Raw genomic sequence first — 56,976 nt, 5'->3', positions numbered from 1 at the left:
CCTTATTTAGAAAGACGTCCAAATACCAAAGAGTTAGAAGCGGCGATGATCTCCGTTAATGTTGAAAAAGCCGGTGTATCAGCGTTAGTCGCTGGACGTGATGTACGCTACTCAGGATTTAACCGCGTGCTCGATACCAAACGAAATATTGGCTCATTAGTTAAACCTGCAGTGTATTTAAGTGCACTGCAGCTTCCTCATTATAACTTAGCGACGTTACTTGATGACTCGCCTGTTCAAGTCACCAACGAGGAGGGTAACGTATGGCAGCCAGAAAACTTTGATCATCAATACCGTGGTGCCATGCCTCTTTATAAAGCATTTAGCCACAGTATTAATATACCGGCAGTTAACTTAGGGCTTGATGTAGGCGTCGATAAAGTGGCTAACACGCTCAGGGGATTAGGAGCTAAAGGCTATATTAATGAATACCCATCGTTATTATTAGGGGCTATTGAAATGTCGAGCTTTGAAGTGGCACAGCTTTATACTACGATTGCAGCAGACGGTGAATACAGAGAGCTGACGTCTATTTCTGCGTTAACCGACTCTGTTGGTAAAGTACTTTATAAGCACAAAGTAATTAACGAGCAACGTTTTGATAAAGATGCCATGTACATGACCAAATATGCTATGAAGCGAGTAACTAAAGATGGCACCGCTAAGCGCTTAAACTTACATTTTCCGTCAATCCAGTTGGCAGGTAAAACAGGCACCAGTAATGAATTACGCGACAGCTGGTTTGCTGGATTTGATCAAAATACAGTGACGGTTGCATGGATAGGCCGTGACGATAATAAAAGCACCGGCTTAACCGGCAGTGTTGGCGCGCTTGAAACCTATATTCGTTATTTAAAACCGCTAAACCCGCAAGCAATTGCCGATACCCGTCCGCCTTCAATTAGGTGGGCATTTGTAAACGAGCAAACTGGGAAGCAAGCACCACCGGGCTGTGGCAAAGTGATTCAGCTACCGCTTAGAGCCAGTGAGTTTAAACCAAGACCAGAATGTATTCGTTAAATAGTAAAAACAAAAAAAGCCCGAAAGGGCTTTTTTTATGGGTAAGCGTTTTTAAAAACTAAACGTTATAGCTTAGCAAAAGCGCGCTCTGCTGCTTCAATCGTTGCTTGAACTTCTTGCTCTGTGTGCGCAGCACACACAAAACCAGCTTCAAACGCTGAAGGCGCTAAATAAACCCCTTCTTCAAGCATTAAGTGGAAGAACTTTTTAAAGCGCTCTAAATCACATTCAGTGGCTTGTTTGTAAGTAGTTACTTTTTCTGCATCGGTGAAGAAAAAGCCATACATACCGCCAGCGTAGTTAGTCGTTAAGGCAATACCTGCTTTTTTAGCTGCGGCTTCAAAGCCTTCACAAATCGCTTTACTAATGGCTTCTAACTTATCATGCACGCCAGGAGCGCTTAGTAGTTCAAGTGATTTTAAGCCTGCTGCCATCGCAATAGGGTTACCTGAAAGTGTACCCGCTTGATAAACAGGGCCCACAGGGGCTATGTAATCCATGATTTCTGTTTTACCACCAAACGCGCCTACTGGCATGCCACCACCAATTACTTTACCTAAACAGGTTAAGTCTGGTTTGATGTTGTAATACGCTTGAGCGCCACCAAGGGCGACACGAAAACCTGTCATTACTTCATCAAAAATAAGCACGGATTGGTATTGATCACATACTTCACGCAGACCTTCTAAAAAGCCGGGCACTGGTGGAATACAGTTCATGTTACCGGCAACTGGTTCAACAATAATACACGCGATTTCATCGGCGTACTTGGCAAAAATCGCTTTCACTTCTTCAATATTGTTAAACGAAACGGTGAGTGTGTGCTTAGCTAAATCTTCAGGAATACCTGGAGAGTTAGGTACACCCATAGTTAATGCGCCAGAGCCGGCTTTTACTAGTAATGAGTCTGCATGGCCGTGGTAACACCCTTCAAATTTTAAAATTTTGTCACGACCAGTAAAACCACGGGCTAAACGAATTGCACTCATTGTTGCTTCAGTACCAGAGCTCACCATGCGTACTTTTTCGATTGATGGTACTAGCTCTTTTACTTTTTCAGCCATTAAAATTTCAGCTTCAGTAGGCGCTCCGTAGCTTAAACCATTTTCTACCGCGTCATGCACTGCTTGTTTAATTTCAGGGTGATTGTGGCCCATAATCATTGGACCCCAAGAGCCTACATAATCGATGTAACGGTTGCCATCAGCATCAAATGTAAACGCGCCCTGTGCTTTAGTAATAAACAGCGGAGTACCACCTACACCATTAAATGCACGCACTGGCGAATTTACTCCACCAGGAATAGAGTCTTGAGCTCGTTTAAATAAGTCTTGGCTAATTGTCATGAAAAATCCTATTGTTTTATCACTTTAAAATTAAAGCTTAGCTGTCGCGTTTGCGGCTAAACCAAGGAACGCTTACTTCATACTGCTCGACTTTGTTTTCTACGCCGAGGGTTAAAGCAAACAGTGCCATACGAATGAGTACGCCATTTTGTACTTGGCGGAATATCGCTAGATTGTCGTTAGCATTTAAGTCGTTATCAAGTTCGTTTGCCTCTAGGCGACTATCGCGAGGAAGCGGGTGCATTAATACTGAATTAGGTTTGCAATGAGTATTATAAATAGACTGGCTAATTCTAAATCCACCACGATACTTATTAGCTTCTTCTTGTGATGGAAAACGCTCTTCTTGGATTCGTGTTTGATAAACGATATCGGCTGCTAAGTTACCTTCCATTTTATCTACCAGTTCAATTTTATGACCGGCATTTTCAACCGCAGATAAAATTGAGTCAGGCATTTGCAAGCCATTAGGGGCAACCATCGAAAACTTAATGTCTTTGTAATGACACAGTAACTTAGAGAGTGAGTGAACAGTACGGCCATATTTTAAATCGCCGACTAGCGCAATATGCATACCATCGATATTTTGATCGAAGCGGTTAAGTTCACGCTCAATAGTTAATAAATCAAGCAATGCTTGGGTAGGGTGCTCATTGGGTCCGTCACCACCGTTTATTACTGGTACGCTGCAACCTGTTGCAAATTCAGCTACCGAGCCTGAGTCAGGATGGCGCATAGCAACAGCATCAGCATACGCTGAAATAACTCGTGCGGTATCATAAAGTGATTCGCCCTTAGCAAGCGCAGAGCTTTGCATGCCGGTGGTTTCACGAACTAGTCCACCGAGTAAGTTAAACGCAGTGCCAAAACTAACACGAGTACGTGTACTGGGTTCAAAAAACAGATTTGCTAAAATAGCGCCTTCAAGCACGTTGGTCCGCTTTTGTTTTTTAGCGTATGGCTCCATTTTTTTTGCCACAGCAAATATGCGTTCAATACAGTCTCGGTCGAGTTGATTAACAGAGAGTATATTTTCACCTTGGAAACTGAACATGGGGGTTATTCCTAGTTATTCAAAAAGGCGCGATAATCCACAAAGGAGCACGCAATCGCGCGTATTATACAAACTTAGTATGCGACTTGGCAGCGTAATTTATAAGCTTTTGCTAAAAGCTTGGCTTAATAATCGCCAAAGCGACAATAACGAGTAGCGCTAAAACAGGTAGCTCGTTGAAAATGCGATAAAACCGATCGCTTTTAGTATTTCTATCGTGTTTAAAATCAGCTAACAATTTGAAACAGTAGCCATGATAAATATATAAAATAATCACCAGCACGAGTTTGTAATGCAGCCACATGCTGTAACGAAACCATTCTCGGCCGTATTCAACAATAGTCAATACGCCAAATACTGCGGTAAGCACCGCAAAGGGTGTAACAAAATAAAGTAGCCGACGCTCCATTACTTTTAGCATTGAGTTACACGATTTTTCTTCACTCATAGCGTGATAAACAAAAAGTCGAGGTAGGTAAAAAATACCGGCAAACCAAGCAATCATAAAAAATACGTGCAAGGTTTTGTAGATTAATAATGCGCTCATATTGTTCTCATTATTGTTAAAGTAGACTGTTACGTATGGTTAAAATATGGTGGATTTGATCCCACCTTAGTAATCCCATAATTTGTTGATTATCTAATAAGTTATATACATAAAGTGCACCACTGCGTTTATCATTCAAAATTTCAAATGCATCTGCAAGGGTGGCTTGGCTGCTAATACCTTGTAAGCTAATGTATTTTATATTGACCGCCTGATCAGACATTAAACTTAAGTCATATTCAGCTAGGCGATAACCATTTTCTTCATCAAATACAATTAATGGTGTTTGGCTGTCCATGGCATCTAAACTGTTTTTTATTTGCTCTTTATCGTCGGAGTAGAGCAGTTTAAAGTCTTCATCCATATCATCCATTACCCCTACTTTTTGTAGGGCTTCAGTGGCGGGAGATACATGATAGGGAAGCCCTTGAAAGTCTAATTGCTGTAAAAATATAGAGCGGTTACCAAATACCTGCAAAGCTGTAACGTAGGCGGTGGTAATGACGATCATCGCCGGTACAATAATTTCAGGTGACGAGGTCAGCTCCATTACGGTGGTCAGTGCTGCTAAGGGGGAGTGCAACGTTGCCGCCAGTAAGCCAGCCATGCCGAGTACCCCGTAAGTGCCGGCTATATCGGTGCCGGGGCTAATAAATTGAGCAAAAAATGCCATTAAAGTACCGGTTAAAACGCCCAGCCCAATAACCGGACCTATCAACCCACCAGGAATACCTAAGCCAATAGCAAATAAGGTGGCTAATAACTTAGCAATTAAAATAGTGGTGAGTAGTTGAATATTTTCAGGTGACTCAACCGCAATAGTGATAGCGCTCATACCCGAGCCCATTGCTTGTGGAACTGCATAGGCAATTAAGCTGGCAATACACCCTGCAATCATTAAACGTGGAAACATACTAAGTGGTTTAAAGGTTTTAATAATTAACATTAAATTCTGATTAAAAGCATAAGCCACCGCGCCTAATCCCATGCCGCATAAAATTAAATAGGGGTAGTGCCACCCACTTAAGGGGGCAATGGTTATTAGCGCAAGTTCTGAGCCCTCACCAAATACAAACTGTGTTGCTAATGCGCCGGTAACGGCTGCGAGCATAATCGGCACAAAAATATGCACTTTGTATTCTCTGAGCACCACTTCCATTACAAAAATAACCGCAGCCAGGGGGGTGTTGAACGATGCAGCAATGCCCGCGGCAACACCACAACCACTGAGGGTACGCATAGCGTTGTGGGGTAAGTGTAGTTTATTTGCTAATATGCTTGCCCCCGCTGCTCCCATATGCACTGAGGGGCCTTCGCGGCCAACAGAAAAACCGCTGATCAGTGCCAGCGCGCCGCCTACAAACTGGTTAACCGTATTATAAAGTGGCATTTGCCCGTAATGACGTTTTATTCTGTGTATTACAAAAGGGATACCCAAGCGGTAATGTTTAAAGCCGGTAAAAGCCGCAAATGTGGCTATCAGAAGTGCAGCAATCAAAGGCATTAATACCCGTTCTAGGGTAGGGAGAGTAGTAAAGTCGTCAGGGGTTTCTAAAAATAAGCTTTGAAAAAATAAAATGGTTAGGCGAAACAGTATAATGAAAAATGCAGCAATTAATCCGGCACTTACGCCCAATAAGCATAATTGTACGGATGTTTTTGGTTTTGCTAATCGACGTCTCAGTCGCTCAAGCCACATGCTTTATTTCCCCGTAGCATTTTTAGGCGTCAAGTTTATCAAAATAGTCTAGGGAAGTCCTTGAGATTTTTAACAACCGATTAATTTAAATTAAATTTATAGTATATTGATTCACAGAACAGATTAAACGCGCATTGTTTTAATTAAAGCTTATAAACGCGAGCTTACTATACTTGATTAAAACACTCAGGTATTAGATAATCTGGTGCATTAGTATAAAGGTATTGAGGGTTATAAAATGTCTGAAGAATTACCCATTAAGTTTAGCGACGCAGCCGCTGTGCGTGTTAAACAGTTAATCGACGAAGAAGAAAACCCAGATCTAAAACTGCGTGTTTATGTCACAGGCGGTGGTTGTTCAGGTTTTCAATACGGTTTTACTTTTGATGAAAAAGCGAATCCTGGCGATTTAGAGATTGTTAAAAACGGGGTTACCTTAGTCATTGACCCAATGAGTATCCAGTATTTAGTTGACGGTGAAGTAGACTACACCGAAGGGTTAGAAGGGGCACGCTTTTTTGTCTCTAACCCTAATGCCACAACAACGTGTGGCTGTGGCGCTAGTTTTAGCGTGTAAAGATACCGTTATTTGAAAAAAAAACCGCTTAATTAGCGGTTTTTTTATGTGTTTAAAATCATAACTCAGTTGGTCTGTATTCTGTTATTTGCATTATTAACACAAAAAAACCAAGTACGAATGCAGAGAAAGCTAAAATATAGATAAAGCCTTTTTTACCCTGTTTGATTGGAATTGCATAATGGCGTAAAAAAAAGTACCAGCCCAAGCATAAAATAATAGGCAGTAAAAAAAGTAGTCTAAACATGATTTAGCCTTTTTAAACAAATAATAAGTTAATAATAAACGGCTTATATTTAAATGAAACAAAAAAGTTATAAAATATTTAACCTTATTCAGAGTTAGTAAATATTTGTTGTTAAACTTTAATCGCATAATTACTAATTAATCATTCAGATCAACGGTGAATGGTATATAATGTATCCAAGAGTGAAACGGGCAAGGTTTCATTTTTCACAATAATAAAGTGTTAATACATATTTGAGCGTTTTTATTGGTTTAATTGTAAGCGTTTACACTGCGCTTTAGTGAGTGGTTGTAGGTTTACAGTGTTGGCGATGTAAAGTGCTTAGCTATATGTATATTTAAACAACGAGTAGGAGTTGTATATGATGGGTAAAACCGTATCTTCGGAAGAAAATGCAAAATTAACAAAGTGGCTTAAAACTAAACGCCATGAAAAAGGCTACACCATGCGTAGCTTAGCGCAAATCTTGGGTACGCCACATTCTTTTATTGGCAAAATTGAAAATCAGGAACGTCGTTTAGATGTAATTGAGTTTGTTCGCTACTGTAATGCATTAGAAGTCGACCCTTATGAAGCATTAAGCTTAATTAAAGCTGACTAACGCTTTCTTTTTGGCTGTAATCGTAAAGTTAAATTAGCGTCTACAGCCAATACTAGTGCAGGGATGCATTAGGTATTTTTATGATAATTTTGCTCTAGTGCATATAGCTTGTGCCTAATTAGAAATAAAAACACTAATGAGGGTAAAACCATAAGTGCAGTTAATACAAAGAACAATGACCAATTCCCCATTAGCCAATCATCAATAACCACGCCGCTGTAACTCGATAATAACGTACGCCCTAAATTACCCAATGATGCCAATAGCGCATAATGGGTGGCGCTAAATGCTCTGTCACACAGCATAGATATAAAAGCAACCATTGCCACTAAAGACCAAGCTTGGGTAAAGCCATCAACTACAATTGCCATTGCATATAAGTGCTCTTGTGGACCAGCTAAGGCAATCCAAGAAAACATTAAGTTAGATGCTGCCATGGCTACGCCACTAATAAATAAGCCTTTCACAATGCCATATTTATGGTTAAAAATACTGCCCAAAAAGGCAAATACAATGGTGATTAACCCCGTGCCGAGTTTTGAGTAATTTGCTATTTGCGTATTACTAAAGCCAACTTCTTTATAAAATACAATCGACATCCGCGCTAAAAATGCTTCACCAATCTTAAATAAGAAAATAAACGCCAGCAGCGCCAACGCGGTTTTAACGCCATTTTTAGCAAAAAAGGTTTTAAACGGATCAACCACGGTAACGCCTAGCCATGCAAGCGTTTTTGTCAGTGGTGTTTGTTTAGTTGCGGCGAGTTTTTCAAGATAAACACGTTCTAGTTCGGCATGTACGGCTTCGCGATTTGATTGTGGCTCTTTAGCCCAAAATACACAGCTAATTAATAACAGCATAATCGCGGATAAAAAATAATACACCTGTGGCCAGTCAATATTTGGCATATCAGCCATGTAAAAAGGCACAGCTCCTAATAAAGCATAGCCAGTCCACCAACCTGAGGTGGCCATTGCAGCCGCCGCGGTGGCTTTGTGAGATTCATTTTCACTAAGGGTGTCTATTCGAAAGGCGTCAATTGCAATATCTTGCGTGGCAGAGGCTATGGCGATTAACAAGCAAAGTGCGGCGGCAACCGCTAGGTTTGCTTTCAAATCAAGTCCTGCAAGTAGCAATGTGCCAAGCAAAATAAAGCTTTGGCAAAACAGTATCCAACTACGGCGCTGACCAAGCCAATTATATAAAAAGGGCAGTTTAGTGCGGTCGATTAAAGGTGACCATAAAAAGTTGATGCTGTAGGCACCAAACACAATGCCAAATAGGCCAATCATGCTGCGGCTCAAACCTTCATCTTTAAGCCATGCCGACATTACTGAGCCAATTAATACCCACGGAAAGCCACTGCTCATTCCAAATATAAAAACATTAATCAAACGTTTATCTTTAAAATAAGAAAAGTATTCGCTAACAGAAAGTGTGCTATTCATAGGGGCTCATTGGCTTATACAAAGAGCAGCTAAGGCTGCTCTTATTAAAAAAGTTATAAAGGAACTTGCTCAAGCACCTTAATATTTAATATAACGACCGGTTTTTCGGGTACAAAGTTGTAGCCAATTTTGTCATTAAATCCGGTTTTTACAGCCATGATTTTATCGAGTGTTTCATAGCCTTCCATCACACTGCCAAACACTGCAAATCCCCAATCACGGCCAGGGTTTAAATGATCGTTATCATCCATATTAAAAAAGAACTGACGCGTTCCTGAGTGTGGTTCACGGTCTTGATAAGCCATCGCAATGCTATACATATCGTTTGTTAAGCCGTTACCGCTTTCATTAAAAATAGGGTCGTTTTCATGTAGGCCATCGTAATCTTTATCATAACCACCGCCTTGAATTACAAAGTCACGATCATTTTCTACGTCGCGTTCTACACGATGAAACACACTACCTTGATAGCTTTTATCCGACACGTACGTTAAAAAATTATTGACCGTAATAGGAGCTCTTGAGCGGTCTAATTCAACCACAATGCTGCCCAACGATGTCACAATTTCTACCCGAGGAAAAATGTTATCTTTTTGCACAAAACGACCCTCTTGAGCCGCTAAGCTACTAACGCTAAATAATAAGCTTACGCAGATTAAAAAAAGTTGCTTCATTGTTAACCTTCTAAAAATGCAATTAATTCTGGGTCAGATACAATGCGGGTAATTAACTGCTCAGTCAACTTATTGAGCTGACCTTCAACTTTTGCCCTATCGTGACCAAGCGGGCCAGATAAATTAGCATTACCGCTGTAGCGTTTACTAAAATTACTGGTCGGGCGAATCACCCGCACTTCAAATTCAATCTTGGCTTCACTGGTATGGCTCATTAGCGTTTCTGTAACTACCGCTTGCAGCGTGTGAATATCTAACTCAAAACGCAATTGCGCTAAATTAGAAATGCTGGCGCCATTGCGACTCAGCGCACTGTCTAGCGCACTTTTAACCGATTCAGTAATACCCGTACTGGCAATGGTTTTGGTTTTGCTCGATTCAATCAGCTTTAAGGTTGCACTGTCACCACGTAAATCAATCACGCTGGTGTTTAAGCTGCTGTTTATTGAGCTTATTTGACCACTTTTATACACAGGGTTAAGAATAAGCTGATTAGGCTGATTGGCACATCCCGAAAAAACCACTAATGTACAACAGCTCAATAATGCTTTTAAGAGTTTCATTTATAACGTCCCACTATTTTTAGTTGCGCTAAGTACCACAAACTTTTTATTAGAGCCTAATAAAGTACAGTTACCAAACATACGGTTTAGTTTGTCGTGGTAATCTAGATGGCGGTTACCAATAATACGCAGCTCGCCACCTTCTTTTAATGTGTCTTTTGCTTGCTTGAACATTTGCCATGCTATGTGGTCGGTAACCGCTTGTGCTTGGTGAAATGGCGGATTACACAATACAATATCAGCGCTTTCACGTTCAAAGTCAGTTAAACAATCATTCTCTATAAAGGTACATTGATCAAACTTGTCTTCCATGTTGAGCTCAATGTTGAGTCGAGCTGATTCAACCGCCATATACGACTCATCAACAAAGCTAATATGGGCATTAGGACAGCGCGCTAATGTCATTAAACCAACTACGCCATTGCCACAGCCTAAATCAATAATATTTTTGGCTTTATTTGTTTGTGGCAAATAATTAAAAAAGAAACGCGCGCCAATATCAAGTGAATCACGTGAAAACACATTGGCATGATTACTTATTGTAAAATCAGTGCCTTCGAGCGGCCAGCTCACTGGGAAATCTGCACCTTTATAACCGCCAGCGGCCTGGCTAATAATTAAACGTGATTTTTTTACTGCGAGGCTTGTTTTCGTCTCACCAATAAAATCTTCAAATGCTTTAATCGTAGAGTTATGCACGTCTTTAGTTTTTGCAGCACCAATAACAGGTGTACCAGGTGCTAGCACTTCGCTTAATTCAGATAACTGATACTGTAAAAAAGCCAACGTGCGTGGTACTTTTACCAACACTAGGTCTACTTGTTCGGGCAAAGCCGATAAACTATCAAGCTGGCTAAACGCAGTTGTTGCGATTTTGTTTTGCGCTAAGTTATAAGCCGCCGCCTGATGGCTAATATAAGAGTCGTTTACTGAACAAACTGTTAATTGTTGCTTGCTAAAGTAACAGCTAAGTGCACCAAAGCTGTCGTTTAAGATCAGTAAAGAGCGACAATCAGGGTAGTGTTCATTAACATAGTCAATGAGGTATTCGTCTGCTGAATCCCACGCTTGTAAGCTGCGGTTTTTTTGATCCAAAGGAAAGCGTTCAAGAGTAAAGGTGTTATCGCCGAGCGTAGCTTGCGTAGTCATAATAGTTTAATGATCGGTAATCAAATGATAGGTAAATTCTAACATGCAACCGCCAAACGCCAACCCCCAACTGTTACCAAATGGCTTTTCTTATCAAAGTAGGGTGCTTAGTGCGCAAAAAAGCCTCGATTTATTTTATTATTTGCAGCAAAACTTAAATTGGCAACAACCAAATATCACGGTGTTTGGCAAAACGGGGCCAATACCAAGGCTGCAATGTTTTATCAGCGAAGAGAATCTTGAGTACGGCTATTCTGGGCATAAACTCGATTTAGAGCCTTGGCCAGACGTATTACTTGCTATGCGAACACGATTAGAAAATCACCTACAGCAACCGTTTAATTCAATTTTGGTTAATTATTATCGAGATGGCCACGATAATATGGGCTGGCATAGCGATGATGAGGCGCAGCTAGGGCCTGAGCCTATCATAGCCTGTGTATCGCTTGGCGCAGAGCGATTATTTAAACTTAAACACAAAGTAAGTAACAGCATTACTAACATTAAATTACAAAGTGGTAGCTGTTTAATAATGAGCGGCCAAAGCCAACAAAATTACCAACATGCATTGCCCAAACAAACAACGCTTAAACACCCTCGAATAAGTTTAACGTTTCGCTATATTAATAATAGTTTCAGTTAAATAGCATTAGCCATGGTATAGCCGCAGTTGTTATAGTAAGTACATAACTGAATTTTGAGGATGGTTTTTATGTCAATGCAAGAACAAATACGTAACAAGCTAGCCGATGCGATTGCGTGCAAGCATTTAAATGTGATCAACGAAAGCCATATGCACAGTGCTGGGACTGAATCACACTTTAAAGTGATTGTAGTCAGTGAGGAATTTGCTGGTAAGCGATTATTGCAGCGTCATCGTGAAATTAATGAAATTTTAAAAGATGAGCTGGCAAATCATATTCATGCGCTTGCGATGCACACTTACACCCCTGACGAATTTACAGAGCACGACGGCGAAGCGCCGCAGTCACCTAATTGCATGGGCGGCTCAAAAGTTGGATAACAGGTAATAGTGGATTGGTTTGAGCAGTGAGTAACTGATCAGATCAGTTTTTTTTGTTTTAGCCTTTAAACTAGCGCTAATTTTTATTGTAAAAGATATAGGATGATCAATGGTCATTAAGCCTAAAATTCGCGGATTTATCTGCACCAATGCACACCCAGTAGGCTGTGCAGAGCATGTACAAGAACAAATTAATTATGTTAAGCAGCAAGGGGCATTAAAAAATGCACCTAAAAATGTATTAGTTATTGGTGCGTCTACAGGTTATGGCCTAGCGTCTCGCATTACCGCTGCATTTGGTGGTGGCGCTAAAACATTAGGTGTTTTCTTTGAAAAAGAAGGCACTGAGCGTAAAACAGGTTCTGCGGGTTGGTATAATACGGCGGCGTTTCAAGCAGCCGCTGAAGCTGAAGGTTTATGGTCAAAAAATATTAATGGTGATGCGTTTTCTAACGAAATTAAACAAAAAACAATCGACACCATTAAAGCTGAATTAGGTAAAGTTGACTGTATTATCTACAGCTTAGCGTCACCTCGTCGAACTGATCCAAATACCGGCGAAGTGTTTTCTTCAACGCTTAAGCCAATTGGTAATGCGGTAACCACTAAAAACTTAAATACGTCAAAGCGTGAAATTGATGAAGTAACTGTTGAAGCGGCAAACCAAGACGATATCGACAACACCATTAAAGTAATGGGTGGCGAAGATTGGGAAATGTGGATTGACGCACTTAAAGAAGCGGATGTATTAGCAGATAACTTTAAAACCACGGCTTACACTTATATTGGTAAAGAACTAACGTGGCCAATTTACGGTCATGCAACAATTGGAAAAGCCAAAGAAGATTTAGACCGTGCCACTGCTGCTATTAAAGCTGCTACCCAAGATTTAAATGGTGAAGCCTACGTTTCATCGCTTAATGCGGTTGTTACTCAAGCAAGCTCTGCAATTCCAATCATGCCACTTTATATTTCTGCCTTATTTAAAGTGATGAAGGCTGATGGCACTTACGAGGGCACAATTGAGCAAATTCATGCGCTATTTAGTGAGAACTTATACGGTGATTCACCTCGCTTTGACGAGGGCGGGCATTTATTCCAAAACTATAAAGAACTGGAAGATGACGTTCAATCTCGCGTTCAAGCCATTTGGGATAGTGTAGATACAAACTCAATTGATGAGTTAACCGATTATATTGGTTACCATAATGAATTTTTACGCTTGTTTGGTTTTGGTATTGACGCGGTTGATTATGAACAAGATGTAAATCCTGTTGCACCTATTGCCAATATGATTGACTAACTTGTCGCTGATAGCGCATTTTTGAAAAAGTCGCCTTGTGCGGCTTTTTTGTTTTTTAGCTTTGATTTGAAAAAATATTTGCTAATTGTTGGCTAATTTACCACTTTGGTCTAGCTTGTATTTTATTAATTGTTAATTACAAAACTAAATAAACGTTTCTCTCGTATAATTTTCATAAATACACTCGCATAGTCAGCCACAATAATGTTAAAATCAAAGCAATATGTGAGGAGTTTTACTGCGCTGCTTGTTTGGTATTTATAGCGAGTCATTTTATATAGCTTGCAATAATACAAATAGCGGCGTGGTTAGTACGATTTTTCAGTTTCTTTCCGTTAATGTAGTGCAAGTGCGTATGATCAATATAAAAAAAGGTCTGGATTTACCCTTAGAGGGCGCACCTCAGCAAGTTATTCATGATGGTTCTGCCGTCAAACGTGTAGCTGTGCTAGGTGAAGAGTTTATCGGTATGCGTCCAACCATGCATGTTCGTGTGGATGACCAAGTCAAAAAAGGCCAGGTACTTTTTGAAGATAAAAAGAACCCAGGCGTATTATTTACTGCACCAGCTTCTGGTACAGTAAAAGAAATTAATCGCGGTGCTAAACGTGTTCTGCAATCTGTTGTTATTGAAGTAAACGGCAGTGAGCAAATCACCTTTGGTTCTTTCTCGGAAACTGAGCTTAACAGCTTAGACCGTGAAAAAGCTAAAGAAGTACTAGTTCAATCGGGTCAATGGACAGCACTTCGTGCCCGCCCATTTAGCAAAGTAGCGGCATTGGATGCAAATCCTAGCTCTATTTTTGTGACAGCTATCGATACCAATCCACTTGCTGCAGATCCTGCAGTAATTATTGCTGAAAATGCGAAAGCGTTTGAAGCAGGTTTGGCTGTTGTGTCACGTTTAACCGATGGCAAAGTATTTGTTTGTAAGCAAGCAGGTAGTCAAGTTCCTAGTTCACCTATTGCTCAAGTAGAAGTACATGAGTTTGGTGGCGTGCATCCGGCTGGCCTTGTTGGCACTCATATCCATCACCTTGACCCAGTATCTGCTAGTAAGCAAGTTTGGCACATTGGTTACCAAGACGTTATTGCGTATGGTCACCTTTTCCTTACTGGTGAAATTTACACAGACCGTGTGATTTCGCTTGCAGGTCCGCGTGTTAAGAATCCTCGTTTAGTGAAAACACAATTAGGTGCTTCACTTGATGACTTAGTTGCAGGTGAATTAGAAGACGGTGATAACCGTGTTATTTCTGGTTCTGTACTTGCAGGTGCTACGTCGTCTGGCGTTCATGCATTTTTAGGTCGTTACCATGTTCAAGTATCTGTATTACTTGAAGGTCGCGAAAAAGAATTTTTTGGCTGGATTGCACCAGGTAGTGATAAATTCTCTGTAACGCGAACATTCTTGTCTCACCTTACACCGAGTCGTTTATTTAAAATGACAACGTCTACGGGCGGTTCAAAACGTGCCATGGTTCCACTTGGAAGCTATGAGCGTGTTATGCCACTTGATATTTTGCCAACGCTTTTATTACGTGACTTATTGTCTCGTGATTTAGACAGTGCAATTTCATTAGGTGCGCTTGAATTAGATGAAGAAGATTTAGCGTTATGCACCTTCGTTTGTCCTGGCAAATACGAGTACGGCGCAGCCCTACGCGATTGCTTAACTACGATCGAGAAGGAAGGCTAAAATGGGCTTAAAAACTTTCTTAGAAGATATCGAACCGCATTTTGAACCAGGTGGTAAGCATGAGAAATGGTACGCGCTGTATGAAGCCGCTGCGACTATTTTTTACACGCCAGGTTACGTAAACAAAGGTTCAACTCACGTTCGTGATAACATCGACCTAAAACGCATGATGATTTTAGTGTGGATGGCGACGTTCCCTGCCATGTTCTTTGGTATGTTCAATATTGGTCATCAAGCGGCAATCGCGCTTGGTAACGGTTTTGAACTAGCTAACATTTGGCAAGTAGGTTTATTCCAGTTATTAGGCGGTGAGTTAACCGTTGATGCTGGTTGGGGCGCAAAAATGTTCTACGGAGCATGTTTCTTCCTACCTATTTATGCAACAACCTTTATTGTCGGTGGTTTTTGGGAAGTATTGTTTGCTTCTGTGCGTAAGCATGAAGTAAATGAAGGCTTCTTCGTAACCTCTGTATTATTTGCATTAATCCTGCCTGCAACGATTCCTTTATGGCAAGTTGCGCTAGGTATTACTTTTGGTGTAGTTATCGCAAAAGAAATATTTGGTGGTACAGGTCGTAACTTCTTAAACCCTGCGCTTGCTGGTCGTGCGTTTTTATTCTTCGCATACCCTGCACAAATTTCAGGTGACACAGTATGGACTGCCGTAGATTCATTCTCTGGCGCGACGATGCTTGGTCAAGCGTTTGCTGGTACGTTAAATTACGCGACTGATATTGAGCTTTGGTGGAATGCGTTTTACGGATTCATTCAAGGTTCTATGGGGGAAACGTCTACACTAGCTGTACTTATTGGTGGTTTATTCCTAATTTACGTGCGCATCGCGTCTTGGCGTATCGTGCTAGGTGTATTCCTAGGTATGGTAGTAACCTCATCAATACTAAATACTATTGGTTCTGAAACCAATGCTATGTTTGCTATGCCTTGGTACTGGCATATGGTATTAGGTGGTTTTGCATTCGGTATGTTCTTTATGGCAACTGACCCTGTATCTGCTGCATTTACTGATAAAGGTAAATTAGCATACGGTGCGCTTATTGGCTTTATGGTTATCATGATCCGTGTTGTTAACCCTGCATACCCAGAGGGCATCATGCTAGCAATCTTATTTGCTAACTTGTTTGCACCTTTATTCGATCACTTTGTAGTGCAAGCTAATATCAAGCGGAGGTTGGCACGTAATGTCTAGTAATAACGAATCAATTGGCAAAACGCTAGCTGTTGTTGTCTCATTATGTTTAGTGTGTGCAGTTATTGTATCGCTAACATCTGTACAACTACGCCCTCTGCAAAAAGCAAATAAAGCAAAAGATATTCAAAGCAATATCTTAGTTGCTGCTGGTATTGGCAAAGTTGATAACGTTGCAGAAACGTTTGAAGCTAAAATCGAAACCCGCTTTGTTGATATGCAAAGTGGTGAGTTTGCTGAGCCGGTAGAAGATTTCGACTTTGAAAAAAGCAAATATGATGCTGATTTAAGCAAGTCTCTTAAAGAGAATGGTATTAAGGACATCGCCGGTATTCAACGTATTACCAAGCGTGCGCCTGTTTACATCTCTAAAAAAGACGATGGCTCTACTGATGCAATCATCCTTCCTATTCAGGGTTATGGTTTATGGGGTTTAATGTACGGTTTTATCTCGCTTGAAAGCGATGGCGAAACTATTAAAGACATTATTTTCTACAAACATAACGAAACACCTGGTTTAGGTGGTGAAATTCAAAACCCACAGTGGACTGCAACGTGGGAAGGTAAAGAGTTACCAATCCAAATCGTTAAAGGGACTGCAGCCGGTGATGAGCACAAGATCGACGGTCTTTCAGGTGCTACATTAACGTCTAATGGTGTTGACCATGCAGTTGACTTTTGGACTGGCGAAAATGGCTTTGGCCCTTTCCTTGCGAAAGTACGTAAAGGAGCATTGAACTAATGGCTGATACTAAAGAAATGAAGGCGGTCCTATTTGGTCCAGTTTTCGCTAACAACCCAATCGCATTACAAGTACTTGGTATTTGTTCTGCGCTAGCGGTAACGTCTAGCTTAAAAAATGCATTAATCATGTCAATCGCATTGACCTTGGTAACTGCATTCTCTAGCCTTTTTATCTCGACTATTCGTAACCATATACCATCATCAGTACGTATCATCGTACAGATGACGATTATTGCATCATTGGTAATCGTGGTTGACCAAGTACTACAAGCTTTCTCTTACGCTACGGCAAAAGAGTTATCAGTATTCGTTGGTCTAATCATTACTAACTGTATCGTAATGGGTCGTGCTGAAGCTTATGCAATGAAGTCGCCGCCATTAATGTCTTTCCTTGATGGTATTGGTAATGGTTTAGGTTACTCTGTAGTGCTTCTTACTGTTGGCTTTATTCGTGAGTTATTCGGTAAAGGTTCACTGTTCGGTGTTGATATTATTCCATTAGTACAAAATGGTGGTTGGTACCAACCTATGGGTCTATTGATCTTACCACCGAGTGCATTCTTCATCATTGGTTTATTCATTTGGGTACTTCGTACTTATAAGAAAGACCAAGTAGAAGCTAAAGCGTAAGGGGCGATAAGTGGAACATTATATTAGTTTATTTGTAAAAGCCGTTTTTATTGAAAACTTAGCGTTAGCATTCTTCCTAGGTATGTGTACTTTCTTAGCCGTGTCTAAAAAAGTAACTACATCAATTGGCCTAGGGGTAGCGGTTATTGTTGTATTAGGTATTTCAGTACCGGTTAATAACTTGGTTTACCATGCGGTATTAGCACCAGGTTCACTTGAGTGGCTTGGTTACCCAGAAGCGGATCTTAGCTTTTTACGTTTCTTAACTTTCATTGGTGTTATTGCTGCACTGGTGCAAATTCTTGAAATGGCATTAGATAAGTTCTTCCCACCGCTGTACAACGCATTAGGTATTTTCCTACCACTAATCACAGTTAACTGTGCAATTTTTGGTGCGGTAGCCTTCATGGTTGAGCGTAACTATAACTTCGGCGAGTCTGTTGTTTATGGTATTGGCGCTGGTGTGGGTTGGGCGCTTGCAATTACATTACTTGCAGGTATCCGTGAGAAAATGAAGTATTCAGACGTACCAGATGGTTTACGTGGTCTAGGTATTACCTTTATCACTGTTGGCTTGATGGGTCTTGGCTTTATGTCATTCTCTGGTATTTCACTGTAATAATAGCGAGGTCAATCATGGATATTTTCTTAGGCGTTGGTGTTTTTATCGCTATCGTTGTAATACTAGTTTTAATCATCATTGGTGCTAAATCTAAGCTAGTTGCAAGCGGTGACATCATCATCGGTATTAATGGCGATCCAGACAAAGCCATTAAAACATCAGCAGGTAGTAAGCTATTAGGTGCACTATCTGAGTCAGGTATTTTCGTATCTTCTGCATGTGGTGGTGGTGGCTCTTGTGGTCAGTGTCGCGTTCACATTAAAGAAGGTGGCGGTGATATTCTGCCAACTGAACTTGACCACATCTCTAAAGGTGAAGCACGTGAAGGTTGTCGTTTAGCGTGTCAGGTTAATGTTAAAAATGACATGGAAATTGAACTTGAAGAGTCAATTTTCGGTGTTAAAAAATGGGATTGTGAAGTTATCTCTAACGATAACAAAGCAACGTTCATCAAAGAACTTAAGCTACAAATTCCAGATGGCGAGTCAGTGCCGTTCCGTGCGGGTGGTTACATCCAAATCGAAGCGCCAGCTCACCATGTTAAATACGCTGATTTCGATATTCCTGAAGAGTATCGTGGCGATTGGAACCATTTTGGTTTCTTCGACCTGGAGTCAAAAGTAGACGAAGAAACAATTCGTGCTTACTCAATGGCTAACTACCCAGAAGAAGAAGGCATTATTATGCTTAACGTGCGTATCGCTACGCCGCCGCCAAGAAACCTAAGCCTACCATGTGGTAAAATGTCATCGTACATTTGGTCACTGAAAGAAGGTGATAAAGTAACTATTTCTGGTCCATTTGGTGAGTTCTTCGCTAAAGACACAGACGCTGAAATGGTATTCGTAGGTGGTGGTGCAGGTATGGCACCAATGCGTTCACATATCTTTGACCAACTTAAGCGTTTAAACTCTAAGCGTAAAATTAGTTTCTGGTATGGTGCGCGTTCTAAGCGTGAAATGTTTTATGTTGAAGATTTTGACGGCCTAGCTGAGCAAAACGATAACTTCGTTTGGCATACAGCGCTTTCAGATCCGCAACCAGAAGATAACTGGGAAGGCTACACTGGCTTTATCCACAACGTGTTATTTGAGAACTATCTTAAAGACCACGAAGCGCCTGAAGATTGTGAGTTCTACATGTGTGGTCCTCCAATGATGAATGCGGCAGTTATCTCTATGCTTAAAGATTTAGGTGTAGAAGAAGAAAACATCTTATTAGATGATTTCGGTGGCTAATACCCAAACTAAATAAATTTAGTTAAAATACCAGCCTCATAGCACTAAGTGTTATGAGGCTTTTTTATATCAACTGACTGAGTTTGGCTTTACCGCTGATTTTAGTTGATACTCTATTTAACCTTTATAAGTAGGCTATTATGAATCGATTAAGCACAGTTAAAGGCGTGGTAGCCTTATTTTTAATCATATCCACGTTACTTATCACCGGTTGTGGCAATTCACAACACAACGAAGAAGCTTACCTTGAAGGTAAAACGATGGGGACAACTTACCACATCAAGTTTTACGCTGATCAAGTAGACCCTCAAGCAGTACAAGCAGAAATAGATGCGGTTTTAGTTGATATTAACCAGTCTATGTCGACCTATATTGAAGAGTCAGAAATAAACACCTTTAACCGTTTAGGTGCTAATCAAGTAATGCCAATTAGTGATGACTTTAGAGCGGTTATTGCAGAATCTATACGAATTGGTGATTCAACTAAAACACTCGATGTGACTATGGGGCCGCTAATCGATTTATGGGGATTTGGTCCTGATAAAAAACCAACAAAGCGCCCAACTGATGAAGCACTGGCAAATATGGTCAGTAACATTGGTATAGATAAGCTGGTCCTTAATGAGCAAGGGTTAGCTAAAACAGTTGCTGATTTAGAGCTGTCGTTTTCGGCTACCGCAAAAGGCTATGGTATTGATAAAGTTGCTGAGCTATTACAAAGTAAAGGCATTACAGATTACATGGTTGAAATTGGTGGAGAACTGCGTATTGCTGGTACAAAACCAGACAATCAAGCATGGCGAATAGCAATCGAACAACCTGATGCAAATCCGGGCGAGCGCAAAGTACACCGCGTATTAACACCGGGTAATAATGGCATTGCCACCTCAGGCGATTATAGAATCTTTTATACTATGGATGGCGAAACTTATACGCATCTTATTGATCCAATGTCAGGCATGCCGATTAAGCACGACTTAGTCTCTGTCACAGTTTTGCACCCAAGTGCAATGACGGCGGACGGTTTAGCGACTGCTTTAACGGTAATGGGCATGGAAAAGGCACAACGTTATGCGCAGCAGCATGATTTACCTGTGTATTTAATTGCGAAATCGGCACAGGGGTTAGTCACCTATTCAAGCCCTGCGTTTAAGCCTTATTTATAGTCTTTAGGTTTATATCCTTATCATGAGGGTATATAATGCAATGAGCTCAGATATGATGTTTGGGCTCATTTTATTGCTGAACAATAGGGGCTAAGCAATGTCACTTTTTTTTCTAACCTTTGGCTTACTTATTTTAATTGTCGCTGCAATGGCGATAGGCATGATAGTACAAAGAAAATCGATGGCGAGTAGCTGCGGAGGCCTAGGCTCTGTAGGTATTGATAAAGCATGTGATTGCGATGATCCATGTGATAAACGCAAAAAGCGTCTAGCCAAAGAGCAAGTATGGAAAGAAAACCAAATTCTTTAAATAGGGTATCCCTGTTTAAACAAAAAACCTCTCGTAGCTCACTACGGGAGGTTTTTTATTTATATCGGCATAAATAAATCACCAGCCGATAAAATAATCGTGTTTTTATCTTGAACAGAAAATTCTCTTTGTTATACTCATGCCCGAACTTTCAGTAAGTTTTGAAAGTTCTATTGATGCGGATCAAAACTAGCTTGGCAAAATAGTGCTAATGCGTTGAGACTGTATTTCATGTCACTGTATAAGGCTTTACGGCTGCAACCTTTTTTGTTGCCACGGTGTACTCCGAATTTTGTTATTAGTCATTTTAATAGGTTAATGTTTTTGAACTCACTTTCTTTGTTTCATACCAGCGCTTTGCTTACCTTAGGTAAGTCAGTGTTGCATGAGCGCTTTAAAAAAGCGAAAAAGGGCGTGAGTGTGGCTGTAACATTATTAGTTTTTAATGTCGTTATGTTGCTTAGTGGCGCTATTGAGGATGCCTTTAGGCTTGAAGCATTGGTCAGTGATGGCTTTTTTATAGAGCCATTATTACTGACAATTGCCGAATTTTTAGCTCATCCCATCTTATCGTGTCAGTTACTTATTGGCCTTTGTTGGCTATTGTTCCACATGTTTCCAGCGCGTCGTGCTGGGATAATCCTCCGTAAAGCAGCCTTTGCTTTTAGCGAGGCTAAAGTTCAGCAACCAGTGCAAGCTGCGCATGGTTGTCGTGCTCCACCTAGCTTTACAGGTTGTCTGTTTACCCATTAATTTTATGGGTATAGGTTACACCTGTGGTATCTAATTATTTATTCTTGCTGTAAATAATGATTACTTTCATTGTAGCTTAGTGTTTTTTACACACTCTCAGCCAACCACACCTCACCCAAGTTAATTTTTATTGCGTTATATTAATGTGTTTAAAAAAGCTGGGTTGGTTCTGCTAGGTGTTTACTATTAAGCCAGTGGTCAATACTTCATGCTTGCATTCGCTCTGCATTATTGTAATTCAATCTTAATTAACTTGGGTTTTTATCAAATATCGTTGCTAAGTATTTTTGGCAGCTAATAAAAACTCTTTAGGTTTTAGGATAGTCCCTTGTTAATTCGTAACCTTTTTAATATTGCTTTAGCTAGTATGGCGCTGATCTTATCAGGCTGTAATGGCGGGGTACTCGACCCAAAAGGGCAGATAGGTATTGATGAGAAAAATCTGATCATCATCGCCACTGTGCTTATGTTGTTAGTTGTGATCCCCGTTATTGTGATGACTTTGTATTTTGCTTGGAAATACAGAGACACACAAAACCATGAAATTTACGCACCAAAATGGGCTCACTCTAATAAGATTGAGGCTGTTGTATGGGCGGTTCCTATTGTTATTGTTGTTATTTTAGGTGTGATCACCTGGCAGTCAACTCAAGAGCTTGACCCTTATAAACCGATAGAGGGTAAAGGTGAACACTTAACTGTTGAAGTGGTGTCACTTAATTGGAAGTGGTTATTTATTTACCCTGAACAAGGTATTGCTACGGTAAACGAATTGGTATTTCCTGCTAATGTTCCGGTTGAATACAAAATCACCTCAGAAAGTACCATGAACTCGTTTTTCATTCCCCAGTTAGGTAGTCAAATCTACTCAATGGCGGGCATGGAAACTAAGCTGCATTTAATTGCTAATGAGCCAGGCACGTTTAAAGGCTTTTCGGCTAATTACAGTGGCGCGGGTTTTACTGGTATGAAATTTAATGCCATCGCAACGCCAACCAAAGCTGACTTCAACCAGTGGGTTGAACAGGTAAAAACTAACGCTAATAACCTTACTCATGCCAATTATGTTGAGCTTGCAAAAGCAAGTGAGAACAACCCAGTTGCTTATTATGGCAAGGTTGATGACGGTTTATTTCATACCATAGTGATGAAATACATGCAGGCGCATGGCGATATGAATAAAAAACATCATGTCATGGGTAAACATCAGCAGATGAGTAATGAGCATCAAGCAATGGGTAATCATTCAATGCCATCATCACACAGCCAGGGCGAGGAATAATCATGTCGTTTTTAGGTAAATTATCTATAGATGCAATTCCGTTTCATGAACCTATTATCATGGTTACTATGGCGGTGATTGCTGTTGTCGGGCTTATTATAGCTGGGCTAATAACAAAATATAAAAAATGGGGTGTGCTTTGGCGTGACTGGATCACCTCGGTTGATCATAAACGCTTAGGCGTTATGTACATTTTATTAGCACTAATCATGCTGTTTCGTGGTTTTTCTGATGCCATTATGATGCGTGCGCAGTTAGCGCTTGCTACCAGTGGCGCGCCAGGCTATCTGCCGCCAGAGCATTACGACCAAATATTCACCGCTCATGGCGTTATTATGATCATCTTTATGGCGATGCCATTTATGATTGGTTTAATGAATATTGTTGTACCACTGCAAATTGGTGCCCGTGATGTGGCTTTTCCATTTTTAAATAATTTAAGTTTTTGGTTTACCGCTAGTGGCGCCATTTTAATAAATTTATCACTTATATTTGGTGAATTTGCTAAAACAGGCTGGGTTGCTTACCCACCGTTGTCGGAGTTGACCTTTAGCCCTGGGGTGGGGGTCGATTATTATATTTGGGCCTTGCAAATATCGGGGCTCGGTACGCTATTAACCGCTGTTAACTTTCTAGTGACAGTATTTAAAATGCGTGCCCCTGGTATGACTCTGATGAAAATGCCAATTTTCACATGGGCATGTACGTGGGCAAATATCTTAATTGCGGCATCATTTCCAATTTTAACCGCAGTGCTCGCCATGCTAACGCTAGACCGTTATTTAGATTTCCACTTCTTCACTAATGAAGCAGGCGGTAACGCCATGATGTATATCAACCTGTTTTGGGCATGGGGTCACCCAGAGGTATACATTTTAGTATTACCAGCTTTTGGTATCTTCTCTGAAATAGTGTCGACTTTCACTGGTAAACGTTTATTTGGTTATAAATCGATGGTATATGCCAGCGGTGCCATTTCTATTCTTGGCTTTATTGTATGGTTACACCACTTCTTTACTATGGGTTCAAGTGCCAATGTAAATGCCTTCTTTGGGGTAATGACCATGGTCATTGCTGTCCCTACTGGGGTTAAGTTATTTAGTTGGTTGTTTACTATTTACCGTGGTCGCTTGCGCATTACTGTGCCCGTACTGTGGACGCTTGGTTTTATGGTTACCTTCAGTATTGGTGGTATGACGGGGGTATTACTAGCAATCCCTGGTGCCGATTATGTATTGCATAACAGCTTATTCTTAATCGCTCATTTTCATAACACCATTATTGGTGGCGCAGTATTTGGCTACTTAGCTGGTTTTGTTTTTTGGTTCCCCAAAGCAATGGGCTTTAAGCTTGATGAACGTTGGGGTAAAGCATCATTTTGGTGTTGGTTAATCGGTTTCTTCGTAGCCTTTATGCCATTGTACGTACTTGGCTTTTTAGGCATGACACGTCGCTTAAACCACTCAAATAATCCTGATTGGAATATCTGGCTTTATATTGCTGCAGTGGGTGCCGTGATTATTATGTTCGGTATTATTTGCCAAGTTATTCAGCTTTATGTGAGCTTTAAAAACCGCGAAGCGCTTGATGATACCACCGGCGATCCTTGGAACGGTCACACCCTTGAATGGTCAACGTCATCACCGCCACAATACTATAACTTTGCTGAAATCCCGCATGTTGATGATATTGATACATGGACTGACATGAAAGAAAAAGGCCTAGCTTATCAAGGTAAATCTAGCTATAGCCCAATTCATATGCCAAAAAATACCGCATCGGGTGTGCTTATTGCTGCGAGTTTAACGGCGTTTTGTTTTGCCATGATCTGGCATATTTGGTGGCTAGCAGGGCTTGGTTTTATTGGTGCGATTGCGCTGTTTATTAACCGTGCTTACACCTGCGATGTTGATTACTACGTGCAAAACGACGAAATATTACAAATTGAAGGCGCGCATATTGCCAGTAACACGAAGGAGGTAAGCGCATGAGTACGTTATCTGCAACTCAAGGCCATGTAAATTTAGAGCCTCATAGCGTAAGTCATACGCATGAACATCACGATACCTCTGGCGATACAATCTTTGGCTTTTGGCTTTATCTAATGACCGATTGCCTTTTATTTGCCTCATTTTTTGCAACCTACGCAGTGCTTTATATGAACACCGCAGGTGGTGTATCGGGCAAAGATATTTTTGAGCTTGATTTTGTTGCCGTAGAAACTGCGGCGCTACTTATTAGTAGTATCACTTTTGGTTTTGCCATGATTGCCGCTCAAGGGCAAAAAAAGGCGCTGACGCTTGGTTGGCTCGCGGTTACTTTTTGTTTAGGCGCGGTGTTTATTGGCATGGAAATTTATGAATTTCATCATTTAATTGTTCATGGCAATGGCCCACAGCAAAGTGCTTTTTTAACGTCGTTTTTCTCATTAGTGGGTTTGCATGGCTTACATGTAACTGCAGGCCTTATTTGGATGAGCATAATGATGATAGAAGTGATCAAGCGCGGTTTAGGTAAACAAACCGTCACGCGCTTAAGTTGCTTAAGCTTATTTTGGCACTTTTTAGATATTGTGTGGATTTGTGTATTTACCGTTGTTTATTTAATGGGAGCAATGTAATGAGCCATAGCGAAACGCATGCTTTAGCGCAAATGCAAAGCCAACATCATGATCAGTCACACGGCAGTGTTAAAACCTATCTTATTGGTTTTGTTTTGTCAGTGATTTTAACGGCCATTCCATTTTGGATGGTGATGGAGGGCGATTTTTCAAAAGTCACCACGCTTTGGAGTATCGTTACTTTTGCAATCGTGCAAATTTGGGTGCATTTAAAATACTTTTTACACCTTAATTTCACCACCGATGAAGGCAAAGCGAATACCTTTACCTTCTTGTTTAGCGCGTTGATCATCGTCATGGTGGTTGGACTGTCTGTTTGGATCATTTATGAATCAAACGCAATGATGATGTATTAGAGGTTTCAGATGTTTCGTCGTTATTTAGCTGTTACTAAGCCAGGTATTATTATGGGGAATTTGATCAGCGTTGCCGGTGGTTTTTTACTTGCCGCCCGCGGTGATATAGACCCATGGTTAATGTTGGTTACCTTGGTTGGTTTATCGCTTGTTGTTGCATCGGGATGTGCCATAAACAATGTTATTGATAGAGACATTGATGTTGCTATGGCACGTACTCGCTCACGTGTAACTGTAACGGGCGAAATGTCTGCAAAAGCCGCTTTAAGCCATGGCGTGTTATTAGGGCTAATTGGCTTTGGCTTATTAATCGCCTTTACCACGCAAGCGGCGGTATTTTTTGCCGCCTTTGGCTATGTCATTTATGTAGGGGTGTACAGCCTCTACATGAAACGCAACTCTGTTTACGGCACCTTTATTGGTAGTCTGTCGGGCGCAGTTCCACCTGTTGTTGGCTATTGCGCCGTTACGGGTGTGTTCGATATGGGGGCATTAATACTGTTGGTGATGTTTAGTTTGTGGCAAATGCCTCACTCATATGCGATTGCTATTTTTCGCTTTAAAGATTATCAAGCCGCTAATATTCCAGTATTGCCCGTGGCGCAAGGTGTTAACAAAGCTAAGCGCCATATTGTGCTTTATATTGCGGTATATGCTTTAGTGGTGATGCTATTGCCAATTAGTGGTTATACCGGTGCTGCCTTTATGGCCGTTGCCTGTATTACGAGTTTTTGGTGGTTACTCATGGCACTTAGAGGATATCGCTACAACATAGACACCACCCGTTGGGCACGGCAAGTGTTTGCGTTTTCTATTATTAATATTACCGCTTTGAGTATTGCCATGGCGGTAGATTATCAAACAATTGCGCCACAACTAGTGGCGCTAAACTGATCTTAAACGATCAATGAACCGAGTTAATTCCCAAAGTTAACCAAAGGCTCTGAGCATTGCGAGGAGCCTTTTTTCGTCCTTAAAACAAGGCTGCTATTGAGTGCTTATTAGCATCTACCAGACTTTGTTTTATTTTATCTCTTATAGTGGCAGATTTATTTTGACTGAGTTTGAAGTTACCTTGCCAGTGAATTGGCGTAAGCTCTATAAAACTCAGGTGTTGGTACATTGTATTGCGATGCTGCTCAGGCACTTCATCAATTTTCCACTCAGGCTCAAATGTTTTCTCAAAATGACTAGTGAGGGTTCGCATTACGAGATTCTTTTTTAGCTCATCTTTAATAATATGTACTTTTGCAGTCACTAACACCGATGCGTAAAGCCAGCTAGGCAATGTTTGATTATCCGCATAGGAGGGTGATAAATAGCAATTGTCACTATTAAAGAGTAAATTCACCTGTTTATTATCAAGCTTTGATAGTGGATTATACTTTGCTACATGTGCAATAAACATATTTTCTAAAGAGTTGAATAACATAGGTACATGACAAATGTTATTTAATTGACTATTTGAGCAGGGCATAAAAATTGTTGCTAATGGAAAGTTATTAATAAGCGCATGCAATTGCTCGGTATTTTTTTGCATAAAGTGCTCGGGTGGGTACATTATAATAGCTCCTCAAGTCGTAACTTTATAGCTGGCCATTGTTCGTCAATAATGCTGAATTTTGCGGTGTTGCGATATGAACCATCTTCTAGGCGTCGGTCTTTTTGGGCGATTCCTTCAAACTTAGCGCCTAAACGGGCAATTGCATTGCGTGATTGTTGATTGTGCTCATGGGTATTAAAGCTAATCCGTACTAAATTAAGCTGATTAAATGCATATCTCAGAAGTAAATATTTTGCATGCGTATTTACGTATGTCCGCTGTGCAGTGAAGCTAATAAAGGTATGGCCAATTTCAGCGCTTAAGTTGTCACTGTCTAACCTAAATAAACGGGTTGTGCCAACAACTTGCTGTGAATGTTTATCAATAATGGCAAATACCACTTGCTCGTTTTGATTAAACTGCGCGCTATTTGTAAACCATTGCTCCAACTTAACTTGAGTTTGTGCGTAATTACTTAATACCCACTGCCAAATTTGTGGATGTTTACCTGCTTGATATAGACCCTCGAGATGTTTGAGTTTAAGTGGCTCTAAGGCAACCTTGTTGGTTTGATGAATTTGCGTTGTGAACATTATAAGCCCCATATTTTGCTATTTATTCATAACAAATGTACGCTTTATTGGTTTATTAAAAACAACCAGAATTTAATTTTTACCTATACCAGTTTAGAAGGTGTTATGCAGCCACTTAATATAAAGCTCACTAGCCAGAGTAGAGCTAAATACCTGCAAATTGCAGATGCACTTAGGGAGTCGATTATAAAAGGGGATATTCTCGCTGGTAGCAAACTCAGCTCTGCACGCGATATGGCACAAGCATACGGATTAAACCGCCATACGATAATGAATGCTCTACAACTTCTTGTCGCAGAAGGGTGGTTGGAATCCTATGAACGATCAGGCTACAGCGTTACCAATACATTGCCTATTCAAAACAGTATAAACACAGTTCAGTCTCAAGAATTGACTCCTAAGCCGTATCGATTTGCTACCACGCTTACGGCACCAGAACCTATAATGGATTTAAATCACTATGCTTATAACTTTGCTGGAGGCTTACCCGATTTAACACGTTTCCCCTATAAAGAATTTAAACGCTCCGTAAGTCATGTGTTTAATCATTTAGATACCAGCCAATTTCACTATGGTAATGTGGCTGGGGAGCCTAATTTAAAATCGCAAATTAGTCATTATTTACACAAAGCACGAAACCTAAAAACAGCCGACATCCTTATGTGTAATGGCTCTCAAGAAGCGCTTTTTTTAGTATCAAAAGTCTTTATTAATAAAGGCGATTATGTTGCAACCGAAACCTTAGGTTACCCGCCTGCTCGCAAAGCATTTTCAGCGTGTGGTGCACAGTTAGTTGATATAAAACAAGATGAATACGGTTTGTGCGTTGATGACTTAAAAGCCCAGCTCAAACGTGTAGCCATCAAGTTACTGTATTTAACGCCGCTGCATCAATACCCAACAACAGTGACGCTGTCACCAACCAGACGAATGCAAATTTATCAGTTATGTTATGAGTATGGGGTAATGATTATAGAGGATGATTATGATCACGAGTTCCATTATCGTTGTCAGCCTTTACAGCCTATGGCGGCTGACGATCCTGCCGGAATTATTATTTATTTGTCTACGTTTTCTAAAATTATGTTTTCCGCTGCGAGAATAGGTTACATCTGCGCAGATCCTAAAGTAATTGCACAGTTAACAGCATGGAAGCAGTTAATGAACCATAAAAATGATGTAGTTATGCAGTTAGCTGTTGCCCATTTTATGCAAGAAGGTGCGTTTGAGCGCCATTTAAAACGTATGACCAAACATTATAAACAGCGTTATCAAGCAATGGATAAAACATTAACGTTATTGCAATCACGAGGTTTGCCAATTGAGTATAAAAAACCTGATGGTGGTATGGCTATGTGGGTTAATTTAAATGAACCGGTGGACCAATTAAAGCAAGTACTGCAAAGTAAAGGTGTGTATATACAGGTTGAGCCTGAATTTTACTTTAAAGACTCAGAACGTAGCTTAATACCTAAGCAACATAGTTATGTACGTTTAGGATTTGCTGGGCAATCAACTTTGGCGATGCAAACTGGACTTGAATTGATTGCTGAACACGTTTTCAAATAAAGCTTATTTACTCAAGCTTTCAGCATCATAAAACATCGGTTTCAATGTGCCACAATTTATAAATTTATAATTGAGCTCACCAGCAGAGGGCACTTCAGTTGAGGTGCGAAACTTTTGTAAACAGGCACCACTTAAATCAACAAACATAATATGATGATAGCTTGGTGGCTGAGTTATTTGGTGAATATAAATACGCTCGTTATTTTTTAGCGTAACCATATCGTACTGTTGCCATTTTGAGGCTGGGCTTAAATCAGTTAGCTCACGAGTAAATAACTGCTCGCTAAGCTCTATTAATTTATCACTGTAAACTAAGCTACCTCCTTGTCTAAAATCTCCAAGATACACATCTGCGGTTATCGCGACTTCTTCGCCTCGCATTAAGCGTTGAATATTAAACGGCTTTGATTTTACGGTAACTAACTCAGCGTCACGTACTAAATCTAAAAATGGAATATCAGATACATCTACCTTGTACATAACATGCATATCATAAGGAAGCTCAAAGCTTGGAATGTTAATCGCGTATACACTTGAACCCTTATTAACTAATACCATGGCATGCTCTGCTTCATACTTGGGGTTTAATGGCGGAAGTTCTGGTGGCTCTTCGGTGTCTGCGTGGGCGCTTATTGGCACAATAAAACTAAAAAACAACAATATAAAAGTGAATAACCGCATAATAACCTCAATCTACTTATAAGCTTAAAGTGTAGCTTAGTTTATGTATTTTTTATTTAAAAACTGGCTGCTTGCTCAATAACAATGCCATGGCGCTTTGCTAGTCGCTGATGATCTCTGTCATAACCTCCGCCAATCACAGTGGCCACCGGGGTGTTATTTGCAAGACAACGCTTAAGCACTAAGTGGTCGCGCTTTTCTATTCCTTGCCAACTAATATCCAGTTTACCTAAGCCATCTTCTTGCCAAATATCCACCCCAGCATCATACAAAACCAGATCTGGGTTAAGCTCGTTTAATAAAAATTGCAGGGTATCGTCAACAATACCTAAGTATTCAGCGTCTTGCATATTATTGGCTAAACCAATATCTAAATCGCTAGGGGACTTTCTAAATGGGAAGTTTTTCTCACAATGTATTGAACAGGTAAACGCATAAGGTTGATGAGCCAGCATGGCTGCGGTGCCATCACCTTGGTGAACATCTAAATCAAAAATCAGTACGTTGGTGACTTCACGATTTTGAATTAACGTTTGTGCGGTAAAAGCTAAATCGTTCACCATGCAAAAACCCGAGCCAAAATCACTATGGGCATGGTGAGTGCCACCCGCTAAATGGCACGCAAGCCCATTTTTAAGTGCTAAGCGCGCAGTTTGCAGTGTCCCTAATGGGGCGGTAAATGTGCGGTTCATTAGTGCTTGTGACCAAGGTAGGCCTATACGGCGCATGGCTTTTTCATCTAGGCGGTTATGCCATAAATCGTGAATGTAGTTTTCACAATGTACTATTTCTAACTCTTCAACACGACCATGTGGTGGCTCTAGGATATTGCTGCCAGCAAGCCCAAGGGTTTTAACATGCTGGTGTAGCTGTGCAAATTTACTCATTACAAAGCGGTGTTTGGGATCAAAACTAAACGAGTAATTAGGATGATAAACTAAAGGTAGATTGGGATTTAAACTCATATCTGCGTCGTTTAATTATTTTTGGTTATGGTAATCAACTTCACGCAGTGCGTCTATTTATGTTTGGTAAATAAGCGTTTCAAGCTCGCGGTGTAATAGTGTTTCATCAGCAAGGTTTAGTTCAACCAAGCGCTTTAAATGCGTAATGCTGTCTATATCAATGTTATGACATTTAAGACCAATATGATTTTCTTCTATATGACGAATAACCACCGGCATTTTTATTTCAATATCGCTTTGTGGCAAGGTAAAACGTAATATTGCTTCGTCATTTTTGTTGCCTGTAAAGGCATCGCTTTTAGTAATAAGCGCACCATGTAAAGAAATATCTAATAGGGTACATGCATACTGGGAGCTAGCCGTTTCCAATTGCGCTGCTGTAGAGAACATAATACGAGAAAATTGCCGACGGTTTTGCATAATAATCTTATAAAGTTGTTATTTATAATAAGCATAGCTGGTAATGCTCAACACGCCAATTTGCTCAAAGATAAAAATAGCTCGCATAAAAAAGCCCCGCATAAAATGCAGGGCTTTTAACTTATTCACTGTGGCTGTTAGCCAATTTTTTTGTACTTAATACGCTTAGGCTGTGCAGCTTCTGCGCCAAGGGTCTTTTTAAGCCACTCTTCGTACTCAGTGTAGTTACCATCAAAGAAGTTAATTTGGCCTTCGTCACGGTAATCTAAAATGTGTGTAGCAATACGGTCAAGGAACCAACGGTCATGCGAGATACACATGACACAACCAGGGAATTCTAAAATAGCATTCTCAAGAGCACGTAATGTTTCAACGTCCAAGTCATTGGTTGGCTCATCCAGTAGCACTACGTTGCCGCCTGCTTTTAACAGCTTAGCTAGGTGTAAACGGTTGCGCTCACCACCAGATAAGTCTTTAACAAACTTTTGTTGATCGTTACCTTTAAAGTTAAAACGGCTAACATAAGCACGGCTTGGGAACTCAAAGTTACCAATTTTTAGTACATCTTGGCCATCAGAGATTTCTTGGAATACCGTTTTGCTTTCGTCCATGTTGCCACGGAACTGATCAACAGTTGCCAGTTCTACTGTTTCACCAATGCTGATATTACCGCTATCTGGCTGCTCTTCACCGCTTAGCATTTTAAATAGCGTTGATTTACCTGCACCATTGGCACCAATAATACCCACAATAGCGCCTTTAGGCATGCTAAAGCTTAAATCATCAATTAAAACACGGTCGCCAAAGCTTTTACGTAAGTTGTTTACTTCTAATACTTGGTCACCTAAACGTGGGCCAGGTGGAATAAACAATTCGTTGGTTTCGTTACGTTTTTGGTAATCAGACTGTTGTAGCTCGCTAAACTGTGCCATACGCGCTTTTGACTTAGCTTGACGACCTTTAGGGTTTGAACGCACCCACTCAAGTTCTTGTGCAATTGATTTTTGACGTGCTTTTTCAGATTTTTGCTCTTGCTGTAAGCGGGCATCTTTTTGCTCAAGCCAAGACGAGTAGTTACCTTCCCACGGAATACCTTCACCACGGTCAAGCTCTAAAATCCAGCCAGCAACATTATCAAGGAAGTAACGGTCATGCGTTACTGCCACAACGGTGCCTTCGTAGTCATGTAAGAAGCGCTCTAACCAGGCAACCGACTCAGCATCTAAGTGGTTAGTTGGCTCATCGAGAATCAGCATGTCTGGCTTTTCAAGTAACAAACGACAAATAGCAACACGACGACGCTCACCACCCGATAGGTGCTCAATTTTAGCATCCCACTCAGGTAAACGCAGTGCATCGGCAGCACGCTCTAATACGTTATCGATATTATGACCATCATGCGCTTGAATAATCGCTTCTAATTCACCTTGCTCTTTTGCCAGTGCGTCAAAGTCAGCGCCTTCCATTGCGTATTCGTTATACACTTCGTCAAGGCGGTTAAGGGCATGTTTTACTTCACCCACAGCTTCTTCAACAATTTCACGAACTGTTTTGCTTTCGTCCAAAACAGGCTCTTGCGGCAAGTAACCAATTTTAGTGCCTGGTTGAGGGCGAGCTTCACCTTCAAAATCTTCATCAACACCTGCCATAATGCGTAGTAATGATGATTTACCAGAACCATTTAGACCTAGCACACCAATTTTTGCACCAGGGAAAAAATGCAACGAAATATCTTTTAAGATAGTGCGTTTTGGTGGCACAACCTTAGATACTCGACTCATCGAGAATATAAACTTATCAGGTAAAACCATGGAAGAAGCCTTCAATAATAATAAAAATTTCAATGCTGTATTGTAGTGGCTCACAGGTGAAACAGTCAACGAATGGGGCTGTTTTAAAGTACATATTCAATTTGTACAAACCGCGTGAATAAATTTCATTTAGACATCTATACATCTAGAGGTTGATATTTTTGACATTCTGTTCATAATGAGAGCGTATTAATTCTCGGTTTTTATGAGCAGGAGCTTTAAGAATGCCAATTACAGTAGAAGACGAATTGCCAGCTATTGCACGTTTACGTCATGAAAACGTGTTTGTAATGCCAAAAACGCGTGCAAAAACGCAAGAAATACGCCCTATGCGTTTGGCTATTCTTAATCTTATGCCTAATAAAGTAGAAACCGAAGTACAGTTTATTCGCTTGTTGGCTAATTCTCCGCTGCAAGTAAATGTAGAGCTACTGCGCCTTGACACGCATCGTAGCAGTAGTAACTCAGAGCAACACTTAGATACCTTTTATCGTTACTTTTCAGAAGTGAAAAACAATAATTACGATGCACTATTAATTACCGGTGCGCCTTTGGCACATTTAGAGTATGAAGAAGTGGCGTATTGGGAAGAATTCAAAGTGATTATTGATTGGGCCGAGCAGCATGTAACCTCTACTTTGTTTTCGTGCTGGGCTGCCCACGCGGCTTTATATCACCGTTATAATTTAAAGCGCGATTTAAAAGAAAATAAACTGTGTGGGGTGTTTACCCATCAATGCTACTTTGCCCATGGTGCACTTACCCGCGGCTTTGACGATACCTTTTTAGTGCCGCACTCACGCTATGGCCACATAGATATAAATAAAATAAACGCTTGTGAAGAGCTGGTGGTATTAGCGGGCTCTGAACGAGTCGGGGCGTATTTACTTAAAAATAAATCGGGCAGCCAAGTATTTATTACCGGCCACCCCGAATACGATGCCGACAGTTTAAAAGCCGAATATGAACGCGATTTACAAAAAAGCCCTGATGCGCCAAAGCCCGAAAACTATTTTCCTGATGACGATGCCAGCAAACAACCGTCTAAAACATGGCAAAGCCACGCGTTTTTACTGTTTTCAAACTGGTTAAATTATTACGTTTACCAAACCACACCCTATGATATTAACTTAGTTAGCCAAGACGTAAGGACTAACAACTATGCCGAATAATCCTCAAAACAATAAGCATCAAGAGCTGAGTGCTGCGCTCAAACAGCGTATTTTAATTTTAGATGGTGCAATGGGAACCATGATCCAAGCGCATAAGCTTGAAGAGCAAGACTACCGTGGTGAACGTTTTAAAGATTGGCACGTGCTTATTAAAGGTAATAATGATTTATTAAGCCTAACCAAGCCTGAAATTATTACTGATATACACCGCAGCTTTTTAGCCGCCGGTGCCGATATTATCGAAACTAACACCTTTAACTCTACCACCATTTCGATGGAAGATTACGACATGGCGAGCATAAGCCGTGAAGTCAATTTAGAGTCGGCTAAGTTAGCCCGCGCTGTATGTGATGAATTTAGCGCCAAAACCCCAGAAAAACCGCGCTATGTAGCCGGTGTGTTAGGGCCAACGTCTAAAACCTGTTCGTTATCGCCGGATGTAAACGACCCCGGTTATCGTAATATCACCTTTGATAAGTTAGTGACTGCGTATGTTGAGTCAACCCTTGCGCTTATGGAGGGCGGTGTAGATATTATTTTAATCGAAACCATATTCGACACGCTTAATGCAAAAGCCGCCTCGTTCGCAGTAGAAGAAGCGTTTGAACAAGCAGGGCGCACATTGCCAGTGATGATTTCAGGTACTATTACTGATGCCTCAGGCCGTACGCTTTCAGGGCAAACCACCGAAGCATTTTATAACTCTATTCGTCACATTAAGCCGCTTTCAATTGGCTTAAATTGCGCCCTTGGGCCAGATTTACTGCGCCAATACGTTGAAGAGCTATCACGTGTGTGCGAAACCTTTGTCTCTGTTCATCCTAACGCGGGCTTACCCAATGAGTTTGGAGAATACGACTTAGAAGCAGACGACATGGCAAAAGAGATCATAGATTGGGGTAAATCGGGCTTTATTAATATTGTTGGCGGTTGCTGCGGCACTACGCCTGCGCACATTCGTGCCTTTGCCAAAGGGCTTGAAGGCACAGCACCACGAAAATTACCTGAGCTTGAAGTGCGTATGCGTTTATCAGGCCTAGAAGCCTGTAACTTAAATTAAGGAGCCGCCAATGACCCAACAAATTGCAGTATTTACCAATGTCGGCGAGCGTACTAACGTAACTGGCTCGGCCATGTTTAAACGTTTGATCATGGAAGAAGACTACGAGACCGCCCTTAATGTAGCTCGCGAACAAGTAGAAAATGGCGCCCAAGTTATTGATATCAACATGGACGAAGCCATGCTGGACTCAAGAGCGGCCATGGTGAAGTTTTTAAACTTAATTGCCTCAGAGCCTGATATTTCTAAAGTACCTATTATGGTCGACTCCTCTAAATGGGAAGTAATAGAGGCAGGCTTAAAGTGTATTCAAGGCAAGGCCATTGTAAATTCAATATCGCTTAAAGAGGGAGAAGAGCCGTTTAAACGCCAAGCTAAAATTATAAAACGCTTTGGTGCCGCCGCTGTTGTAATGGCATTTGATACTGACGGCCAAGCCGATGCTGCAGACCGTAAGTTTGAAATTTGTGAGCGCAGCTACCGTATTTTGGTTGATGAAATTGGCTTCCCGCCAGAAGATATTATATTCGACCCCAACATATTTGCCGTTGCCACCGGCATAGAAGAGCACGACAACTACGCCGTAGAATTTATTGAAGGCACCCGCCGTATTAAGCAAAACTTACCCCATTGTAAAGTGTCGGGTGGGGTATCAAACGTATCGTTTTCGTTTAGAGGTAATAACCCAGTACGTGAAGCGATTCACTCGGTGTTTTTATACCATGCTATAAAAGCGGGTATGGATATGGGCATAGTAAACGCAGGGCAGCTTGCGGTTTACGACGACATCCCCGAGGAACTTCGTAAAGCAGTTACTGATGTAATTCTTAACACCGACTCAGGTGCGGGCGAGCGCCTTGTTGAACTTGCGCCTAAATATTCAGGCATGGCACAAGCTGAGCGGGTAGAAGATTTAGAATGGCGCACTTGGCCTGTAGAGAAGCGCTTGGAGCACGCCCTTGTAAAAGGCATAACCACCTTTATAGATGAAGATACAGAAGAGTGCCGTGCTGGCGCCGATAAACCTATTCACGTCATTGAAGGGCCACTCATGGATGGCATGAACGTGGTTGGGGATTTATTTGGTGCCGGTAAAATGTTTTTACCCCAAGTGGTTAAATCGGCTCGTGTGATGAAGCGAGCAGTGGCCTACCTTGACCCATTCATTGAAGCCGAAAAAGAAGAAGGCGCCACCAACGGTAAAATTGTTATGGCTACCGTAAAAGGTGACGTGCATGACATAGGTAAAAACATCGTAGGCGTAGTACTACAATGTAATAACTACGAAGTAATCGACCTTGGGGTAATGGTACCTGCCGAAAAAATACTGCAAACCGCCATTGACGAAAAAGCCGATATTATAGGCCTTTCAGGTTTAATTACCCCATCGCTTGATGAAATGGTACACGTAGCCAAAGAAATGAAACGCCGAGGCTTTGAGCTACCGCTCATGATTGGTGGGGCAACCACCTCAAAAGCGCATACCGCAGTAAAAATAGAGCCGCAGTACGACAAAGGCGTGGTGTATGTAAATAACGCCAGCCGCGCCGTGGGTGTGGTGTCTAATTTATTATCAAAAGAGCATAAAGCAGAATTTTTAGCTAAAACCACCGCCGAGTACGACAAAGTACGCGAACAACAAGCACGCAAAAAGCCGCGCTCAAAACCAGTTACCATACAGCGCGCCCGCGATAATGCTGCAAAGCTCGATTGGGATAACTACACACCACCCGTGCCGAAAAAGCTGGGCGTGACCGAGTTTAAAAATGTATCAATCGCGACTCTACGCAAATACATAGACTGGACGCCGTACTTTATGACCTGGTCAATCGCCGGTAAATATCCGCGCATAATGACCGACGAAGTAGTGGGTGAACAAGCACAAAGCTTGTTTAAAGACGCCAACGACATGCTCGATGAGCTTGAAAAGTCAGGCACTTTGCAGCCATTAGGTGTTATTGGTTTATTCCCAGCTAACCGTGTGGGCGATGATATAGAAATTTACACCGACGAAACGCGAAAAGAGCTATTAACTACCTCATGCCATTTACGTCAGCAAACCGAAAAAACCGACTTTGCTAACTACTGCCTAGCCGATTACATTGCGCCAAAAGGCACACCCGATTACTTTGGTGCGTTTGCGGTAACAGGCGGTTTAGAAGAGGACGACCTCGCCAATGCGTTCGATGCCAAGCAAGACGACTATAATAAAATAATGGTAAAAGCCGTAGCCGACAGACTCGCTGAGGCGTTTGCCGAATACTTGCACGAACAAGTGCGTAAAGAGTATTGGGGTTATGCACCGGATGAAAACCTGGGTAACGATGAGCTAATCCGCGAAAATTACCAAGGTATTCGTCCAGCACCGGGTTACCCAGCGTGCCCAGAGCACACCGAGAAAAAGAAAATTTGGCAACTACTCGATACCGAAAAGCGCATTGGTATGCAGCTCACCAGCTCATACGCCATGTGGCCAGGTGCTGCGGTTTCGGGTTGGTACTTTTCACACCCACAAGCGAAATACTACGCCGTTGCTGCAATACAGAAGGATCAGGTAGAAGACTACGCTAAGCGAACAAATATGACGCTCGCAGAAGCCGAAAGGTGGTTATCGCCTAACTTGGGGTATGAGCCGGAGTAAAGCGAAGTGGTTAAATAGCGAAGCGGTCAGTTTTTAGCTGTCAGCTATCAGTTAAAACAAAAACGAGCCAAGTTAGGCTCGTTTTTTATTTTTGTATCTTTTTATCGCAATAAATATCGATAACTCAATTGTTTACATAATAGGCATTAGATGTGACTATTGAATGAATTGAACGTGTAGTCTAGGTATTAATTTTTTGGACTAAGCATAAAGAATACTAAGTTTTAGTTACTCTAATTAAGGAATTATAATGCAGACAATTACGGAAGATCAGCTATCTCTTGAATATTACGGTGCAGCAGTTGAAAAAGGGCAGCTAAAAGCGAAAGATGTTGCTCGCTATATTTTAGCACTAGATGAATTTATGAACGTGATTACAACAGAAGCTTATGGTAAAGATGCATCGCTATGTATGGATGTCTCAGGTTTTAGAGGGCAATCATTTGATATTGATTTTTTACTACAGGTGGTAGGTTTATCCTCTGGAGCATTATTTTGTACTAGCTCCCCCAAAGACCTTATTACTCTGGCTACTGACTCAATTAAATTATGTATTCATTTAGCTGGCAATCAACCGAAGCAGTGCACACCAGATAGTAATGCGAATACAGTTAATATCGAAAACTCTAATGGTCATACTCAGGTATTTCATATTCAAACGCTAAACGTTCTTTCTGATCCAAAAGCTGCTAATTCGTTAGATACATTTATTAGGGAGCCTTTGGTTAAAGGATTAAGCGAAGTAAAGTTAAAATCTTCAAAGTTTGATATCCAAACTAAAGCTTCGGCTAATGATGCTGAATTTTTTAAACCTCTTGATTTCGATTTACCAATTTCAAAAAATACAATTACTACAGGTTTAACGATTGAATCTCCATCCTTTAAAGATGGAAATAAGTGGAAATTATTTGATGGACAGTCCAGTTTTTATGCAGAAATTACTGATAGAGAGTTTATTGATACTGTTGATAAGGGAGAGAGGTTTGGAAAAGGGGATCTATTAATAGTTGAAATGGAAATAATTCAGACTAAAACACCGCAAGGTTTGAAGATCGAAAAACTTATTACGAAAGTTACCGATCATAAAGAAGCGCCTCAACAGAAAGGTATGTTTTAAGATTTTAGGTCAAAGTATTAGCACATAACGAAAGTCAAAATTGAAGGTTTTTTAATGAAGTATCTAAATTACATATTGCTTTGCCTATCCCTATTTTTCACATCGAACACATTTGCGCTTGAGCAAAAGTATCACGAGAGTGTTTTACCTGTTATTGCTGCTTTTAAAGCACATGATAAAACTGCGATTGCTGCGCATATTCGCTACCCTTTAAAAAGGCAGTATCCACTTCCTGATATTAAAAATGAAGCTGAGTTTATTACCCGTTTTGATGAAGTGTTTGACGATGAACTTGTTACTATTATTGGCAGCTCTAATATCAATACCGATTGGGATAAAGTAGGCTGGCGCGGCATTATGCTCAATAACGGCGTAATGTGGGTAGACACAGACGGCAAAGTTATTGCTGTGAATACACAAAATACCACTGAGCAAGCACATGCAGAAAAGTTAATTGCTCAAGATAAACAATCACTCCATTCAAGTATTAAAACCTTTCAAAAACCAATACTCGATTGGAAAACAGCTAACTATCGTGTTCGTGTTGATAATTTAGGCGGTGGAAACTTCCGTTATGCGTCGTGGAGCATTGATAAAAGCCCAAGCGATAAGCCTGATATCGTTTTATTTCATGGTGAGATAAAGTTCAGTGGCAGTGGCGGCAATCATCACTATACGTTTAAAAACGGACGTTACAGTTACGTATTGCAAGTAACTGTAATTGGTTGTGGTACCTCACCACCAGGTTGGCTTGAAGTATATAAAGACGAAAAGTTGTTATTGTCTGACGCTGTGATCAGTGCAGTTAATAAAGCTAATTAAGTTTCTAGTGAAGAGCGGCTATTTTTAACTTACTGTGAAACGTAAACTGCGATCGAGAGAGGGAACTAGCTATGAAAACGATTGGCATGCTCGGAGGTATGAGTTGGGAGTCAACAGCCAGCTATTACAAAGCTTTAAACGAAGGCGTTAAAAACTCATTGGGTGGGCTACATAGTGCTAAGATTTGTATGGTGAGCGTCGATTTTGCAAAAATTGAAGCGCTACAGCATCAGAGCGATTGGCAACAAACAGCCAATATTCTCACCGAGGCGGCTAAATCTGTAGAGGCTGGTGGTGCCGACTTTTTACTTATTTGTACCAACACTATGCATAAAGTGGCCGATGAGATTGCCAGTAATATTACCATTCCTATTTTGCATATTGCCGATGCCACCGCTGAGCAACTAAAGCACGATAACATTACGCGAGTAGGGTTGTTGGGAACGCAATTTACAATGGAGCAAAACTTTTACAAAGAGCGTTTAACTAATAAGCATAACATTGAGGTATTAATACCTGAGCCTAATGAGCGAAAGCGAGTGCACGAGGTTATTTATTCGCAGTTATGCCTAGGGATTATTGATGACGATTCGCGAGCTGATTATATACGCATTATAGAGCGCTTATTTGCACAAGGCGCGCAGGCCATCATTTTAGGCTGTACTGAAATCGCCTTGTTGGTAAAGCCACAACATACGCGGGTTCCGCTTTACGATACCACCAAAATACATGCCGAGGCAGCAGTGAAGTTAGCGCTGGCAAAATAGTTAAGCTTGAGATAACAAAAAAACCGCCAATTGGCGGTTTTTTATTAGCAAGTAAAGCTGTTAACACGCTTTATTTTAATGGCCTTTCTCAAAGTCATTTACTTCGCGCTCGGCTTCCTCTTTCGATTTACCGTATTTTTGCTGAATTTTACCAACAAGCTCGGTACGGCTACCTTCAATTTTATCTAAATCATCGTTGGTAAGATCGCCCCATTTTTGCTGCGCTTTACCTTTAAGTTCTTTCCAGTTTCCTTCGATACGATCGCTATTCATAATTAGCTCCTTATTAAGAGTAATGATTTTTCATTTTAAAAGCGTTACTAATAAAATGATTTTTAACGTTCACTTATAAAGTTGCAAAGGCTATACCAGAAAATAAAACTTTTAATTTTATTTATATATCAACTGCTTATGGTTTTTTGATGCGTAAAGTTTTTTAGCTGGTGGCGAGCTTTATAAAAATTCTGCAGGGTGGCTTGTAATTATTGCAGGGACTGTGACTTCAGGGGCTGTTACTTCAAGGGGGATTATTGCAGGGACACTATGCTGGTTTTTTATAAGTACAAAAAAAGCGAGCTGTTAAAGCTCGCTTTGGTGTTTAATAAAGGAATTAATGTCTAAAGCTTGGCATTAGCGCAGGAATGCCTGGCAGCATACCTACCAGTGCCATTACACCGGTTAATAACACAAACATAATAAGTGGAATGATCCAGCGGCTCATTCGTGATAAATCAGCACTTCTTTCTTTACAGCCAATAAGGCCTAAGTTATCAAGTAGCATAGTTAATGACCAACCAAATGCTGGGTTTACTAAGCTTGATGCAAACACCACAATGGCAGCTGATTGCGTGGTTTTACCTTCACGGGTCATTTCCATACCCGCTTCAAGTAGTGGAATAAACACCCCTACAATTAAGGCAACACACAATACTGGCTGCCAAATAGCTAAGTCCATTGGGTAACCCCAAACACCCGCGATAATACAAAATAACGCAGTTAAAATTGCGCCTGCAGGAATAGGGCGTTTTGCAATAGCAGCAGGAACAATGTAAGTGCCCCAAGATGACGCAAAGTTAGCACCGCCTAATAGCGAGCCAAAGGTTTGTCTTGTTGATGCGCTAAGCATGGTATCGTCAATATTCATTTGTACTTTTTCAGTACGCTCTGGGTAACTAATTTTTTGAAATACTTGATGGCCTAAAAAGTCAGGCGACCACATAGCAACCGCTAAAACTGCAAAAGGAAGTACAACCACAAAGCTTTCTGCTGTTGGTAAGCCAAGCATCCAGCCAGTGTTTTCCCCCCACCAGTACATAGGGTTCATGTTTGGTAAGCCCGGTGCAGTATGAAACTCAAACGGTGCGCCCAATGCAAAAGCAGTAAAACCACCAATTAAACAGCTCAGAGGCACGGCTAACCAGCGTTTTTTGTAATGCTCCAATAAAGCATAAAGTAAAATTGTGGCTAAGATTACGATAAAGGCAATATGGGTCATTTGAATTTCTTCAGCCCATGCAAATAGTTTTTTAACCTGAGAAATGGTACCCACAAAGCCTAAATAGAGAAGCAAGCCACCACATACCCCTTTACTGGTGAGCTTGGCCATGAGACTGCCGCCTTTACTAAATGCTAATATCAATCCAAAGGCACCTATGAGCAAACCAAAGGCCATAGGGTGTCCGCCTGCGGCAACCACAATAGGAATTAATGGAATGAGTGGGCCATGAGTTCCCGCTAAATTAGCGGTCGGTAAAATAAAGCCTGAAAATAGTAAAATAAATAACGAAACAATTAACAGTTCGTAGCGTACGTTTTCAAGTACAAAGCCATCACTCAACCCCAAAGGGCCTGCAAACGTGGCAGCAATGGCTGCAACCATCACAACTTTACCTATAGTTGCGGCCATCGCTGGAATGGTGTCTTCAAATTCAAAGCGATAATCTCTAAATGGTAAATTTGGACGCCAGCGTTTTGGCTGCATAATTTGCAGTTCGTGCTCTAGGTAAGCGTCGCGGCTTTCAAACTCAGAGCTGGGCTTATGAAGATTTTCATAGCTATCGGACACGGTTTGAGTATCCGCTCCTGGTATAGCATCAGATGAATTATCATCTAGCGGCTTGGTGGTCATGACTTCTCCTGCAACTTAGTTGCTAACTCAAAATAAAAATACAGCTTTTACAAAGCAAATGAACATTGAGTGCGCAGGGTAAAACAGCTTGCTACAGATTGTAATTAGGCAAAAGGTCGTGCATAGCCCAGCTTAACGCTTTGTAAGTGTTAACAAAAATAGCAAAGGGATATGTTGTAACTGGCTTGTTAAATTTAAAAGCCATTTAAATTCAATGGCTTATGTTTTGTTTTTGCAGTGTGATCTTGCCATGTAAAATAGCAGAAAGGTCATAAAATCAGCAGATTCAGCAGCAATCATTCTTTAGTCTAATAAAGGTGGCGTTAGCCGCTATTTGCTTATTATAAATACAACTAGCCGCAAAGTTGCACAAAAGCTAACAATACTAAGCTTTAACGGAACGACTATTTTTGGACTCAAGATAGGGTTTTGAAAGGTAATAATAGGAGTAAAGTAAAAATATGGCGTAAAGTGACTAAACAAGGAAAAGCCTTTATGGAACGTATTTATAAAGGCATTTCTGGGTACGCTTGTTTGTTTTCACCGCCAGTTAAACGCTGTAACAACCGACGTTGGCTTGACAGTAATTGCCCTGAGCGTTCATTCATTATTTTGCAGGTTTTAGTTTTTAGCTCAAGCTGGTGTAATAATTTTGTAGTGAGCGAGTTTATATCAGCAGGCAGCAACGCGGTTAATTGTGCTAAGCCTTCTTTGCCACCTTGCAAGCCTAAACTCACCAAAAAGCCATCGCGCTGATTATGCGATTCATTTAAGCTTTCTAAAAAGCCAAGCATTTTTTTATTGTGTGTTTCTAGTTGCACATTACGTTGGCTTAGCAATTCGTATTGCGTTTCAAGTAATTCAATTAATGCGTCTAGCTTAATAATGTCTTGTTGCAGACTTACAATATACTCTTTTACAGTTTTCATTTTTTATGAAGTTCAACCATAGCGTTAACGGTTTCATCAATGTTAATTTTAAATTCACCACTGGCAATTGCCGCTTTCATCATGGCTACTTTATCCATATCAACGTCTGGCTTTGCAGCTAAATCTTGAAATGTTGAGTCTATTGATTTACTTAATGCACTCACTGAGTTTACTTGCTCTTGTTTAGTCGCTACAGGTTGTTGCTCTGGTTTTGCATCCAGTGAAGAACGCTGGTTTGTTTTTTGGCTTTGCTCAACCGCAGTGGTTGTTATTGCGCTTATATTCATTGTTTATTACCTAATTCGTTTATCGAATTTATATTGCTTAGTTTATATCAGCGACCAAGTACAAGCATTACTTAACTTTTATTTCGACATTTTTTAAAATGTCGCCTCTGCCACACCTTGCGCAATTACTCTACCTTGAACTACTTTTTTTGATGATAAATTTTTTACATTAATAACCTCACCAAGTTGGCCATCTTCAAGAGCAATGGCTTTAACATTGGCCGAGAAAGTTGCGGTATTTATTTGCAGTGAAATATGCTCATTTTTATTGATTAAATACTGCTTTTCTAGGTAGCGGGTGGAGATCACCGTGCCTTTATCAATCTCGCGTTTAACGGTGAGTCCAACTAGCTGATCAATACCGGTTTCGCCTTGATGGCGGTGCTTGCCTAAATCCACGCTTTTGTATTCTAAGTCTTGCTTATTAAGCACTTTACCTCGGTTTAAAGTGTGTTTTGCTGCCACTAGGTTTATCCACACACTTACTTTGGCACTGGCTCTAAAGCGCCAAGCAGGCGATGGGCAAGATACAGAAATACTCACCCTGCCTGCAGGTGGCGTGTGACTTTGTGAGCGAGTGATTTGCAACTCATCACAGTTTAGGTTTTCGCTACCTTTAGGAATAAATAGCTCTATGTTTTGCTGCTGACTCTGCGAATTAATCGAGTGCAAATAGCTATTTATTTCACTGTGTAAAAACTGCCGAATTTCTTTATCAAAATTAATGGGGGTGGCCATAGCATGAGCTGGCAGTAGTCCAATAGTTAAAAGTAAGCGGAAAAACCAACGCTTCCCTTGGGGAAGTTCAGCTTCCGTATGTTGGGCTGTTTTTTGCTCTTTTTTTATATAAGTCATTGAAAAAATATACTTTTAAAAGTTGGCATAAAGGTTGTTATACACAAGGTAGAAAGTGTATGCGAAGCGCGAAAGCATACAAGAAACAAAAATTAGAGGCAACAATGGAACTATTTGATAAAGCGTTAGGTGTTCACCCTTTTTCAATGAAATTAAGGTTAGACAGAGCAGAAATCATTGCCAGTAACTTGGCTAATGTTGACACGCCAGGGTTTAAATCTCGAGATGTAGATTACCGTCAAATTATGCAAAGTGTTTCATCCAGTTTTTCGCAAAACAGAGATGTTGATTTTGCTGGCGTACAAACAGATGAACTTAAATATCGCGTTCCTTATCAACCATCAAGTGATGGCAATACTGTTGAGTTAAATATTGAGCAAGCAAAATTTGCTAGCAACAGTATGGATTTTCAAACCAGTTTGACCTTTTTAAATATGAAAATAAATGGCTTACATAAAGTTATTTCAGGGAAATCATAATGTCTTTTAATTCAATTTATGACGCTAGCGGCAGCGCCATGCGCGCTCAAGTTATTCGCCTCGATACCATTGCATCTAACTTAGCGAATGCCGATACCGCAGCCGGTTCAGAAGCCGACGCTTACAAGGCACTTAAACCGGTATTTTCTGCTTTGTACAAACAAACTCAAGACAGCCAATCAATTTCAGCCTCGGTTGATGTACTAGGGATCACTGAGTCAAACCGAGCGGTAGAGCAGCGCTACGAGCCAAACAACCCAATAGCTAACAACGATGGTTATGTATTTTACTCCAACGTAAATGCACTTGAAGAAATGGCAGACATGATGTCTGCAAGTCGCAGCTATCAAACATCTGTTGAAGTAATGGGGCGTGTAAATAGCATGCAGCAAAGCATTCTTAAGTTAGGGCAATAATATTATGCAAGTTAATTCAGCCGTTCCAAGCGCTGCAGACGCCACAAAAAACACCACGAATATTGCCGGTAATAGTTCTGCAGATGAAATGTCGACCATGTTTTTAGAGTTACTCGTTGCGCAAATTAGTAATCAAAATCCATTACAGCCTATGGATGGCACTCAGTATGTAAGCCAGCTTGCGGAGTTTTCGAATGTTGAGTCGTTACAAAGCATTCGCCAAAACACCGCCGATGGCTTGGATTATGTCAGCAGCTTAGCGGTGCTTGAAGCCACCAATATGGTTGGCCAAACGGTTGATGTGCAAGCAAGCAGTATTGCCCTTGAGCAAGATGGCAGTGTCTCAGGCATGGTTAATTTAGGTGAAGCCGCAGACTCTGTCACAGTACAACTTTATAACCAAGATGGTGAGTTAGTTGAAGAAAAACAACTGCCTTATTCAGGAGTCGGTTCGCTGCGTTTTGAATTTGAAAACCAAGAAGCCGGTGCGTATGCAGTGAGAGCGTATGCCACTACAGCAGAGGTGCCAAAGCAGCTTGATATTTGGTTAAGCGGTGAGGTTGAGCGTGTTTCTGTAGGTAAGTCGTTAGAAGATATTTTATTGCAAGTCGATGGTTTGGGTAATTTTGGTATCACTGAAATTAATCAAGTGGCATAAATAAGAGGAATAAATAATATGTCTATGTTCAATATAGGATTAAGTGGTCTTAAAAGTACCCAAACAGGATTAGAAGTAACCAGTAATAATATTGCTAACTCGGGTACTGCTGGTTATAAAAATAACACTGCAGAATTTGCCGCGGTTTATAACGGTAGCCAACGGGGCGGTGTAAAAGTTGCTAATGTTAAAGAAGATTTTGTTACCGGTGGTGAAATTGTGCGCACTGGTAATGCGCTGGATATCGCTATTGATGGCCAAGGGTTTTTTGCCATATCAGAAAACGGCCGAACGGCTTACACCCAAGCAGGCCAGTTTCAGTTAGATAACGACTTAAATATTGTTAATGCCAACGGCGGCAAACTGCAAGGCTTTGGCGTGTCTCAAGTTGATGGTGGTGATCCGACAATTGTACCGGGTGTATTAACCGATTTAAAAATTGAGGGTGGTAATATTCCCGCACAAGCAACGAATGAAATTACTTTTAATGGTAACTTAAGTTCGGCGAGTGATTTAATTCCTTACTCTGCAACAGACCCTTTTGATCCAAAAGATGGCAGTCAATACAATTTTTCTCAATCTACTGAAGTGTTCGACTCATTGGGTAATAGTCATGTAATGACCCAATACTTTAACAAAACAGCTGAAAATGAATGGCAAGTCATGTACTTCGTTGATGGTAACCCATTAGTTGGCGGTATCAGCGCTGGAGGGAGTAATGTAACAAATACTCAAAGTGTGAAAGATAAAGATGGTAATGCAGTTGATGCGATTGTTACTACGATAAACTTTGATTCAGAAGGTCAAATGAGCCCTTTAGGTCCAATTAACCCACCAAATGACCCAGATTTGGATAATAATACAATAGATCCATTTAACTTACGCGAAATCACACTTTCATTCGGTGCAAGTGGCGGCGGTGCGCCAATGAATGTAAAGCTCGATATGGTTAAAACCACCCAGTTTGGTAGTAGTTTCGCAATGTATGAAAACGATGCGAATGGTTATACATCAGGTTCTTTCTCTGGGGTTTCAGTTGAAGATGATGGCAAAATTTACGCAACATTTACTAACGGTGAATCTAAATTACAAGGCCAAGTTGTACTTGCTTCGTTTGCGAATGTTGATGGTTTAGAGCAAGGCAGCAATACCGTCTGGTATCAAACTGAAGAGTCTGGCTCTGCACTCTACGGCGAGCCAGAAAGTGGATCTTTGGGTAAATTGCTATCGGGTTCATTTATGGGCTCAAATGTTGATATTAGTGAACAGCTGGTTGGCTTAATGTCATTTCAACAAAATTACCAAGCCAACGCAAAAACCATCAGCAGCGCTGATGAAATGATGCAAATTTTATTTAGTAACACCTAAGGAAGCTGAGCGTGGAAAAGTTAATTTATACCGCCGTCTCGGGTGCTGAACTTAATAATACCGCCTTACGTGTTGCTGCAAATAACTTAGCAAATGTTAGCACCGTAGGTTTTAAAGCCGACTTAGAGCAAGCGCAATCTATGATGGTACAAGGCGAAGGCTTTCGTACTCGTTACCACGCGCAACTAACACCAGTAACTACTGATTTATCGTCAGGGCCAATCATGGACACTGGCCGTAACCTTGATATAGCGCTGAGCAATGGCGGTTATTTAGAAGTGATGGATGACAACGGTGAGCCTGCTTATACCCGCGCGGGTAATTTAGTGGTTGATGCCGATGGCTTTGTTACTGTTAATGGTCGCCGCGTGCAAGGTGACGGTGGCGATATTCAACTTCCTGAGTTTGGTGATATTGAAATTGGCTCAAACGGCATGATCAACCTAACCCCCATTGGCGGTGGTGTAATTGCAGAAGATGCGCAAATTAAATTAGCCAGCACCGATGCAAACTTAATCAAAGGTGCTGATGGCTTACTCAGAGCTAACGATTTACAGCCTCTTGAGGCCGACGAAACAATCACAGTAAGAACTGGTGCTTTAGAAGGCTCTAATGTGAATGCCGTGGCTGAAATGATCAAAACCATGAATATCAGTCGCCAATTTGAGATGAATGTAAAAATGATGAAGTCTGCTGACGAACTAGCAACCAGCGGAAATAAGCTCATCAGTGGACGTGGATAAACAGGAAGCCAAACATGAATTCAGCATTATGGGTGAGTAAAACCGGTCTTGCAGCGCAAGATTTAAGAATGACAACAATATCTAATAACCTCGCAAACGTGAGCACTGCCGGTTTTAAAAAAGACAGAGCGGTATTTGAAGACTTATTTTACCAAGTACAAAAACAACCTGGCGCGCAGGTAGATGAGCTTAATCAGCTGCCATCTGGGATTCAGGTGGGAACCGGTGTGCGTATTAACGGCACGCAAAAGCAATTTACTGAAGGCAGTTTTGAAACAACCAGCAACCAGTTAGATGTGGCCATTGCTGGGCAAGGTTTCTTTCAAATTGAAAGCCCTGACGGCGAGTTATTATTTACCCGTAACGGTCAGTTTCAGCTTAACTCTGAGTCATTACTGGTAAACAGCAACGGCTTACCATTGGCACAAAATATTGCGCTGCCAGAGGGCACCACTAAAGTGAGTATTGGCACCGACGGCACCGTTACTGCGGTAGTAGGTAAGGATGCGCAAGCGGTTGAGTTAGGCCAAATGTTAACGGTTAACTTTGCAAACCCTGCAGGCTTACAGAGCTTAGGTGGCAATTTGTACCGCGAAACAGCGGCATCCGGTGAACCTGTTGAGGGGATCCCTGGCGAAGATGCTTTTGGGGGCTTACAACAATTTACTATTGAAGGCTCAAACGTGAGCGTCGTTGATGAAATGGTCAGCATGATTGCCGTACAGCGCGCTTACGAGATGAACGCTAAAGTAGTCTCTGCGGCAGATGAAATGCTGCGCTTTATAAACCAAAACGTATGATTATGATGAATAAGTTAACATTATTTTTGCTGCTTTTAGGTGTTGCTGGTTGCAGCAACACTCCATCAAAAACCCAAATGGTGGAATGTGAAGTGGTGTATGGGGAAGTGAAATGCCCACAAAATACCACTCAAAAATCAGTTCAAGACTATGAAATAAGCCAAGATGCCTATGCACAGGGTTTGAATCAGCAAGATGGTAGCTTATTTCAAGATAACTATATGTTTTCTTTGTATGCAGATAAACGTGCTTACCGGGTTGGTGATATTTTAACTGTAGTGCTTAACGAGCGTACGCAATCGAGTAAAAGTGCCGATTCGAGTTTAGATAAAAGTACCGACTTGGATGTTTCGGTGCCAGTAGCTGGTGCACTCAATGTAGCTGATTTTAATTTGGGTATAGGCTCGAGTGCTAAGTTTGACGGTGAAAGCAGTGCCAGCCAGCAAAACTTCCTCAGTGGCGCTATTACTGTACGGGTTAATCATGTTTTATCTAATGGGTCGCTGGTTATTAAAGGGCGTAAGCAAATTAAGCTCAACCAAGGTGATGAATACATTGAAATTGAAGGATTGGTTCGCCCAGGCGATATTGATGTAAGTAACCGTGTTTCGTCGCTTCGTATTGCAGAGGCACAAATAAGTTATACCGGCAAAGGCACTTTGGCAGATGCGAATCGCCCAGGTTGGTTTACCACTTTATTTACCCGATTCTTAAATCCGTTTTAAGGGATTACTGAGGTTTTAATGAAATATTTACTATTAATGTTAGTGTGCTTTTTTAGCCTATTAGCGCCTGCAACTGTAGCCGCCAAAGCTCGTCCATTACTAGATATTGTTGATGTGCTAGGTGTGCGAGAAAACCAACTGGTAGGTTACGGACTAGTGGTAGGTTTACCGGGGTCGGGTGATAAAGCCCAAGTGAAATTTGCCGGCCAATCGTTAAGTAATATGCTAAAGCAATTTGGTGTCTCTGTAGATGAAGAACGATTACCAAAATCAAAAAATATAGCGGCTGTTGCGGTACATGCTACGTTGCCGCCAATGGGAAGCCCAGGCCAAGCCATTGATGTAACTGTGAACTCATTAGGCGATGCAAAAAGCTTACATGGTGGTAGCTTAATGTTGACCCCGTTAAAAGGGGTTGATGGCAAAGTGTATGCGCTAGCACAAGGTAACTTAGTGGTAGGGGGTATTAATGCCAGTGGTAAAAGTGGCTCCTCGGTGACTGTCAATGTGCCTACTTCGGGGCTTATTCCCAATGGCGCCATCATTGAGCGCAGTGTTACGGCTATGTATGAAAGCCAAAGCGATGTAATTCTTAATTTAAAAGATCCAAATTATCAAACTGCTCGCAATGTCGTGCGCGCAATAAACAAAGTATTTGGACCCGATGTGGCCACTGCTGAAAATTGGGCGCGTTTAGTGGTCAGTGCGCCAAGCGATGCCAATAGTCGCAACACGTTTATGTCGATGCTACAAGACATTAGTGTAGAGCAAGGCTCTGAGCGTCCTAAAATCGTATTTAATAGTCGCACCGGTACTGTCGTAATGAACGATACTGTACGGGTGAATCAGGCGGCCGTTAACCATGGCAATTTAACCATTACCATTAGCGAACAAGAGCAAGTGTCGCAACCTGGGCCGTTTTCAAATGGCCAAACCACAGCTACACAATCAAGTGATATCACGGTAGATCAACAACAACGAAATATGCTGCTGTGGCCTGAAGGCACCTCTTTAGATGAAATAGTTAAAGCGGTAAATGCACTTGGCGCAACGCCAGCCGAGCTTATGTCGATATTAATTGCACTTGATAATGCTGGGGCTTTAGAAGCCGAGCTATTAGTTATTTAAAGGAAATAGCCATGAAAATAGAGTCATCAACCCAATTATCTCAGTCATTAGCGATAGACCCCACTCACCTAGAAAACATTACCGGCAACAGTGAAGCAGGCGTAAAGCAAGCGGCAGAGCAGTTTGAAGCGATTTTTTTACAACTCGTGTTAAAAAGCATGGACAGCACCACCAAAACTATGGCCGGTGACAATGGTTTTTTTAATAGTAACGAGCAAGCCCAATTTAGAGACATGCATAACGCCCAAACTGCGCAGCACTTGGCCTCAACTCATCAATTGGGTTTAGCCGAAGCGATTATTAAGCAGTTTGATGAGAAAATTACCCCGATAGAAAATACATTTAAGAATAGCCAAACCTTGGTCGCTAATGAGAATCATAAAGATGCTGAAAACGTTGAACCCACCAAAAGCTATGATATTTATGCAGGGTCGGCGTTTGTTCAGCCATTGAATGCTAATACGATTAGGTAGTTAATTATGTCTATGTTAAATAACGCGTTAAGCGGCCTCAATGCAGCAAATATTGCGCTGACTGTGTCAGGGCAAAATGTGGCGAATGCAGCCGTAGAAGGCTATTCGCGTCAGCAAGCTCAATTTAAAACCTCTAATGTATATTTAGGCGGGGTTGAGGTGGCATCGGTTGACCGGGTTGTTGACGCCTTTTTAAATGATGATATTTGGCGCACTAATTCTGATACCACTTATTATGAAAACAAACAGTCTTACCTAGGCTTTATTGAGCAAATAATTGGTACCGACTCACTCAATTTAAATAACTCTCTTGCAAGCCTAACTGATGCTCTCAATGCAGCGGCCACTAAGCCTGATTCACAGGCTTTCAGGCAGCAATTTTTATCTTCAGCCGAAGGCTTTATGCAAGATATTGCGCAAATTAATGGCGCACTGGCAGGCCAAGCAACAAAGTTAAATGCACAAATGAGTAACGTGGCGCTTAATGTGTCTTCTATAACTAAGCAAATAGCCGAAATTAACAGTAGCATTGGGTTAGCAACAGCAAATAATCAATCAACCGCAGAGCTAAAAGACAACCGAGAGCGGTTAGTAAATCAGTTATCTGGGCATATTGGTGTATCTATTGTTGAGCGAGATAATGGCTTTATTGATATCAGTACCTTAAGTGGTGCCCCGCTGGTGGTAGGTAGTAAAGCCGCCTCAATCTCAGTAAATGGTACTACAGTTACAAGTGAGTTTATTGGTCAAGAATTTAACCTTAATAAAAACGTCGGCGGTCAATTTGGTGGCTTGATCAGTGTTGATAACGATGTAATTAAACCAACCCTTGCAACCTTAAACGACCTAGTTGCCGACCTTGCTGATGATATGAACGGTGCACTGCAAAGTGGCTTTGATTTAAATAACGACCCCGGTGAAGCACTGTTTACTTACAATCCATTAAATCCATTAGGGACAATTGAGATAAACCCTGCGATCACCCCCGATAAACTTGGTTTTAAAAACAGTAGTACCTCAGGACCGGGCGATAACTCTAATATTGCAAATATTGTTGCCTCAATGGCAGGAAAAGGCGATAAATTTACGTTATTAGTGGGTGAGCTTGCCATTACCAGTAAACAAAACCTAAACAGTATTACCACGGCCACTAATTTGAGTGAAAACGCTATTGCAGCGCGCGATAGCTACAGCGGGGTAAACCTTGATGAAGAGGCGGCAAACTTAATGCATTTTCAGCAAATGTATAGTGCCAATGCCAAAGTGATTAGCACCGCAGATCAAATGTTTAAATCTTTACTGCAAATGTTTTAAAGGGCAATGTTATGAGAGTTAGTAGTCACCAGTTTCATTTAAATTCAATTAAAAACATTCAAAGTAATACTGAAAACTTTAACGAAAAGTCAATTCAGTTGGCAACCAACAAGCGTATTCTTAAGCCCTCAGATGATCCGCTTGGCACTGTGATGATCATGAACCTAGGTTCAGAAATTAAATCGCTAGAGCAGTACAAAACTAATATGGATGCGGTTAACTTTTCATTAGGTCAACAAGAAGTGCAGCTTTCGGCCATAGTTAATCAAATATATTCATTGCAAAGTTTAATTACCACCGCGGCGGATGGCTCTATGGGAGAGTCAGAAATTAAAGCACTAGGCCAAGAAATGAGTGTGGCCTTTCCTGCGATTGTTGACTTACTGAATGCAACCGACAGCGATGGAAAGTATTATTTTTCGGGTAGTAAAACCGATGAAAAACCGTTTCAAATTGATGCCACGGGGAATTACGTTTATGCTGGTGACGATATTGTCAGAGAGGTCGCTGTATCTGACGACTCAAGTGTAAAAAATAATATTGTGGGTAATGATTTAGACCCTGGTGCGGGCTTTTTAAATGCAATGCAAGACTACCTTGTAGAAGTAAATAATCCGCCAGCGGGTGGCGTTGGCAATCAATCACGGGTGATGATAGATAAATTAGCTGACTTTTTAGGTACTATTAGTAGCCAAGTGACCACTATAGGCTCTACTATGGCTTCGCTTGATTCTATTACTACTAGTAATCAAGATATCACCACATTTACGGTTAATTTGCAGGATGATTTAAGTGCTGTTGATTATCCAGAAGCGTTTATTTCGATGAATGAATCTATGGCGGCGTATGAGTCGTCAATGCAGGTTTACTCAACGGTAAGTAAACTTTCATTGTTTTCATACATTTAAAATTTTAATACTGTCAGGAACTAACTATGCTGGTTAAAAGTAGCGAAAAGGCGCAAGCAATTGACTTGGTTAATACCAATAAATCGGATGCACTCGTTACATCATCAAAAGATTCTGCTAATAATTTGTGGAAAAACAAAATTGTTGCCAGAGAGGAGCAAGTTAAAGTACTGACTGATTGGGCGCAGCGCGGAGCGCTTAGTCAGGCGTTGGCAAAAGCTGAGCAAAGCGAAAGCACAATACGAAATTTGTACATGGGGCTTGAAAAGTTAGCGCAACAATTAAATACCCAAGCTGCTAACTCTCAGCCACAACCTATGCAACAACAAAAGATTAAAGTGCAAATAGCGTCACTACAGGGCATAGCAAATAAAAAAGGTTCAGGGCTTGATACCCAGCTAAAAATAACAGATCCAAATCGTGCTATTACCAAACAGCTTAATGCAAATATAGATCTACTTAGCGCACGCCCACATGAAGAAAACATCCAGCTAGTAATGGGGCGTTCGGGCAAATCATTAAGCTTAAAGCTACCCGCCTATCAAGACGAAAAAACCAATTTAACCACCATTCAAAATGCGTTTGCACCACATCATATTAATGTTGAGCTCAATCGTGAAAATCGCCTGCTTTTTAGTGCGCAAAAAGAAAATGCATCCCCACTCTTAGAGCCTTGGGTGATGAGTGGTCAAGGTGTGCGCGTTGCGGCGGGTAACCCGATTTCGTTGCAGCTTAATGATTTAGATAACCCACTTAATGAGCTTGCTAAAATAGCGGATAAAAATGCCTCTATTGCACAGCATCGTGAACAAATTCAAAGTGCGCAGCGTCATTTAAAGGCCAATTTAATAAAAATTCAGGCACAAAAACAGCAATTACAAAGCCAACTAGAGCAGCTTGACTCTGCTAGTTCATTAGGCAACACCGATGAACTACTTGCTTTAAGTTTAGGGGTTAAACAGCATATGCAAAACCCGAGTGTAAATAGTGTGGCTGCGATTATGTCGCAAGCAAACATTACTCGTAATATGGTGCAATACTCTCTCACTTAATTTTTTAATGCAGCAATCTAGTATTGCTGCATCGTTTTTTATTTCTGCTATTCCTCTTATCTGTTTTTAGCCAACGAAAATGCCTGCTTTACCCGCTTTGAGCACATTATTTAAAAAATATAAAAATAATTAGAAAAAAGTTTAGGTAATTAAAAATATGGTCGCTCTTAGTTATTAGAAGGTGATTTAGGTTCACTAATTACTTTAGCTATTAATTCAAAGAGGAAATAAACATGGCTTTATCAATTCAATCAAACATGGCTTCAATGTCAATCCAAAACCAACTTGGTCGTAGCAACAACGATTTGTCTACAGCACTTGAGCGTTTAGGTTCTGGTTTTAAAATTAACTCTGCAAAAGATGATGCAGCTGGTCTACAAATCGCTTCACGCTTAAACGCACAAGTACGTGGTCAAGACGCTGGTTTATACAACGGTAACAACGCTATGTCTATGATGCAAACTGCTGAAGGTGCGTTTGATGAAATGACTAATATTGCTTACCGCATGAAAGAACTTGCTACCCAAGGTTCAAGTGATACAAACGGTGCAAAAGAGTGGGCTGCACAAAGTGCAGAATACACAGCACTAGCTACTGAGCTTACAAACATCATGGACAACACATCGTTTGGTGATGGCACTAAACTTTTAGCAGCTACTGGTAAGTTTGGTGCAGGTGCGGTTAACTTCCAAGTAGGCTCAAGTGCAGCAGAAACCCTTAATGTTGATATTTCGACTCAGTTAGGTGCTGTAACAACAGCCATTGGTTCTGCTGCTGCATTTACAGACGTTGCAACAGCACAAGCGCAGATTGCGTTTGTTGATACTTTGGTTGGCGAAATTGGTACTGCACGTTCAACGCTTGGTGCATCAATGAATCGTCTTGATCATACAATGACTAACGTATCTAACATGAAGCAAAACACTCAAGCTGCTGTAGGTACGTTAATGGACGCTGATTTTGCTGCTGAAACATCAAACATGACTAAGCAACAATTGCTAATGAACTCTGGTATCTCGGTACTGAGCACAGCTAACAGCACAACACAAATGATTGGTTCACTACTTCGTTAATAGTGATTAATCAATTAAGTATGCATAGCTACACCTAAGGGTGTAGCTATTATTGTTTATAGTCATAAGTAAAAATATTTACTTTAGATATTTTTGCTTATAACTAAAATGCTTGGAGATTAAAATGAGCTCTGCAATAGGAATCAATCCTGGGCAATTAGCCTCACAATATACACAAATTGAGCGTAGCGCTAAAGATCAGCAATTAAGTACTAAAAGTAGCCTTTTTAGCAATCAAATTAAGGCGTTTGATAGCCTGAAAAGTAATTTATCAAGCTTTTTTGATGACTTACAAGCTAGCTTAAAAGACACCAGTAGTTTATTTTCCAACACAGCCACAGTGAGCAATCCATCGGCATTAGCTGTGAGTGCAACTGGCACCGCAGCCAGCGGCGAGTACGATGTATTTGTGGAGCAATTAGCGCAAGCACACCAAGTTGCATTGAGTTTTGACCCGGCTAAAGCTTTAACCACTGATGGTGAGTTAAGCATTGATTTGGCAGGCAGTGCGTTTAGTATTGATTTTGCAAGCCTTGGCGCCGATGCATCATTAACTGATGTTGCTAATGCTATCAACTCGCATGTTGATAATAGCGGTGT

At 41.0% G+C, this 56,976-nt stretch carries 61 protein-coding genes (2 of these 61 running past the window's edge); 41 read left to right on the top strand and 20 right to left on the bottom strand.

What is annotated here, in order from left to right:
- A protein-coding gene (gene mrcB / locus N523_RS0117165) for a penicillin-binding protein 1B (protein WP_028835486.1) crosses the window boundary here: on the top strand, window positions 1-1,020 show its 3' portion. 1,314 nt of this gene lie to the left of the window's left edge; the window shows 1,020 of its 2,334 coding nt (coding positions 1,315-2,334); the start codon falls outside the window, past its left edge; the stop codon is at window positions 1,018-1,020.
- A 65-nt stretch (window positions 1,021-1,085) separates the two neighbouring features.
- On the opposite strand, the gene hemL is transcribed toward mrcB, so the two are convergent.
- The 4 genes from hemL to N523_RS0117145 form a co-directional block, all read right to left on the bottom strand.
- Window positions 1,086-2,366, bottom strand: coding sequence for a glutamate-1-semialdehyde 2,1-aminomutase (gene hemL / locus N523_RS0117160; RefSeq protein ID WP_024601882.1), 1,281 nt, complete (start codon window positions 2,364-2,366; stop codon window positions 1,086-1,088).
- A 37-nt stretch (window positions 2,367-2,403) separates the two neighbouring features.
- Window positions 2,404-3,420: an aspartate carbamoyltransferase gene (locus tag N523_RS0117155; RefSeq protein WP_013464336.1), complete on the bottom strand. Its 1,017-nt coding sequence runs from the start codon at window positions 3,418-3,420 to the stop codon at window positions 2,404-2,406.
- Between the two features lie 112 nt (window positions 3,421-3,532).
- Window positions 3,533-3,967 (bottom strand): CopD family protein, encoded by a 435-nt coding sequence (locus N523_RS0117150; protein ID WP_010391077.1) that lies wholly within the window; start codon window positions 3,965-3,967, stop codon window positions 3,533-3,535.
- 16 nt (window positions 3,968-3,983) lie between these two features.
- Window positions 3,984-5,666, bottom strand: a complete 1,683-nt coding sequence (locus N523_RS0117145; protein ID WP_016899367.1) for a chloride channel protein — start codon at window positions 5,664-5,666, stop codon at window positions 3,984-3,986.
- Window positions 5,667-5,904: 238 nt separating this feature from the next.
- Between N523_RS0117145 and erpA the strand changes: the two genes are divergently transcribed.
- The gene (gene erpA, locus N523_RS0117140) at window positions 5,905-6,243 is read left to right on the top strand and encodes an iron-sulfur cluster insertion protein ErpA (RefSeq protein WP_002958911.1); all 339 of its coding nucleotides are present in this window, start codon (window positions 5,905-5,907) and stop codon (window positions 6,241-6,243) included.
- Between the two features lie 58 nt (window positions 6,244-6,301).
- Here erpA and N523_RS0117135 read toward each other — a convergent pair whose 3' ends face one another.
- Window positions 6,302-6,490, bottom strand: a complete 189-nt coding sequence (locus tag N523_RS0117135; protein WP_013464338.1) for a hypothetical protein — start codon at window positions 6,488-6,490, stop codon at window positions 6,302-6,304.
- Window positions 6,491-6,851: 361 nt separating this feature from the next.
- Between N523_RS0117135 and N523_RS0117130 the strand changes: the two genes are divergently transcribed.
- Complete coding sequence (locus N523_RS0117130; protein ID WP_008111877.1) at window positions 6,852-7,091, top strand: helix-turn-helix domain-containing protein; 240 nt, start codon at window positions 6,852-6,854, stop codon at window positions 7,089-7,091.
- A 68-nt stretch (window positions 7,092-7,159) separates the two neighbouring features.
- On the opposite strand, the gene N523_RS0117125 is transcribed toward N523_RS0117130, so the two are convergent.
- The 4 genes from N523_RS0117125 to N523_RS0117110 are packed head-to-tail and all read right to left on the bottom strand — an operon-like array spanning window position 7,160 to window position 10,925.
- Complete coding sequence (locus N523_RS0117125; RefSeq protein ID WP_013464340.1) at window positions 7,160-8,539, bottom strand: AmpG family muropeptide MFS transporter; 1,380 nt, start codon at window positions 8,537-8,539, stop codon at window positions 7,160-7,162.
- A gap of 53 nt (window positions 8,540-8,592) precedes the next feature.
- On the bottom strand, window positions 8,593-9,213 hold the full coding sequence (locus N523_RS0117120) for a peptidylprolyl isomerase (protein WP_013464341.1): 621 nt from the start codon (window positions 9,211-9,213) through the stop codon (window positions 8,593-8,595).
- A 2-nt stretch (window positions 9,214-9,215) separates the two neighbouring features.
- A complete protein-coding gene (locus tag N523_RS0117115; RefSeq protein WP_013464342.1) occupies window positions 9,216-9,776 on the bottom strand; it encodes a YajG family lipoprotein in 561 nt (186 codons plus the stop codon).
- Entirely contained in the window at window positions 9,777-10,925 is a 1,149-nt protein-coding gene (locus tag N523_RS0117110; protein ID WP_028835485.1) for a methyltransferase, read from the bottom strand.
- A 43-nt stretch (window positions 10,926-10,968) separates the two neighbouring features.
- On the opposite strand from N523_RS0117110, the gene N523_RS0117105 reads away from it, so the two are divergent.
- From N523_RS0117105 to cyoE, 17 genes are all read left to right on the top strand, one after another.
- Window positions 10,969-11,568, top strand: coding sequence for an alpha-ketoglutarate-dependent dioxygenase AlkB family protein (locus tag N523_RS0117105; RefSeq protein WP_028835484.1), 600 nt, complete (start codon window positions 10,969-10,971; stop codon window positions 11,566-11,568).
- A 69-nt stretch (window positions 11,569-11,637) separates the two neighbouring features.
- On the top strand, window positions 11,638-11,949 hold the full coding sequence (locus N523_RS0117100; RefSeq protein ID WP_028835483.1) for a BolA family protein: 312 nt from the start codon (window positions 11,638-11,640) through the stop codon (window positions 11,947-11,949).
- 109 nt (window positions 11,950-12,058) lie between these two features.
- Window positions 12,059-13,252 (top strand): enoyl-ACP reductase FabV, encoded by a 1,194-nt coding sequence (gene fabV, locus N523_RS0117095; RefSeq protein ID WP_024601887.1) that lies wholly within the window; start codon window positions 12,059-12,061, stop codon window positions 13,250-13,252.
- Window positions 13,253-13,607: 355 nt separating this feature from the next.
- A complete protein-coding gene (locus tag N523_RS0117085) occupies window positions 13,608-14,951 on the top strand; it encodes a Na(+)-translocating NADH-quinone reductase subunit A (protein ID WP_028835482.1) in 1,344 nt (447 codons plus the stop codon).
- A 1-nt stretch (window position 14,952) separates the two neighbouring features.
- The gene (locus N523_RS0117080; protein WP_008111893.1) at window positions 14,953-16,158 is read left to right on the top strand and encodes an NADH:ubiquinone reductase (Na(+)-transporting) subunit B; all 1,206 of its coding nucleotides are present in this window, start codon (window positions 14,953-14,955) and stop codon (window positions 16,156-16,158) included.
- Window positions 16,151-16,900 carry a Na(+)-translocating NADH-quinone reductase subunit C gene (locus tag N523_RS0117075; RefSeq protein ID WP_028835481.1) on the top strand — a complete coding sequence of 250 codons (750 nt, stop codon included), beginning with the start codon at window positions 16,151-16,153 and terminating at the stop codon, window positions 16,898-16,900. The genes N523_RS0117080 and N523_RS0117075 overlap by 8 nt, the downstream gene beginning before the upstream one ends.
- Window positions 16,900-17,532 (top strand): NADH:ubiquinone reductase (Na(+)-transporting) subunit D, encoded by a 633-nt coding sequence (locus N523_RS0117070; protein ID WP_006791491.1) that lies wholly within the window; start codon window positions 16,900-16,902, stop codon window positions 17,530-17,532. The genes N523_RS0117075 and N523_RS0117070 overlap by 1 nt, the downstream gene beginning before the upstream one ends.
- Window positions 17,533-17,542: 10 nt before the next feature.
- Window positions 17,543-18,151, top strand: coding sequence for an NADH:ubiquinone reductase (Na(+)-transporting) subunit E (gene nqrE / locus N523_RS0117065; protein ID WP_006791490.1), 609 nt, complete (start codon window positions 17,543-17,545; stop codon window positions 18,149-18,151).
- Window positions 18,152-18,168: 17 nt separating this feature from the next.
- Complete coding sequence (gene nqrF / locus N523_RS0117060; RefSeq protein ID WP_013464349.1) at window positions 18,169-19,392, top strand: NADH:ubiquinone reductase (Na(+)-transporting) subunit F; 1,224 nt, start codon at window positions 18,169-18,171, stop codon at window positions 19,390-19,392.
- A gap of 140 nt (window positions 19,393-19,532) precedes the next feature.
- Window positions 19,533-20,558 carry an FAD:protein FMN transferase gene (locus N523_RS0117055; protein WP_028835480.1) on the top strand — a complete coding sequence of 342 codons (1,026 nt, stop codon included), beginning with the start codon at window positions 19,533-19,535 and terminating at the stop codon, window positions 20,556-20,558.
- Between the two features lie 97 nt (window positions 20,559-20,655).
- Window positions 20,656-20,868 carry a (Na+)-NQR maturation NqrM gene (gene nqrM / locus N523_RS0117050; protein ID WP_010391098.1) on the top strand — a complete coding sequence of 71 codons (213 nt, stop codon included), beginning with the start codon at window positions 20,656-20,658 and terminating at the stop codon, window positions 20,866-20,868.
- A gap of 324 nt (window positions 20,869-21,192) precedes the next feature.
- Window positions 21,193-21,621: a hypothetical protein gene (locus tag N523_RS0117045; protein WP_013464351.1), complete on the top strand. Its 429-nt coding sequence runs from the start codon at window positions 21,193-21,195 to the stop codon at window positions 21,619-21,621.
- Window positions 21,622-21,949: 328 nt separating this feature from the next.
- Window positions 21,950-22,903 carry a ubiquinol oxidase subunit II gene (gene cyoA / locus N523_RS0117040; protein WP_013464352.1) on the top strand — a complete coding sequence of 318 codons (954 nt, stop codon included), beginning with the start codon at window positions 21,950-21,952 and terminating at the stop codon, window positions 22,901-22,903.
- A 2-nt stretch (window positions 22,904-22,905) separates the two neighbouring features.
- Window positions 22,906-24,894 carry a cytochrome o ubiquinol oxidase subunit I gene (cyoB, locus tag N523_RS0117035; RefSeq protein ID WP_028835479.1) on the top strand — a complete coding sequence of 663 codons (1,989 nt, stop codon included), beginning with the start codon at window positions 22,906-22,908 and terminating at the stop codon, window positions 24,892-24,894.
- Window positions 24,891-25,523 (top strand): cytochrome o ubiquinol oxidase subunit III, encoded by a 633-nt coding sequence (cyoC, locus tag N523_RS0117030; protein WP_008111916.1) that lies wholly within the window; start codon window positions 24,891-24,893, stop codon window positions 25,521-25,523. The genes cyoB and cyoC overlap by 4 nt, the downstream gene beginning before the upstream one ends.
- The gene (gene cyoD, locus N523_RS0117025) at window positions 25,523-25,879 is read left to right on the top strand and encodes a cytochrome o ubiquinol oxidase subunit IV (protein ID WP_013464355.1); all 357 of its coding nucleotides are present in this window, start codon (window positions 25,523-25,525) and stop codon (window positions 25,877-25,879) included. Before cyoC ends, cyoD begins: the two co-directional genes overlap by 1 nt.
- 9 nt (window positions 25,880-25,888) lie before the next feature.
- Window positions 25,889-26,773 carry a heme o synthase gene (cyoE, locus tag N523_RS0117020; RefSeq protein WP_008111919.1) on the top strand — a complete coding sequence of 295 codons (885 nt, stop codon included), beginning with the start codon at window positions 25,889-25,891 and terminating at the stop codon, window positions 26,771-26,773.
- 79 nt (window positions 26,774-26,852) lie between these two features.
- Here the strand turns inward: cyoE and N523_RS0117015 are convergent, their stop codons facing one another.
- Entirely contained in the window at window positions 26,853-27,440 is a 588-nt protein-coding gene (locus N523_RS0117015; RefSeq protein WP_028835478.1) for an FMN-binding negative transcriptional regulator, read from the bottom strand.
- Entirely contained in the window at window positions 27,440-28,015 is a 576-nt protein-coding gene (locus N523_RS0117010) for a GNAT family N-acetyltransferase (protein WP_028835477.1), read from the bottom strand. The genes N523_RS0117015 and N523_RS0117010 overlap by 1 nt, the downstream gene beginning before the upstream one ends.
- A gap of 105 nt (window positions 28,016-28,120) precedes the next feature.
- Between N523_RS0117010 and pdxR the strand changes: the two genes are divergently transcribed.
- The gene (gene pdxR, locus N523_RS0117005) at window positions 28,121-29,584 is read left to right on the top strand and encodes a MocR-like pyridoxine biosynthesis transcription factor PdxR (protein ID WP_028835476.1); all 1,464 of its coding nucleotides are present in this window, start codon (window positions 28,121-28,123) and stop codon (window positions 29,582-29,584) included.
- Between the two features lie 3 nt (window positions 29,585-29,587).
- Here the strand turns inward: pdxR and N523_RS0117000 are convergent, their stop codons facing one another.
- The 4 genes from N523_RS0117000 to ettA form a co-directional block, all read right to left on the bottom strand.
- Window positions 29,588-30,265: a hypothetical protein gene (locus N523_RS0117000; protein ID WP_028835475.1), complete on the bottom strand. Its 678-nt coding sequence runs from the start codon at window positions 30,263-30,265 to the stop codon at window positions 29,588-29,590.
- A gap of 56 nt (window positions 30,266-30,321) precedes the next feature.
- Window positions 30,322-31,230 (bottom strand): histone deacetylase family protein, encoded by a 909-nt coding sequence (locus tag N523_RS0116995; RefSeq protein WP_028835474.1) that lies wholly within the window; start codon window positions 31,228-31,230, stop codon window positions 30,322-30,324.
- A 57-nt stretch (window positions 31,231-31,287) separates the two neighbouring features.
- Window positions 31,288-31,650 carry a PilZ domain-containing protein gene (locus tag N523_RS0116990; RefSeq protein ID WP_013464365.1) on the bottom strand — a complete coding sequence of 121 codons (363 nt, stop codon included), beginning with the start codon at window positions 31,648-31,650 and terminating at the stop codon, window positions 31,288-31,290.
- Window positions 31,651-31,787: 137 nt separating this feature from the next.
- Window positions 31,788-33,461, bottom strand: coding sequence for an energy-dependent translational throttle protein EttA (gene ettA, locus N523_RS0116980; protein ID WP_024601901.1), 1,674 nt, complete (start codon window positions 33,459-33,461; stop codon window positions 31,788-31,790).
- 224 nt (window positions 33,462-33,685) lie between these two features.
- Here ettA and N523_RS0116975 point away from each other — a divergent pair, with 224 nt between their 5' ends.
- The 6 genes from N523_RS0116975 to N523_RS0116950 all read left to right on the top strand — a co-directional run bounded on the left by N523_RS0116975 (window position 33,686) and on the right by N523_RS0116950 (window position 41,040).
- Window positions 33,686-34,633, top strand: a complete 948-nt coding sequence (locus N523_RS0116975) for a homoserine O-succinyltransferase (RefSeq protein ID WP_028835473.1) — start codon at window positions 33,686-33,688, stop codon at window positions 34,631-34,633.
- On the top strand, window positions 34,623-35,693 hold the full coding sequence (locus N523_RS0116970) for a homocysteine S-methyltransferase family protein (protein ID WP_008465493.1): 1,071 nt from the start codon (window positions 34,623-34,625) through the stop codon (window positions 35,691-35,693). The genes N523_RS0116975 and N523_RS0116970 overlap by 11 nt, the downstream gene beginning before the upstream one ends.
- A gap of 10 nt (window positions 35,694-35,703) precedes the next feature.
- Entirely contained in the window at window positions 35,704-38,334 is a 2,631-nt protein-coding gene (metH, locus tag N523_RS0116965; RefSeq protein ID WP_028835472.1) for a methionine synthase, read from the top strand.
- Between the two features lie 250 nt (window positions 38,335-38,584).
- Window positions 38,585-39,451 (top strand): hypothetical protein, encoded by an 867-nt coding sequence (locus N523_RS0116960; RefSeq protein ID WP_013464370.1) that lies wholly within the window; start codon window positions 38,585-38,587, stop codon window positions 39,449-39,451.
- Between the two features lie 54 nt (window positions 39,452-39,505).
- Window positions 39,506-40,273, top strand: a complete 768-nt coding sequence (locus N523_RS0116955) for a hypothetical protein (protein WP_028835471.1) — start codon at window positions 39,506-39,508, stop codon at window positions 40,271-40,273.
- A 71-nt stretch (window positions 40,274-40,344) separates the two neighbouring features.
- Window positions 40,345-41,040, top strand: coding sequence for an aspartate/glutamate racemase family protein (locus N523_RS0116950; RefSeq protein ID WP_028835470.1), 696 nt, complete (start codon window positions 40,345-40,347; stop codon window positions 41,038-41,040).
- Between the two features lie 75 nt (window positions 41,041-41,115).
- Here N523_RS0116950 and N523_RS0116945 read toward each other — a convergent pair whose 3' ends face one another.
- The 5 genes from N523_RS0116945 to flgA form a co-directional block, all read right to left on the bottom strand.
- The gene (locus N523_RS0116945) at window positions 41,116-41,313 is read right to left on the bottom strand and encodes a CsbD family protein (RefSeq protein ID WP_010391132.1); all 198 of its coding nucleotides are present in this window, start codon (window positions 41,311-41,313) and stop codon (window positions 41,116-41,118) included.
- Window positions 41,314-41,650: 337 nt separating this feature from the next.
- Complete coding sequence (locus N523_RS0116940; RefSeq protein ID WP_013464375.1) at window positions 41,651-43,168, bottom strand: DUF3360 family protein; 1,518 nt, start codon at window positions 43,166-43,168, stop codon at window positions 41,651-41,653.
- A gap of 506 nt (window positions 43,169-43,674) precedes the next feature.
- Entirely contained in the window at window positions 43,675-44,097 is a 423-nt protein-coding gene (gene flgN / locus N523_RS0116935; protein WP_016899393.1) for a flagellar export chaperone FlgN, read from the bottom strand.
- Complete coding sequence (flgM, locus tag N523_RS0116930; protein ID WP_028835469.1) at window positions 44,094-44,384, bottom strand: flagellar biosynthesis anti-sigma factor FlgM; 291 nt, start codon at window positions 44,382-44,384, stop codon at window positions 44,094-44,096. The genes flgN and flgM overlap by 4 nt, the downstream gene beginning before the upstream one ends.
- Window positions 44,385-44,477: 93 nt before the next feature.
- Window positions 44,478-45,239, bottom strand: a complete 762-nt coding sequence (gene flgA, locus N523_RS0116925; RefSeq protein ID WP_028835468.1) for a flagellar basal body P-ring formation chaperone FlgA — start codon at window positions 45,237-45,239, stop codon at window positions 44,478-44,480.
- A gap of 59 nt (window positions 45,240-45,298) precedes the next feature.
- Here flgA and flgB point away from each other — a divergent pair, with 59 nt between their 5' ends.
- From flgB to fliD, 14 genes are all read left to right on the top strand, one after another.
- Complete coding sequence (flgB, locus tag N523_RS0116920; RefSeq protein WP_081745136.1) at window positions 45,299-45,718, top strand: flagellar basal body rod protein FlgB; 420 nt, start codon at window positions 45,299-45,301, stop codon at window positions 45,716-45,718.
- On the top strand, window positions 45,718-46,134 hold the full coding sequence (gene flgC / locus N523_RS0116915) for a flagellar basal body rod protein FlgC (RefSeq protein ID WP_010391144.1): 417 nt from the start codon (window positions 45,718-45,720) through the stop codon (window positions 46,132-46,134). Before flgB ends, flgC begins: the two co-directional genes overlap by 1 nt.
- A 4-nt stretch (window positions 46,135-46,138) precedes the next feature.
- Entirely contained in the window at window positions 46,139-46,792 is a 654-nt protein-coding gene (locus N523_RS0116910; RefSeq protein WP_028835467.1) for a flagellar hook assembly protein FlgD, read from the top strand.
- Window positions 46,793-46,810: 18 nt separating this feature from the next.
- Window positions 46,811-48,160, top strand: a complete 1,350-nt coding sequence (locus N523_RS0116905; protein ID WP_028835466.1) for a flagellar hook protein FlgE — start codon at window positions 46,811-46,813, stop codon at window positions 48,158-48,160.
- 11 nt (window positions 48,161-48,171) lie between these two features.
- Window positions 48,172-48,903 carry a flagellar basal body rod protein FlgF gene (locus tag N523_RS0116900; RefSeq protein WP_013464382.1) on the top strand — a complete coding sequence of 244 codons (732 nt, stop codon included), beginning with the start codon at window positions 48,172-48,174 and terminating at the stop codon, window positions 48,901-48,903.
- A gap of 14 nt (window positions 48,904-48,917) precedes the next feature.
- Window positions 48,918-49,703 (top strand): flagellar basal-body rod protein FlgG, encoded by a 786-nt coding sequence (gene flgG, locus N523_RS0116895; RefSeq protein WP_010391154.1) that lies wholly within the window; start codon window positions 48,918-48,920, stop codon window positions 49,701-49,703.
- A gap of 2 nt (window positions 49,704-49,705) precedes the next feature.
- A complete protein-coding gene (locus N523_RS0116890; protein ID WP_013464383.1) occupies window positions 49,706-50,428 on the top strand; it encodes a flagellar basal body L-ring protein FlgH in 723 nt (240 codons plus the stop codon).
- Window positions 50,429-50,446: 18 nt separating this feature from the next.
- Complete coding sequence (locus N523_RS0116885; protein ID WP_013464384.1) at window positions 50,447-51,556, top strand: flagellar basal body P-ring protein FlgI; 1,110 nt, start codon at window positions 50,447-50,449, stop codon at window positions 51,554-51,556.
- Between the two features lie 11 nt (window positions 51,557-51,567).
- Window positions 51,568-52,029, top strand: a complete 462-nt coding sequence (locus N523_RS0116880) for a rod-binding protein (RefSeq protein ID WP_028835465.1) — start codon at window positions 51,568-51,570, stop codon at window positions 52,027-52,029.
- Window positions 52,030-52,035: 6 nt separating this feature from the next.
- Window positions 52,036-53,343: a flagellar hook-associated protein FlgK gene (flgK, locus tag N523_RS0116875; protein WP_028835464.1), complete on the top strand. Its 1,308-nt coding sequence runs from the start codon at window positions 52,036-52,038 to the stop codon at window positions 53,341-53,343.
- An 11-nt stretch (window positions 53,344-53,354) separates the two neighbouring features.
- Window positions 53,355-54,251: a flagellar hook-associated protein FlgL gene (flgL, locus tag N523_RS0116870; protein ID WP_028835463.1), complete on the top strand. Its 897-nt coding sequence runs from the start codon at window positions 53,355-53,357 to the stop codon at window positions 54,249-54,251.
- A gap of 26 nt (window positions 54,252-54,277) precedes the next feature.
- Window positions 54,278-55,303 carry a hypothetical protein gene (locus N523_RS0116865; protein ID WP_028835462.1) on the top strand — a complete coding sequence of 342 codons (1,026 nt, stop codon included), beginning with the start codon at window positions 54,278-54,280 and terminating at the stop codon, window positions 55,301-55,303.
- A gap of 233 nt (window positions 55,304-55,536) precedes the next feature.
- A complete protein-coding gene (locus N523_RS0116860; RefSeq protein ID WP_010391170.1) occupies window positions 55,537-56,376 on the top strand; it encodes a flagellin N-terminal helical domain-containing protein in 840 nt (279 codons plus the stop codon).
- Window positions 56,377-56,500: 124 nt separating this feature from the next.
- Window positions 56,501-56,976, top strand: the beginning of a protein-coding gene (gene fliD / locus N523_RS0116855) for a flagellar filament capping protein FliD (RefSeq protein ID WP_028835461.1). Its footprint extends 823 nt past the window's final position; 476 of the gene's 1,299 nt are visible here — the first part of the coding sequence; its start codon is at window positions 56,501-56,503; its stop codon lies off the right edge, out of view.

This window comes from Pseudoalteromonas sp. 23_GOM-1509m, from assembly GCF_000518425.1.
Classification (GTDB): Bacteria; Pseudomonadota; Gammaproteobacteria; order Enterobacterales; family Alteromonadaceae; genus Pseudoalteromonas; species Pseudoalteromonas tetraodonis.
Note: the sequence above shows the minus strand (reverse complement) of the source record. Positions and strands in the feature narration are given on the sequence as shown.

What these genes read in the sequence shown, in the direction of transcription:
- hemL (WP_024601882.1), bottom strand. Translation starts at nt 2,366, where the DNA reads ATGACAATTAGCCAAGACTTATTTAAACGAGCTCAAGACTCTATTCCT.
- N523_RS0117155 (WP_013464336.1), bottom strand. Translation starts at nt 3,420, where the DNA reads ATGTTCAGTTTCCAAGGTGAAAATATACTCTCTGTTAATCAACTCGAC.
- N523_RS0117150 (WP_010391077.1), bottom strand. Translation starts at nt 3,967, where the DNA reads ATGAGCGCATTATTAATCTACAAAACCTTGCACGTATTTTTTATGATT.
- N523_RS0117145 (WP_016899367.1), bottom strand. Translation starts at nt 5,666, where the DNA reads ATGTGGCTTGAGCGACTGAGACGTCGATTAGCAAAACCAAAAACATCC.
- erpA (WP_002958911.1), top strand. Translation starts at nt 5,905, where the DNA reads ATGTCTGAAGAATTACCCATTAAGTTTAGCGACGCAGCCGCTGTGCGT.
- N523_RS0117135 (WP_013464338.1), bottom strand. Translation starts at nt 6,490, where the DNA reads ATGTTTAGACTACTTTTTTTACTGCCTATTATTTTATGCTTGGGCTGG.
- N523_RS0117130 (WP_008111877.1), top strand. Translation starts at nt 6,852, where the DNA reads ATGATGGGTAAAACCGTATCTTCGGAAGAAAATGCAAAATTAACAAAG.
- N523_RS0117125 (WP_013464340.1), bottom strand. Translation starts at nt 8,539, where the DNA reads ATGAATAGCACACTTTCTGTTAGCGAATACTTTTCTTATTTTAAAGAT.
- N523_RS0117120 (WP_013464341.1), bottom strand. Translation starts at nt 9,213, where the DNA reads ATGAAGCAACTTTTTTTAATCTGCGTAAGCTTATTATTTAGCGTTAGT.
- N523_RS0117115 (WP_013464342.1), bottom strand. Translation starts at nt 9,776, where the DNA reads ATGAAACTCTTAAAAGCATTATTGAGCTGTTGTACATTAGTGGTTTTT.
- N523_RS0117110 (WP_028835485.1), bottom strand. Translation starts at nt 10,925, where the DNA reads ATGACTACGCAAGCTACGCTCGGCGATAACACCTTTACTCTTGAACGC.
- N523_RS0117105 (WP_028835484.1), top strand. Translation starts at nt 10,969, where the DNA reads ATGCAACCGCCAAACGCCAACCCCCAACTGTTACCAAATGGCTTTTCT.
- N523_RS0117100 (WP_028835483.1), top strand. Translation starts at nt 11,638, where the DNA reads ATGTCAATGCAAGAACAAATACGTAACAAGCTAGCCGATGCGATTGCG.
- fabV (WP_024601887.1), top strand. Translation starts at nt 12,059, where the DNA reads ATGGTCATTAAGCCTAAAATTCGCGGATTTATCTGCACCAATGCACAC.
- N523_RS0117085 (WP_028835482.1), top strand. Translation starts at nt 13,608, where the DNA reads ATGATCAATATAAAAAAAGGTCTGGATTTACCCTTAGAGGGCGCACCT.
- N523_RS0117080 (WP_008111893.1), top strand. Translation starts at nt 14,953, where the DNA reads ATGGGCTTAAAAACTTTCTTAGAAGATATCGAACCGCATTTTGAACCA.
- N523_RS0117075 (WP_028835481.1), top strand. Translation starts at nt 16,151, where the DNA reads ATGTCTAGTAATAACGAATCAATTGGCAAAACGCTAGCTGTTGTTGTC.
- N523_RS0117070 (WP_006791491.1), top strand. Translation starts at nt 16,900, where the DNA reads ATGGCTGATACTAAAGAAATGAAGGCGGTCCTATTTGGTCCAGTTTTC.
- nqrF (WP_013464349.1), top strand. Translation starts at nt 18,169, where the DNA reads ATGGATATTTTCTTAGGCGTTGGTGTTTTTATCGCTATCGTTGTAATA.
- N523_RS0117055 (WP_028835480.1), top strand. Translation starts at nt 19,533, where the DNA reads ATGAATCGATTAAGCACAGTTAAAGGCGTGGTAGCCTTATTTTTAATC.
- nqrM (WP_010391098.1), top strand. Translation starts at nt 20,656, where the DNA reads ATGTCACTTTTTTTTCTAACCTTTGGCTTACTTATTTTAATTGTCGCT.
- cyoB (WP_028835479.1), top strand. Translation starts at nt 22,906, where the DNA reads ATGTCGTTTTTAGGTAAATTATCTATAGATGCAATTCCGTTTCATGAA.
- cyoC (WP_008111916.1), top strand. Translation starts at nt 24,891, where the DNA reads ATGAGTACGTTATCTGCAACTCAAGGCCATGTAAATTTAGAGCCTCAT.
- cyoD (WP_013464355.1), top strand. Translation starts at nt 25,523, where the DNA reads ATGAGCCATAGCGAAACGCATGCTTTAGCGCAAATGCAAAGCCAACAT.
- cyoE (WP_008111919.1), top strand. Translation starts at nt 25,889, where the DNA reads ATGTTTCGTCGTTATTTAGCTGTTACTAAGCCAGGTATTATTATGGGG.
- N523_RS0117015 (WP_028835478.1), bottom strand. Translation starts at nt 27,440, where the DNA reads ATGTACCCACCCGAGCACTTTATGCAAAAAAATACCGAGCAATTGCAT.
- N523_RS0117010 (WP_028835477.1), bottom strand. Translation starts at nt 28,015, where the DNA reads ATGTTCACAACGCAAATTCATCAAACCAACAAGGTTGCCTTAGAGCCA.
- pdxR (WP_028835476.1), top strand. Translation starts at nt 28,121, where the DNA reads ATGCAGCCACTTAATATAAAGCTCACTAGCCAGAGTAGAGCTAAATAC.
- N523_RS0117000 (WP_028835475.1), bottom strand. Translation starts at nt 30,265, where the DNA reads ATGCGGTTATTCACTTTTATATTGTTGTTTTTTAGTTTTATTGTGCCA.
- N523_RS0116995 (WP_028835474.1), bottom strand. Translation starts at nt 31,230, where the DNA reads ATGAGTTTAAATCCCAATCTACCTTTAGTTTATCATCCTAATTACTCG.
- N523_RS0116990 (WP_013464365.1), bottom strand. Translation starts at nt 31,650, where the DNA reads ATGCAAAACCGTCGGCAATTTTCTCGTATTATGTTCTCTACAGCAGCG.
- ettA (WP_024601901.1), bottom strand. Translation starts at nt 33,461, where the DNA reads ATGGTTTTACCTGATAAGTTTATATTCTCGATGAGTCGAGTATCTAAG.
- N523_RS0116975 (WP_028835473.1), top strand. Translation starts at nt 33,686, where the DNA reads ATGCCAATTACAGTAGAAGACGAATTGCCAGCTATTGCACGTTTACGT.
- N523_RS0116970 (WP_008465493.1), top strand. Translation starts at nt 34,623, where the DNA reads ATGCCGAATAATCCTCAAAACAATAAGCATCAAGAGCTGAGTGCTGCG.
- metH (WP_028835472.1), top strand. Translation starts at nt 35,704, where the DNA reads ATGACCCAACAAATTGCAGTATTTACCAATGTCGGCGAGCGTACTAAC.
- N523_RS0116960 (WP_013464370.1), top strand. Translation starts at nt 38,585, where the DNA reads ATGCAGACAATTACGGAAGATCAGCTATCTCTTGAATATTACGGTGCA.
- N523_RS0116955 (WP_028835471.1), top strand. Translation starts at nt 39,506, where the DNA reads ATGAAGTATCTAAATTACATATTGCTTTGCCTATCCCTATTTTTCACA.
- N523_RS0116950 (WP_028835470.1), top strand. Translation starts at nt 40,345, where the DNA reads ATGAAAACGATTGGCATGCTCGGAGGTATGAGTTGGGAGTCAACAGCC.
- N523_RS0116945 (WP_010391132.1), bottom strand. Translation starts at nt 41,313, where the DNA reads ATGAATAGCGATCGTATCGAAGGAAACTGGAAAGAACTTAAAGGTAAA.
- N523_RS0116940 (WP_013464375.1), bottom strand. Translation starts at nt 43,168, where the DNA reads ATGACCACCAAGCCGCTAGATGATAATTCATCTGATGCTATACCAGGA.
- flgN (WP_016899393.1), bottom strand. Translation starts at nt 44,097, where the DNA reads ATGAAAACTGTAAAAGAGTATATTGTAAGTCTGCAACAAGACATTATT.
- flgM (WP_028835469.1), bottom strand. Translation starts at nt 44,384, where the DNA reads ATGAATATAAGCGCAATAACAACCACTGCGGTTGAGCAAAGCCAAAAA.
- flgA (WP_028835468.1), bottom strand. Translation starts at nt 45,239, where the DNA reads ATGACTTATATAAAAAAAGAGCAAAAAACAGCCCAACATACGGAAGCT.
- flgB (WP_081745136.1), top strand. Translation starts at nt 45,299, where the DNA reads ATGCGAAGCGCGAAAGCATACAAGAAACAAAAATTAGAGGCAACAATG.
- flgC (WP_010391144.1), top strand. Translation starts at nt 45,718, where the DNA reads ATGTCTTTTAATTCAATTTATGACGCTAGCGGCAGCGCCATGCGCGCT.
- N523_RS0116910 (WP_028835467.1), top strand. Translation starts at nt 46,139, where the DNA reads ATGCAAGTTAATTCAGCCGTTCCAAGCGCTGCAGACGCCACAAAAAAC.
- N523_RS0116905 (WP_028835466.1), top strand. Translation starts at nt 46,811, where the DNA reads ATGTCTATGTTCAATATAGGATTAAGTGGTCTTAAAAGTACCCAAACA.
- flgG (WP_010391154.1), top strand. Translation starts at nt 48,918, where the DNA reads ATGAATTCAGCATTATGGGTGAGTAAAACCGGTCTTGCAGCGCAAGAT.
- N523_RS0116890 (WP_013464383.1), top strand. Translation starts at nt 49,706, where the DNA reads ATGATGAATAAGTTAACATTATTTTTGCTGCTTTTAGGTGTTGCTGGT.
- N523_RS0116885 (WP_013464384.1), top strand. Translation starts at nt 50,447, where the DNA reads ATGAAATATTTACTATTAATGTTAGTGTGCTTTTTTAGCCTATTAGCG.
- N523_RS0116880 (WP_028835465.1), top strand. Translation starts at nt 51,568, where the DNA reads ATGAAAATAGAGTCATCAACCCAATTATCTCAGTCATTAGCGATAGAC.
- flgK (WP_028835464.1), top strand. Translation starts at nt 52,036, where the DNA reads ATGTCTATGTTAAATAACGCGTTAAGCGGCCTCAATGCAGCAAATATT.
- flgL (WP_028835463.1), top strand. Translation starts at nt 53,355, where the DNA reads ATGAGAGTTAGTAGTCACCAGTTTCATTTAAATTCAATTAAAAACATT.
- N523_RS0116865 (WP_028835462.1), top strand. Translation starts at nt 54,278, where the DNA reads ATGCTGGTTAAAAGTAGCGAAAAGGCGCAAGCAATTGACTTGGTTAAT.
- N523_RS0116860 (WP_010391170.1), top strand. Translation starts at nt 55,537, where the DNA reads ATGGCTTTATCAATTCAATCAAACATGGCTTCAATGTCAATCCAAAAC.